50 protein-coding genes, 3 tRNA genes and 1 other RNA gene (2 of these 54 cut by a window edge) are annotated in these 57,671 nt (G+C 64.7%); 15 read left to right on the forward strand and 39 right to left on the reverse strand.

The features are described from left to right. From LGT36_RS07695 to LGT36_RS07710, 4 genes are all read right to left on the reverse strand, one after another. Nucleotides 1–798, reverse strand: the 5' portion of a protein-coding gene (locus LGT36_RS07695) for a sugar ABC transporter permease YjfF (protein WP_226097233.1). It extends 225 nt beyond the left edge of the window; only the first 798 of its 1,023 coding nucleotides appear in the window; the start codon lies at nt 796–798; its stop codon lies off the left edge, out of view. Continuing rightward, entirely contained in the window at nt 795–1,778 is a 984-nt protein-coding gene (locus LGT36_RS07700) for an ABC transporter permease (protein ID WP_255633380.1), read from the reverse strand. The genes LGT36_RS07695 and LGT36_RS07700 overlap by 4 nt, the downstream gene beginning before the upstream one ends. 65 nt (nt 1,779–1,843) lie before the next feature. Next, entirely contained in the window at nt 1,844–3,379 is a 1,536-nt protein-coding gene (locus LGT36_RS07705) for a sugar ABC transporter ATP-binding protein (RefSeq protein WP_226097231.1), read from the reverse strand. 120 nt (nt 3,380–3,499) lie between these two features. After that, nucleotides 3,500–4,504: an ABC transporter substrate-binding protein gene (locus LGT36_RS07710; RefSeq protein ID WP_226097230.1), complete on the reverse strand. Its 1,005-nt coding sequence runs from the start codon at nt 4,502–4,504 to the stop codon at nt 3,500–3,502. A 363-nt stretch (nt 4,505–4,867) separates the two neighbouring features. Between LGT36_RS07710 and LGT36_RS07715 the strand changes: the two genes are divergently transcribed. Then, nucleotides 4,868–5,950 (forward strand): NADH:flavin oxidoreductase/NADH oxidase, encoded by a 1,083-nt coding sequence (locus tag LGT36_RS07715; protein ID WP_226097229.1) that lies wholly within the window; start codon nt 4,868–4,870, stop codon nt 5,948–5,950. Between the two features lie 4 nt (nt 5,951–5,954). Here the strand turns inward: LGT36_RS07715 and LGT36_RS07720 are convergent, their stop codons facing one another. The 6 genes from LGT36_RS07720 to LGT36_RS07745 form a co-directional block, all read right to left on the reverse strand. Continuing rightward, nucleotides 5,955–8,135 carry an ABC transporter permease gene (locus tag LGT36_RS07720; protein ID WP_226097228.1) on the reverse strand — a complete coding sequence of 727 codons (2,181 nt, stop codon included), beginning with the start codon at nt 8,133–8,135 and terminating at the stop codon, nt 5,955–5,957. Continuing rightward, on the reverse strand, nt 8,132–8,860 hold the full coding sequence (locus LGT36_RS07725; protein WP_226097227.1) for an ABC transporter ATP-binding protein: 729 nt from the start codon (nt 8,858–8,860) through the stop codon (nt 8,132–8,134). Before LGT36_RS07725 ends, LGT36_RS07720 begins: the two co-directional genes overlap by 4 nt. Beyond that, nucleotides 8,853–9,383 carry a PadR family transcriptional regulator gene (locus LGT36_RS07730; protein ID WP_226097226.1) on the reverse strand — a complete coding sequence of 177 codons (531 nt, stop codon included), beginning with the start codon at nt 9,381–9,383 and terminating at the stop codon, nt 8,853–8,855. Before LGT36_RS07730 ends, LGT36_RS07725 begins: the two co-directional genes overlap by 8 nt. A gap of 129 nt (nt 9,384–9,512) precedes the next feature. Then, a complete protein-coding gene (locus tag LGT36_RS07735) occupies nt 9,513–10,268 on the reverse strand; it encodes an ABC transporter permease (protein WP_226097225.1) in 756 nt (251 codons plus the stop codon). Beyond that, nucleotides 10,265–11,161, reverse strand: a complete 897-nt coding sequence (locus LGT36_RS07740; RefSeq protein ID WP_226097224.1) for an ABC transporter ATP-binding protein — start codon at nt 11,159–11,161, stop codon at nt 10,265–10,267. The genes LGT36_RS07735 and LGT36_RS07740 overlap by 4 nt, the downstream gene beginning before the upstream one ends. Next, nucleotides 11,158–11,514 (reverse strand): GntR family transcriptional regulator, encoded by a 357-nt coding sequence (locus LGT36_RS07745; RefSeq protein WP_226097223.1) that lies wholly within the window; start codon nt 11,512–11,514, stop codon nt 11,158–11,160. Before LGT36_RS07745 ends, LGT36_RS07740 begins: the two co-directional genes overlap by 4 nt. A gap of 112 nt (nt 11,515–11,626) precedes the next feature. Between LGT36_RS07745 and orn the strand changes: the two genes are divergently transcribed. The 3 genes from orn (at nt 11,627) to LGT36_RS07760 (ending at nt 13,389) form a co-directional block, all read left to right on the forward strand. Further along, a complete protein-coding gene (gene orn / locus LGT36_RS07750; protein ID WP_226097222.1) occupies nt 11,627–12,232 on the forward strand; it encodes an oligoribonuclease in 606 nt (201 codons plus the stop codon). An 87-nt stretch (nt 12,233–12,319) separates the two neighbouring features. Next, nucleotides 12,320–12,395, forward strand: a tRNA-His gene (locus LGT36_RS07755). A gap of 163 nt (nt 12,396–12,558) precedes the next feature. Next, nucleotides 12,559–13,389, forward strand: a complete 831-nt coding sequence (locus tag LGT36_RS07760; RefSeq protein ID WP_226097221.1) for a DUF4126 domain-containing protein — start codon at nt 12,559–12,561, stop codon at nt 13,387–13,389. A 1-nt stretch (nt 13,390) separates the two neighbouring features. Here the strand turns inward: LGT36_RS07760 and LGT36_RS07765 are convergent, their stop codons facing one another. Next, a complete protein-coding gene (locus tag LGT36_RS07765; RefSeq protein ID WP_370634332.1) occupies nt 13,391–14,134 on the reverse strand; it encodes an ABC transporter ATP-binding protein in 744 nt (247 codons plus the stop codon). A 52-nt stretch (nt 14,135–14,186) separates the two neighbouring features. Between LGT36_RS07765 and LGT36_RS07770 the strand changes: the two genes are divergently transcribed. The 3 genes from LGT36_RS07770 to LGT36_RS07780 all read left to right on the forward strand — a co-directional run bounded on the left by LGT36_RS07770 (nt 14,187) and on the right by LGT36_RS07780 (nt 16,693). Continuing rightward, nucleotides 14,187–14,855 (forward strand): ABC transporter permease, encoded by a 669-nt coding sequence (locus tag LGT36_RS07770; protein ID WP_226097220.1) that lies wholly within the window; start codon nt 14,187–14,189, stop codon nt 14,853–14,855. Beyond that, nucleotides 14,852–15,583: an ABC transporter permease gene (locus LGT36_RS07775; protein WP_226097219.1), complete on the forward strand. Its 732-nt coding sequence runs from the start codon at nt 14,852–14,854 to the stop codon at nt 15,581–15,583. The genes LGT36_RS07770 and LGT36_RS07775 overlap by 4 nt, the downstream gene beginning before the upstream one ends. A 114-nt stretch (nt 15,584–15,697) precedes the next feature. Next, nucleotides 15,698–16,693 carry a glycine betaine ABC transporter substrate-binding protein gene (locus LGT36_RS07780; RefSeq protein WP_226097218.1) on the forward strand — a complete coding sequence of 332 codons (996 nt, stop codon included), beginning with the start codon at nt 15,698–15,700 and terminating at the stop codon, nt 16,691–16,693. Between the two features lie 60 nt (nt 16,694–16,753). Here LGT36_RS07780 and LGT36_RS07785 read toward each other — a convergent pair. Then, a tRNA-Lys gene (locus LGT36_RS07785) sits at nt 16,754–16,826 on the reverse strand. Nucleotides 16,827–16,932: 106 nt separating this feature from the next. Here LGT36_RS07785 and bcp point away from each other — a divergent pair. Beyond that, nucleotides 16,933–17,400, forward strand: a complete 468-nt coding sequence (gene bcp, locus LGT36_RS07790; protein WP_226097217.1) for a thioredoxin-dependent thiol peroxidase — start codon at nt 16,933–16,935, stop codon at nt 17,398–17,400. Between the two features lie 6 nt (nt 17,401–17,406). On the opposite strand, the gene LGT36_RS07795 is transcribed toward bcp, so the two are convergent. Beyond that, nucleotides 17,407–18,534, reverse strand: a complete 1,128-nt coding sequence (locus LGT36_RS07795; protein WP_226097216.1) for an EAL domain-containing protein — start codon at nt 18,532–18,534, stop codon at nt 17,407–17,409. Between the two features lie 344 nt (nt 18,535–18,878). Here LGT36_RS07795 and LGT36_RS07800 point away from each other — a divergent pair. Then, a tRNA-Leu gene (locus tag LGT36_RS07800) sits at nt 18,879–18,963 on the forward strand. 117 nt (nt 18,964–19,080) lie between these two features. Here the strand turns inward: LGT36_RS07800 and trxA are convergent. Next, the gene (gene trxA, locus LGT36_RS07805) at nt 19,081–19,452 is read right to left on the reverse strand and encodes a thioredoxin (protein ID WP_226097215.1); all 372 of its coding nucleotides are present in this window, start codon (nt 19,450–19,452) and stop codon (nt 19,081–19,083) included. Between the two features lie 177 nt (nt 19,453–19,629). On the opposite strand from trxA, the gene LGT36_RS07810 reads away from it, so the two are divergent. Next, nucleotides 19,630–20,175, forward strand: a complete 546-nt coding sequence (locus tag LGT36_RS07810) for a DUF4916 domain-containing protein (RefSeq protein WP_226097214.1) — start codon at nt 19,630–19,632, stop codon at nt 20,173–20,175. Between the two features lie 22 nt (nt 20,176–20,197). Here the strand turns inward: LGT36_RS07810 and rdgB are convergent, their stop codons facing one another. The 11 genes from rdgB to LGT36_RS07865 are packed head-to-tail and all read right to left on the reverse strand — an operon-like array spanning nt 20,198 to nt 28,220. After that, entirely contained in the window at nt 20,198–20,803 is a 606-nt protein-coding gene (rdgB, locus tag LGT36_RS07815; RefSeq protein ID WP_226097213.1) for an RdgB/HAM1 family non-canonical purine NTP pyrophosphatase, read from the reverse strand. A gap of 11 nt (nt 20,804–20,814) precedes the next feature. After that, nucleotides 20,815–21,540 carry a ribonuclease PH gene (rph, locus tag LGT36_RS07820; RefSeq protein ID WP_226097212.1) on the reverse strand — a complete coding sequence of 242 codons (726 nt, stop codon included), beginning with the start codon at nt 21,538–21,540 and terminating at the stop codon, nt 20,815–20,817. A gap of 20 nt (nt 21,541–21,560) precedes the next feature. Beyond that, entirely contained in the window at nt 21,561–22,337 is a 777-nt protein-coding gene (locus LGT36_RS07825) for an MBL fold metallo-hydrolase (protein ID WP_226264654.1), read from the reverse strand. Further along, entirely contained in the window at nt 22,334–23,140 is an 807-nt protein-coding gene (gene murI / locus LGT36_RS07830) for a glutamate racemase (protein WP_226264653.1), read from the reverse strand. The genes LGT36_RS07825 and murI overlap by 4 nt, the downstream gene beginning before the upstream one ends. Further along, nucleotides 23,133–23,756, reverse strand: coding sequence for a DUF2017 family protein (locus LGT36_RS07835; protein WP_226094994.1), 624 nt, complete (start codon nt 23,754–23,756; stop codon nt 23,133–23,135). The genes murI and LGT36_RS07835 overlap by 8 nt, the downstream gene beginning before the upstream one ends. Further along, nucleotides 23,753–24,040, reverse strand: a complete 288-nt coding sequence (clpS, locus tag LGT36_RS07840) for an ATP-dependent Clp protease adapter ClpS (RefSeq protein WP_226094993.1) — start codon at nt 24,038–24,040, stop codon at nt 23,753–23,755. Before clpS ends, LGT36_RS07835 begins: the two co-directional genes overlap by 4 nt. Nucleotides 24,041–24,089: 49 nt before the next feature. After that, nucleotides 24,090–24,368, reverse strand: coding sequence for a DUF3039 domain-containing protein (locus LGT36_RS07845; RefSeq protein ID WP_226094992.1), 279 nt, complete (start codon nt 24,366–24,368; stop codon nt 24,090–24,092). A 35-nt stretch (nt 24,369–24,403) separates the two neighbouring features. Next, on the reverse strand, nt 24,404–26,005 hold the full coding sequence (locus LGT36_RS07850; RefSeq protein ID WP_226094990.1) for a hypothetical protein: 1,602 nt from the start codon (nt 26,003–26,005) through the stop codon (nt 24,404–24,406). Further along, nucleotides 25,987–26,751 carry an ABC transporter ATP-binding protein gene (locus LGT36_RS07855; RefSeq protein WP_226094988.1) on the reverse strand — a complete coding sequence of 255 codons (765 nt, stop codon included), beginning with the start codon at nt 26,749–26,751 and terminating at the stop codon, nt 25,987–25,989. The genes LGT36_RS07850 and LGT36_RS07855 overlap by 19 nt, the downstream gene beginning before the upstream one ends. 31 nt (nt 26,752–26,782) lie before the next feature. Beyond that, nucleotides 26,783–27,205: an arsenate reductase ArsC gene (locus LGT36_RS07860; protein WP_226094987.1), complete on the reverse strand. Its 423-nt coding sequence runs from the start codon at nt 27,203–27,205 to the stop codon at nt 26,783–26,785. A gap of 52 nt (nt 27,206–27,257) precedes the next feature. Further along, nucleotides 27,258–28,220: a calcium/sodium antiporter gene (locus tag LGT36_RS07865; protein WP_226264652.1), complete on the reverse strand. Its 963-nt coding sequence runs from the start codon at nt 28,218–28,220 to the stop codon at nt 27,258–27,260. A 160-nt stretch (nt 28,221–28,380) separates the two neighbouring features. Here LGT36_RS07865 and LGT36_RS07870 point away from each other — a divergent pair, with 160 nt between their 5' ends. The 3 genes from LGT36_RS07870 (at nt 28,381) to LGT36_RS07880 (ending at nt 37,636) form a co-directional block, all read left to right on the forward strand. Beyond that, on the forward strand, nt 28,381–29,487 hold the full coding sequence (locus LGT36_RS07870; RefSeq protein WP_226095138.1) for an acyl-CoA desaturase: 1,107 nt from the start codon (nt 28,381–28,383) through the stop codon (nt 29,485–29,487). Nucleotides 29,488–29,777: 290 nt separating this feature from the next. Beyond that, a complete protein-coding gene (locus tag LGT36_RS07875) occupies nt 29,778–34,781 on the forward strand; it encodes a 2-oxoacid:acceptor oxidoreductase family protein (RefSeq protein ID WP_248642038.1) in 5,004 nt (1,667 codons plus the stop codon). Further along, nucleotides 34,778–37,636: a sulfide/dihydroorotate dehydrogenase-like FAD/NAD-binding protein gene (locus LGT36_RS07880; RefSeq protein WP_226094791.1), complete on the forward strand. Its 2,859-nt coding sequence runs from the start codon at nt 34,778–34,780 to the stop codon at nt 37,634–37,636. The genes LGT36_RS07875 and LGT36_RS07880 overlap by 4 nt, the downstream gene beginning before the upstream one ends. A 206-nt stretch (nt 37,637–37,842) precedes the next feature. On the opposite strand, the gene LGT36_RS07885 is transcribed toward LGT36_RS07880, so the two are convergent. The 5 genes from LGT36_RS07885 to LGT36_RS07905 form a co-directional block, all read right to left on the reverse strand. Then, nucleotides 37,843–38,823, reverse strand: a complete 981-nt coding sequence (locus LGT36_RS07885) for an aldo/keto reductase (protein WP_226264428.1) — start codon at nt 38,821–38,823, stop codon at nt 37,843–37,845. Between the two features lie 91 nt (nt 38,824–38,914). Then, nucleotides 38,915–40,660 carry a bifunctional diguanylate cyclase/phosphodiesterase gene (locus LGT36_RS07890; RefSeq protein WP_226264429.1) on the reverse strand — a complete coding sequence of 582 codons (1,746 nt, stop codon included), beginning with the start codon at nt 40,658–40,660 and terminating at the stop codon, nt 38,915–38,917. A gap of 176 nt (nt 40,661–40,836) precedes the next feature. Beyond that, nucleotides 40,837–41,205, reverse strand: a transfer-messenger RNA (tmRNA) gene (ssrA, locus tag LGT36_RS07895). Between the two features lie 55 nt (nt 41,206–41,260). Then, complete coding sequence (locus LGT36_RS07900) at nt 41,261–41,674, reverse strand: thioesterase family protein (RefSeq protein WP_226094683.1); 414 nt, start codon at nt 41,672–41,674, stop codon at nt 41,261–41,263. Nucleotides 41,675–41,729: 55 nt separating this feature from the next. Further along, a complete protein-coding gene (locus LGT36_RS07905) occupies nt 41,730–42,293 on the reverse strand; it encodes a TetR/AcrR family transcriptional regulator (protein ID WP_248642040.1) in 564 nt (187 codons plus the stop codon). A 129-nt stretch (nt 42,294–42,422) separates the two neighbouring features. On the opposite strand from LGT36_RS07905, the gene LGT36_RS07910 reads away from it, so the two are divergent. Beyond that, entirely contained in the window at nt 42,423–44,882 is a 2,460-nt protein-coding gene (locus LGT36_RS07910) for an MMPL family transporter (protein ID WP_226094789.1), read from the forward strand. A gap of 22 nt (nt 44,883–44,904) precedes the next feature. On the opposite strand, the gene LGT36_RS07915 is transcribed toward LGT36_RS07910, so the two are convergent. The 8 genes from LGT36_RS07915 to LGT36_RS07950 form a co-directional block, all read right to left on the reverse strand. Next, nucleotides 44,905–46,785, reverse strand: coding sequence for a DUF2207 domain-containing protein (locus LGT36_RS07915; RefSeq protein ID WP_226264431.1), 1,881 nt, complete (start codon nt 46,783–46,785; stop codon nt 44,905–44,907). A 62-nt stretch (nt 46,786–46,847) separates the two neighbouring features. Then, the gene (gene smpB, locus LGT36_RS07920; RefSeq protein ID WP_226094962.1) at nt 46,848–47,312 is read right to left on the reverse strand and encodes an SsrA-binding protein SmpB; all 465 of its coding nucleotides are present in this window, start codon (nt 47,310–47,312) and stop codon (nt 46,848–46,850) included. Nucleotides 47,313–47,401: 89 nt separating this feature from the next. After that, nucleotides 47,402–48,721, reverse strand: coding sequence for a M23 family metallopeptidase (locus LGT36_RS07925; RefSeq protein WP_226094961.1), 1,320 nt, complete (start codon nt 48,719–48,721; stop codon nt 47,402–47,404). After that, nucleotides 48,718–49,629: a permease-like cell division protein FtsX gene (gene ftsX / locus LGT36_RS07930; protein WP_226094959.1), complete on the reverse strand. Its 912-nt coding sequence runs from the start codon at nt 49,627–49,629 to the stop codon at nt 48,718–48,720. Before ftsX ends, LGT36_RS07925 begins: the two co-directional genes overlap by 4 nt. Further along, entirely contained in the window at nt 49,626–50,321 is a 696-nt protein-coding gene (gene ftsE, locus LGT36_RS07935) for a cell division ATP-binding protein FtsE (protein ID WP_226094948.1), read from the reverse strand. Before ftsE ends, ftsX begins: the two co-directional genes overlap by 4 nt. A 368-nt stretch (nt 50,322–50,689) precedes the next feature. Next, nucleotides 50,690–51,799, reverse strand: a complete 1,110-nt coding sequence (gene prfB, locus LGT36_RS07940; protein ID WP_226094584.1) for a peptide chain release factor 2 — start codon at nt 51,797–51,799, stop codon at nt 50,690–50,692. A gap of 223 nt (nt 51,800–52,022) precedes the next feature. Next, nucleotides 52,023–54,752: a bifunctional acetaldehyde-CoA/alcohol dehydrogenase gene (gene adhE, locus LGT36_RS07945; protein ID WP_226095028.1), complete on the reverse strand. Its 2,730-nt coding sequence runs from the start codon at nt 54,750–54,752 to the stop codon at nt 52,023–52,025. Nucleotides 54,753–55,156: 404 nt separating this feature from the next. Continuing rightward, a complete protein-coding gene (locus LGT36_RS07950) occupies nt 55,157–56,554 on the reverse strand; it encodes an OFA family MFS transporter (RefSeq protein WP_226095027.1) in 1,398 nt (465 codons plus the stop codon). Nucleotides 56,555–56,866: 312 nt separating this feature from the next. On the opposite strand from LGT36_RS07950, the gene LGT36_RS07955 reads away from it, so the two are divergent. Next, complete coding sequence (locus LGT36_RS07955) at nt 56,867–57,181, forward strand: hypothetical protein (protein WP_226095025.1); 315 nt, start codon at nt 56,867–56,869, stop codon at nt 57,179–57,181. Here LGT36_RS07955 and istB read toward each other — a convergent pair. Next, nucleotides 57,178–57,671, reverse strand: partial view of an IS21-like element helper ATPase IstB gene (gene istB / locus LGT36_RS07960; protein WP_248642028.1) — the 3' portion only. 346 nt of this gene lie beyond the right edge of the window; the window shows 494 of its 840 coding nt (coding positions 347–840); its start codon lies beyond the right edge, outside the window — the gene reads right to left on this strand; the stop codon is at nt 57,178–57,180. The two genes, LGT36_RS07955 and istB, sit on opposite strands and share 4 nt — an antisense overlap.

The raw sequence follows: 57,671 nt of genomic DNA on the forward strand, positions 1-57,671 counted from the left end.
CTCCGTACCGATGCCGTTGCGGGGATAGCCTGCGCCGGAGAAGGCCGTCAGGAGCAAGCCCGCAAGTCCGCCGCAGAATCCGGAAATCACATAGACCATCACCTTGGTGCGGGCGACTTTGAGACCCATCAACTGAGCGGATGACTCGGAGCCACCGACGGCGTAGACCGTACGGCCGAAGCGGGTGAACTGCATGACCAGCGCACCGATGATGACCACAAGAAGCGCGATGATGCCGGTAGGCGTGATGTACCAGTCCCCTAGCCGGAACCGAGTGCTCTGCAACCACAGCACCACCGGGTCCTCGACGCGAATGGATTGAAGGCTGACCACATAAGCGAGGCCGCGACCAAGAAAGAGTCCCGCGAGCGAAGCGATAAACGGTTGCACATTGAAGTACTGGACGAGCACCCCGATGAGCAAGCCGATGAGCGCTCCAGACACGAGCATCGTGGGAATGACCACAAATGCTGGAACGCCGCCACTGAGAAGGCTGGCTCCGAAGATGCCGGTGAAGGCCATCACTGAGCCGACCGACAGGTCGATTCCTGACGTCACGATGACGAAGGTCATGCCGACCGCGAGCACCATGAGGAACGAGTTGTTGAGGAGCAGCGCGGAGAGGTTGCCGGGAGTCAGGAAGCGACCCTCGAAGCGGATGTTCGCTCCCACGAGCAGCACCACGAGAATGGCGGCGGCTGCCGCTGTCGGGAGTACCGACGCGTGCCTGTTGACAAAGGTGTCAATGGCGCCGAGCACCGTATTGCGCGGTGCCTTCTGGGTCTCCACGGCGGTCATGCCGCGACCTCCTTCTTCTTCGCGTCGTCCTCAGAGGCGGATGACGTTCGCATTGATTCCACCAAGGACCGTCCCCAGCGGTGCACTCTTGGTGACTGCACGAGCACCACAAAGATGACGACGATCGCAAAGAACACGGGGCTCTGCGCGGGCGGGACGCCCATGAAGAGGATGGTCGAATCAAGGGTCTGAACGGTCAGCACACCGATCACGGTGCCTGCGATGGAGAACTTGCCTCCCATGAGCGAGGTGCCGCCAAGCACGACCGCGAGGATCGCGTACAGCTCGATCAGGTAGCCGGCAGAGTTGGCGTCGGCCGCCATCGTGTTGGAGCTGTAGATGATCCCAGCGACTCCAGCGAGCACACCAGAAGCGATGTAGGCGGTCCAGATGATGCCGCGCGACCTGACTCCAGCGAGCCGGCTTGCCTCTGGATTGATGCCGACAGCCTCAGTGAGCATGCCGAGCGCCGTACGCCTCTCGATCAGGCTCACCACCACCACGGCGGCGACCCAGATGAAGAACGCGACCGGCAATATGAGCAGGTAGCCGGAGGCAATGGACTTGAATGGAGCGCTCACCACCGTGGTGATCTCCCCGCCCGTAATCAGCAACGCCGCGCCGCGGCCTGCGAGCATCAGCACAAGCGTCGCGATGATGGGTTGAATGCCTAAGACGGATACGAGGAACCCGTTCCACGCGCCGAGCACGAGGGAGACCAGAACGGCCACCAGAATCGCGATGACGATGGTGCCGAATCCGCCTGGGTCTTCCGAGCCATCGATGATCGTCAGCGCCACGGCGCCAGACACGGCCATGACAGCACCGACGGACAGGTCGATGCCCCTGGTAGCGATAACGAGCGTCATGCCGAGTGCGACCAGCATCAGGGGCGCGCTCTGGCGCAGGATGTCGATGAGCGCGCCGTAGAGTTGTCCGTCCCTCACGGTGATGCGAGCGAAGCTCGCGTTCGCGATCATGTTGACTGCGAGGAGCACGATGAGCGCCGATGCCGGCCAGAACAGCCGGTGCTTAATGATCGCGATCACCGCGACACGCTCCCTTCCTTGTGGGCGATGTAGTCGATGAGGTGGTCGAGGTCGACCTTGGACGACTCGAGCTCCCCGATGGAGCGCCTGTCTCGCATCACCACCACCCGCTGGGCGATGCGGAGCACCTCCTCGAGCTCTGAAGAAATGAAGATGACTGACAGCCCCTTGGCCGAGAGCTCGGCGACCTTGCGTTGGATGTCGGCCTTGGCGCCGACGTCGATTCCACGGGTGGGCTCGTCAAGGATCAGCAGCTCTGGAGCCGTCGCTAGCCATCGAGCCAACAGCACCTTCTGCTGGTTGCCCCCCGACAGGTTTCCGATGGGCACGTTCGGATCGGCGGGACGCACGCCGAGGGCTTCCATGTACTCGCCCACGACGGCGTCTTGCTCGGCTTTGCGCACTCGGCGAAGCCAACCGCGCTGAGCCTGAATGCCCAGGATCATGTTCTCCGCCACCGTGAGGTCGGCAACGACCCCTTCGGCACGGCGGTTCTCTGAAGACAGGGCCATTCCGTGTGCCATCGCGTGGCGCGGGCTCTGAACGCGACGGTGAGCACCCGCCACTTCGATGTCGCCGGTGTCAGGACGGTCAGCACCGTAGAGGAGCCTGACGAGCTCGGTGCGACCCGAACCGAGCAGCCCTGCCAGGCCAACCACCTCGCCGTCGTACACCGTGACGTCTGCGGACTCGAGCATGCCGCGCTTGCCGATGCCAGTGGCGCGCAAGACGGGAGTGCCGGTGCGATCTACTTCGCGGCCAGCGCTTGCAGAGATGGCCGCGAGATCGTCAAGGTCGCGGCCGATCATCTCCGCTACCAGCGCATCCCTTGGCAGCTCGTCCACCAAGTGCTCGCCGACCAACTGGCCGTTGCGAAGCACGGTGATGCGGTCAGAGATCTCATAGACCTGGTCGAGGAAGTGACTCACGAAGAGAATCGCGACGCCCCGGTCGCGCAATCCGCGAATCACGCCAAAGAGTTGTTCGACCTCGTCGCGGTCGAGGCTCGACGTCGGCTCGTCAAGGATCAGCACCTTGGCATCCAGCACCATGGCGCGGCTGATGGCGACGAGTTGCTGGATCGCGATCGAGTGACTCTCGAGGATGGATCGTGAGTCGATCGCGAGTCCGAGGCTTGCCAAGTGACGGTCGGCTTCCGCGTAGGTGGCCTTCCAATCGACGCCGAGGCGGCCGCGCTTCTCGTGGCCGAGCATGACGTTCTCGCCAACAGACAGATTGGGGCACAGGTTGATCTCCTGGTAAACCGTGGAAATCCCAGCCGCCTGAGCGTCGGCCGTGGTGACGAAGGACTGGCGTTGGCCGGAAACGGCGATCGAACCGGAGTCAATCGTGTAGACGCCAGTAAGCGCCTTGATGAGGGTCGACTTGCCCGCTCCGTTTTCGCCCATCAGCGAATGAATCTCGCCGGGGCGCAGAGAGAAGTCGACGTTGTCGAGCGCAAGCACACCCGGGAACCGGATGGTGATGCCACGCATCTCGACAATCAGTGGGACATCGGTGTCCGCAGGCATGGTGGTGCGTTCCTTCGAATGAGAGGGTCTGGACGGCGACCTCCGTGGTGGAGTCGGACGAACCGACTCCACCACGGAGTGTGTCACAGGCTGAAGGGTGAAACCCTCCAAGCCCGAGTCTTAGTAGAGCCTGGAGTCGATGACTTCAGCTGCTTCTTCCTGCGTGAACTTCTGGTCCTCGACAAAGTACGTCTTGTCGACGTCGTTGCCAGCGAGCACGTCCTTGACGATGCCTGCTGCCAGTTCACCCAGAAGCGGGTTGCACTCGACGATGTAGTTGATCTTGCCGTCGACGAGCGCCTGCATTCCGTCCTTCACAGCGTCAATCGTGACGATCTTGATGTCTTCGCCTGGCTTGCCGCCAGCCGCTTCGATCGCCTCGATGGCACCAAGACCCATGTCGTCGTTGTGTGCGTAGACCAGGTCGATTCCATCGATGCCGTACTTGGCGATGAATCCCTCCATGACGGTCTTGCCGCCATCACGAGTGAAGTCACCCGTCTGGGAGTCGATGGTCTCGATGGCCGTGCCCTCGATGGCTTCGTTGAAGCCCTCAGCGCGGTCGTTCGCTGGCGCCGAACCGGTGGTGCCCTCAAGGACAACCATCTTGGTCGGGGTGTCGCCGAACTCTTCTGCCGCCCACTCACCTGCGTAGACGCCCTCAGTCCTGAAGTCGAGACCCACCCAGGCCGCGTACAGGTCGTCAGGCGCACTGACGGTGCGGTCCTCGAGGATGACGGGGATGCCCGCATCCTTCGCCTCTTGGAGCACGTCATCCCAGCCGTCTTCCACAATCGGGGCGATGACGATGGCGTCGACACCCTGGTTGATGAAGTTACGGACGAACGTGATCTGAGCGGCGGGGTCGTTGTCGGCAGCGTTGAAGATCAGTTCGAAGCCGTTCTCTGCCGAGAAAGCCGTCTTCATGGACTCGGTGTTCGCCGAGCGCCAGCCGCTTTCTGAACCGGTCTGGGCGAAGCCGACGGTGATGACGTCGCCTGAGTCGCCGCCGGCGCCTGGCGCAGCACCCGTCGCGTCGCTGTCGTCAGAGTCACTCGAGCAAGCGGTCAGCGCAAGCGCTGCCGCCCCGGCGAGCGCAATAGTGGATAAGAAACGTTTCCTCATGTCAAGACCTCCTCGTCCTGCTCCGGCATCGTTGCCGGTTCGGGTGTGGTTTCCCGCGGCACCGCATCGCGGGCCGTGTCTCGAATATTAGCGCTAACAATTGGCTGTTGCGCAAGTCACCCAGGTCACAATTGGGTATCGCTGAACGGGGAAGCGGCAGAATCTCCTCGAACTAGAGGCCTCTCGATGGCCTCAAAAGTGAGGGTTCACATTCCGCGTGGGTTCTGTGCATCTCCTGTGACATCACGACCGGCATGGTGCACATCGTCCCGATAGGGCCCACGCTAGGCGCTCAGCCACCGCCGCGCAATGGCTGGGACCCCTGTTGCTCAGTCGTGATCAGAGGTGCGCAAGGATGGATACATGACTTCCGCGCTCTTCTCCCCGCTCACCATTCGCTCCGTCACCGCCCGCAACAGGGTGTGGGTCAGCCCCATGTGCCAATACTCGTGCGAAGACCAGGACGGGATGGTGAACGACTGGCACCTCGTCCACCTCGGCTCTTTCGCGCGCGGCGGAGCCGGCATCGTGATGGCGGAGGCGACCGCCGTCAGTCCAGAGGGCCGCATCTCGCCGTGGTGCACCGGCATCTGGAACGATGCGCAGCGTGATGCGTGGGGACGCATCACCGCCTTCATCAAAGGCCAGGGCGCCGTTCCTGCTATTCAGTTGCAGCACGCGGGACGCAAGGCGTCGACCTACCGCGATTGGTCGGGCAAAGGCACGGTCCCCCTCTCCGACGGTGGCTGGCAGACCGTCGGTCCTTCCGCCGTTGCCTTTCCCGGCTACGACGCACCCGTTGAGCTTGACGCACAAGGCATCGCCGACGTCGTCGCCGACTTTGGCGCCGCAGCGCGCCGCTCACTCGAGGCGGGCTTCGAGGTGTTGGAGATCCACGCGGCCCACGGCTACCTGCTCCACCAGTTCCTGTCCCCCTTGAGCAATCACCGGACCGATGCCTGGGGTGGATCGCTCGAGAACCGCTCGCGCCTCCTCCTCGATGTGGTGCGAGAGGTGCGACGCGTAGCGGGCGAGGACATCCCCGTGTTCGTCAGGGTCAGCGCGACGGACTGGCTCGAGCCAGAGGGGTGGACGCTCGATGAGACCGTCACCCTCGCTGGGTGGGTGCGCGAGGCCGGTGGCGACGTCATCGACACCTCGACAGGGGGCAACATCACTGGCGTGACGATCCCGTCTTCGCCCGGTTACCAGGTATCTCACGCCACGGCAATCAAGCAAGGCTCTGGCATTGTCACCACCGCCGTCGGCCAGATCACCGAAGCGGAGCAGGCGGAGGAGATCGTGGCGTCGGGCAAGGCGGACGCGGTGTTCGTGGCGCGCCAATTCATGCGCGAACCCCACCTACCTCAGCGGTGGGCCGCGCAACTGGGAGCGGATGCGACCTATCCGCCCCAGTACTCGCGCGGCCGCTGGCCGAGCATCTAGTCGCCTACTCGAAGCGGGTGGAGGCGATCTCGGTAGAGCGCCTCACCACACCGAACGATCCGCTGACGGCGACCGCCGCGATGGCAACCGAGCCCAGCAGCGCCCACCAATACAGCGGATCCGGCCACGTGAAGTAGAGGCCGTTGCCCAACGTCTTGACCATGACAAACGCCAGGGCAAAGCCCAGACCGGCCGATGCCACGAGGGTCACCGCGAGCGGCATGGCCGCCTCGATGGCGATCGTGCGACGGAGATCGCTGACAGGCATCCCGCCCAAGCGCAGAAGCCCAAAGGTGCGCTTGCGGTCCAGTGCAGCTGCCACGGTCGCCACCGTGAGCGACAGCGCCGAGATCCCCACGGCGATCGCCATCCCGATGTACGCGAGCATTGCGAGTTGATAAGTCAGCGAGAGAGTGGCGGCCCCGCCATACTCCGCGCGCGTCACTGGCGACAGCGTCATGGAACCGGCGACCTCAAGGGCGGTGCGCGCCCTATCCACGGCGCCTGGCGAACCATCGGTCAGCGCCACGAGGTAGTCGGCCGGCGCGCCGTCAGGTGCGGTCGCGGGGACCGCTTGCTGGGGGCCATCCTGTTGGAAGTCGCCGGCGAGCATGGCGTAAATGTCCACCGCCACGTAGCTGCCTTGAGGCACGCCTGTTGCACCGAGAGCGATTGCTTCCTCGCGTGTCACGGTAGGCATTCCGGAAGCGTCGTTCCTGTACGCAACCACCACCTGTTCGACGCCCGCAGTGGTACGGGCGGCGTCGGCCATCGCGTCGGCGTCCGAACTCTCGTCGAGAGCGGCTGCGACGGCGCTCAGCGGAAGCAAACCCGGTTCTTCCTCTTCGGTAGCAAGACCGTTGACCGAACTCACGACACCGGACAGCATGCTGACAATGAAGACGGCCACCACCACGCCAGCAACCGAGCGGAACGTGGCCCGCGGGTGGCGAGCCAAGCGACTCGCCGCCACAAGCGACGCCCCCGTGCGCGCTTGCCGTGCGAAGACAAGGCTCGCAACCTTGGTGAGCCACGAGCCCGCCAGAACGATTCCGAAGGCCACCATGGCGAAACCGCCGATCAGCCCCAGAATGATGGCGTTCGCGGGCGCTGACGGGTCGGTTGCCCACGCGGCGGAACCCGTGAAGAGCACCAGGCCCACGACGAGCACGATCACGCGCCTCCACGTGGCAGGCTTCTCCGCTCGCTCGCGCGAGGCACCCAGCGCGCCATGCTCATCGCGATAGGCGCGCCACCATGCAGCGCCCGCACCGAGGGCCGCCATCCCGAGCACGGTGGCCACCACCCACACCACAGAAGGGGTGAGGTCGGCCGCGTAGGACTGGGTGCCGTTGACCGGCAGCAAGACGGCCGCAGGGCGGATCGCACTGGCCACGCCAATGCCCACGACAGCTCCGGCCAGCGAGGCGACTCCCATCTCAAGCGCGGCCAATCCCGCCATCGCGCGTCGGCCAGCGCCAATGAGTCGAACCGTTGCGTAACGTTCGCGTCGGGCGGCCGCTCCCAACTGGGACACGATGCCTACGAGCAGCGCAATCGGCACCAAGAGTGCAACGGAGCCGACCCCGATGACGATCCGGTAGAGCACCGACTCTGCGTGGGGGCCCTTGTCAGGGAAGCCCTTTTGGACTCGGGCATTGGCTTCTGCCGAGAGCATCTCCCAGTCGGTCGCGACGAGGGCCACTACCTGGTCAGGCCCCTTGAGGGCGCCGCGTGGGATCTCGCCCTGGAAAGTGCCGAATCGGTCTGACAGTTCGTCGTCCGGGTAACGTTCGATGAGGGCAACCAGAGCAGGAGAGGCGTAGTACTGGCCCGCCTCCAAAGCCTCGAGACCCGCCGGGAACTCGACGGTCGTGGTGGGCGTCGTGGCCACCACCACTTTCTCGAATGCCTCCCCCCGGAAATAGTCGGGCGTGTTGTGAAGGAGTACCGCATCGTCGGCCGGGGCGATGGGGATAAGGTCGGCCGTTTCGGTGAAGTCGCGATAGGGGCCCGTAGACGTGGTCCATCCGTCGCGCTCGTCCCGCTCAGGTAGGTGTAGATACGCGCCCAACAGGATGAGCAGCATGCCTGTCCCCAAGGCAACCCCCGCGGCGATACCGACGAGCCGTCGCATCGAGCCAGCAGCGCCGAAGACGATAAGCCTTGCAGCGGATGGGCTCATGAGGTGGCCCCGCGCGAGGCGGCGCTCAACTTGCCGTCGCGGACAATCACCTCGCGGTCGGCGTAAGCGGCGGTGCGAGGGTCGTGGGTGATGAGCATGACGGTGGTGCCGGTCTCTCTCACAGCATCCAGCATCGCCGTCAGCACCTTCTCGCCAGCAATGGAGTCGAGTGATCCGGTCGGCTCGTCGGCGAAGATGACGCTCGGCTGGGTCACGAGTGCCCTCGCGATCGCGACTCGCTGTGCCTGGCCTCCTGACATGTCGCCAGGGACCTTGGCCACCTGGTCGGACAAGTCGAGGCGATCGAGCCACTTGCGGGCCCTCACCGTCGCTGCCCTACGCCCCATTCCGTTCATCAGCAAGGGCAGGGCCACGTTGTCGAGCGCGGTCAGGTCGGGAAGGAGTTGGCCGAACTGAAAGACGAAGCCGATGCGCTCCAAGCGCAGTTTGGCCCGCTGATCAGCGTTGAGTGCCGTGACGTCTGTATCGCCGATGACCACCTGACCCTCGTCGGGCGCGAGCACTCCTGCGAGGCAGTGAATGAGCGTCGACTTGCCGGAGCCTGACGGCCCCATCACGGCGAGCACTTCGCCCTGGTTGACGTCGAGGTCGATGCCCCTCAAGGCCTCTGTCGTGCCAAATGTCTTGTGAAGGCCGATGGCCTGGATCAGCGGCGCACCAGGGGCGGTAGGGGCTAGAACGGGGTTCAGTGCGATGTCAGCCATGGCGGCGGACCTCCTCACGCATGTCGGTGAGGCGTGCGCTGGTCATGTCGATCCACCGCAAATCAGCCTCGATTTGGAAAAGGGCATGGTCAATGGCGAGTCGCTCCAGCAAGGGAGCGTGTTGCTTCGCTCGAGTGAGTTCACGCATTCGTGCGAGGTGTTCGCTGCGTTGGAGGTCGAGCAGATCTTCTGCGTCGCTGTCCAACATGCAGGCCAACACGACCTTGACAAAGAGGTTGTCGGCGAGCTCTGGCGCTGGCCTATCTGGAGTCGCGAACCACTCGCGAATTCGGCCCTTGCCCGCTTCCGTGATGGCGTAGCGCTTACGGTCAGGCCCTGCGCCGGCCTCCTCGCCGAGAGTCGTGAGAAGTCCGTCTCGAATCATGCGAGCGAGCGCGGCATACACCTGCCCGAAGGCGATCGGCTTGCCCCTGCCGAACACCTCGTCGTAACGGTGCTTGAGGTCATATCCGTACGAGGAACCCGTGTCGACGAGGCCAAGGAGTGCGAGTGACTTGTCCATGCGGCAACTATACACATGGTGTATACCCTGAGTGTCTATGGGGGAATCCCCTGATCTTGACCCCCAAAAGACTGCGGCCGCCGACCACTAGAAGGGGTCGACGGCCGCGGTGCGAAAGTGGCGTTGAGGTTACGGGGTCGCTCGCCTCAGTAGCCCAAATCCGGCGATGCCACACCCGAGCGTGACGGGCAGGGTCCAACTCAGAACGACGAACAGCGAGTTGTCGGTGAAGAAACTGCCCACCGATCCCCACGCGCTCGCCTCAGTGATCCACCATGCGAGAGCAACCAACACGAGCGCAATGCTGAAGACCTCGGTCAGCAGGCCGTTGACCTTCCAGCGCATCCAGACCCCAGCCGACGCTGCTCCGATGAAGAAGAACATCAACAGCAAGACAAAGAAGGCATAGGCGTTGAGCCATAGCGGTTGTGACATCGAGCCAAAGGGCGAGAAGAAGTAGCCACGAAGCCCCCAGCCATCGGTGAGCCGCTCCAGCCATCCAAGGACAGTGAAGGCCGTCGCGTAGAAGGCGGTGAGCATCAGGAAGTACGCCGACGACCCGAGGTAGTAGTCGCGTCGCGTCACGGACATGCCCAAAGCGAACCGGAACGACGCGCTCATGGCCTGAATCGCGACCACCATCATGTAGATCAGGATCCAGCTCACCCCGCCGTTATTGGTGAAAGCGTCGGTCTCAAGTTCCGGCCCCGCAGCCCTCGTCACGATCGCCCAGATCGCGTAATTGAGACCGAAGATGCCGCCAGTGATCAACCACGGGGTGATGAGCGTGGTCCAGGGGTTCGTCATGTGCAAGCGCACCACGTTTGCTATGCGACGGCGGCTTCCCTGGATTTCGCTGGGGGTGTCTACTGCGGTGGCGGTCATCGCACTGCTCCCTCGTTGTTGTCGACGGTGCGTCCACCCGTCCTGCTCACGATGAGTTGTTGGAGCGACACAGGGCCAACCTCCAGCCCCGCATCTCGTGCGGACCGAAGTTCTGCGTCGTCAAGGCCTGCAACGGTCACCGAGGCGATGCCGCCCACTTGCTGGACGCCGAGCACCTCTCTGCCGGCAGCGAAGGCGTGTACGGCGTCGGCTCCCCCGACAAGCGTCGCGGCCTGCGACCGCAAATCCTCTGCCTCGGCGTCGATGAGGACCGTGCCGTCGTCGACCACGACGACGCGCTCAAGCAGGTTGGATGCCTCGTCGATCAGATGCGTCGACAAGACCACCGTGCGCGGGCGCTCCGCGTAGTCGGCAAGCAAGTGGTCATAGAACATTTGCCGCGCGACGGCGTCCAGACCCGCGTAGGGCTCGTCAAAGTAGGTGAGTTCAGCACGTGAGGCGAGACCGATAATCACGCCGATGGCGGAGCGCTGTCCGCGTGACATCTTCTTGATGGGCCTGCCGAGCGGAGGGGCGAAGTCCTCGACAAGCCTTGCGGCGAAGGAGTCGTCCCATGCGCCGAAGAAGTGGGAGGCAGCCGTCAGCGCATGACGCCCCTTGAAGTCTTCCGGATACACCTGCGCCTCGTTGATGAAGCACACCCTGTCCAGGACCGCCGCGTTCTCGACCGGTGACTGCCCAAAGATCTTCACGTCTCCCGCCGTGGCGAACTCCTGGCCCGTCATGAGCTTCATGAGCGTCGTCTTGCCCGCACCGTTGCGACCCAGCAGGCCGTGAATACCTTCGCGTTCGAAGGAGAAGGACACGTCGCTGACGGCCTCCACTTTGCCGAATCGTTTGGTGAGGTGGTTGACCTCGACGATGGCGTTCATCGCCTCGCCTCCTTCGTGATCATGTCCGCCAACTGCGCTGGCGAGATGGCGAGCTTCGCGGCTTCCGCAACGAGCGGCTGCACGTAGTCGGTGCGGAAGGCGTCACGCCGCGCCTGGACGAGGGATTCCCTCGCGCCGGTCGCGACAAACATGCCGATTCCGCGCCGCTTGTAGAGGACACCTGCTTCAACAAGCACATTGACTCCTTTGAGTGCCGTCGCCGGATTGATCCTGTGAAAGGCGGCGAGTTCGTTGATAGAGGGCACTTGAGACTCCTCCGGCATGGTGCCGTCTACGATCTGCCCTTCGATCTGCTCGGCGATCTGGACGAAGAGTGGCCGTCCGTCGTCCATCGCTCGCTCCTGGTCTATTGGTTAGTCGGTGCAGTAACTAACTAACCATGTTGGGGTGGCGTTGTCAACACCGACGCTGTCGCCCTCGCAGCATGGCCCTACAGTAAGAGCCATGTCAGACGCACCTTTGGTTTGGATCGACTGCGAGATGACGGGCCTCGATCTCACCGGCGACGCCCTCATCGAGGTGGCGTGCATCGTCACCGATGCGGAACTCAACCCCTTGGGAGACGGCGTGGCGGTCGTCATCAAACCCCCTGTCGGGGCGGTCGAAGCGATGAGCGACTTCGTGCGCGAGATGCACGTCACCTCTGGCCTGCTCCCCGAACTCGAGGCAGGATTCTCGATGGAAGAGGCTCAGCGGCTCGTCGTGGAATACGTCAAGGAACACGTCAAGGGCTTCCGGGCGCCGCTCGCCGGAAACACGGTGGGCATGGACAAGGCCTTCCTCGAGCGTGACATGCCAGAGCTCATGGACCTGCTGCACTACCGCGTCGTTGACGTGAGCTCCATCAAGGAACTCGTGAGGCGTTGGTACCCGCGCGTGTTCTTCAACGCACCGGCCAAGACAGGCGGGCACCGCGCTCTCGGCGACATTGAGGACTCGATTCAAGAACTGCGGTACTACAGGGAGTCGATCTTCGCCCAAGCGCCGGGTCCCGACTCCGACGCAGCGAAGGCCGCCGCTGCCGCCGTGGTCGAGGCTCACTCTCACTAAGCCGCACCTCTCGGCGGCTGTCTCACCGCGGGCGTGCACCATCACGTGCGCCTCGCGGTACACTTTTCGCTGGCCCTCGGGCCGATGGTGGCTATAGCTCAGTTGGTAGAGCACCGCGTTGTGGTCGCGGGGGCCGCGGGTTCAAGTCCCGTTAGCCACCCCAGCAGGGCAAAGGGCTCCGGCATCAGCCGGGGCCCTCTTGTCTTTCACCCCTCGCGCCTGTTGCGTACCTGGAACCGAGGGGGCCGTCTCTTGTCGAGGCGGTTCGCGTGCCGGACAGGCTATCGTGAGGGCGTGATTCACGTGAGCACGCCAGGGAGGCACGAGTGATTGCCGCATTGACCGGCGCTGGCCTTTCGGCCGCAGCGGGACTGAACGCCTTCATACCACTCGTCGTGGTCGGGGTGTTTGCACGCTTCACCACGTTCATCGAGTTGCCAGAGAACCTCATGTGGCTCCAAGAGTGGCCGACTCTCATCATCGCGTTGTTGCTGCTCACCTCCGAACTCGTACTCGACAAGATCCCTGGTGTCGACCACGTGAACGACCTGATCCAGACGGGAGTGCGGCCGCTCGTCGGCGGCGTCATCTTTGCCGCAAGCTCCTCGGCTGCCGAACTAGAGGCCGGACAGTTCTGGACAGAGAACCCCATGATCGCCGGCATCGTCGGAGCGATCATCACGCTCGTGGTCCACACCGCGAAGTCCGCGTCTCGGCCAGCCGTCAATGCGTCGACGGGCGGAACGGGCGCCCCCCTCGCCTCCTTCGCAGAAGACGCCACCTCCGTCGGCTTGAGCCTGCTCGCGATCTTCGCGCCCATCCTTGTCACCGTCGTGCTCCTGGGACTTGGCGGCGCGTTCTACTACATCGTGACGTCCGGCCGCAGGCGACGCAGGCGCCGTGAAGCGTTGCAGGTCCAAGAGCGGCTTGAACGAGAGGCCGCCCACGAACGCGGGGAAAAGGTCGCGTGGTGGCGGGCAACCTGGCGGGACCGCCTCGAAAGGGTCAACGAGCACCGTTCTGCGCTGGCACCGAACCTGCGTTCCAAAGCCGCGCGGGTGACCAACGGCCACGGCAAGAACCAGTCAGAGGCCGACGCTCCCGGCGCCGACGCCGACGCTTCTCAGGCCGACGCTGGCAAGGACAAGCCGGAGTAGTTCAGTCGCCAAAGTCGGCGACGAAGTCGGCGACAAACTCATTGGCAGGCGTACTCATGATCGCGTCGGGCGTATCGAGCTGCTCGAGCACGGCACCCTTGGACAGCACTGCGATGCGATCGGCAAGGAGCGCGGCCTCCCTGATGTCGTGCGTCACCATGATGACGGTGGTACCCAACTCGTCCTGAAGTGCGGCGAACTCCTTCTGAAGCCGCCTGCGGCCTTGAGGATCGACGGCCCCGAACGGTTCGTCCATGAGCAACACAGGAGGCTCCGTCGCGAGCGCCCTCGCCACCCCGACTCTTTGGCGCTCGCCACCCGACAGCTCGTGGGGGTAGCGGTCGGCATAGACGGAGGGCTCGAGGCCAACGAGCGTCAACAAGTGTGTGACCCTCTGCGCTGTGCGGTCCTTGTCCCAGCCCACGAGCCCTGGCACGGTCGCGACGTTCTGACGGACGGTGCGGTGGGGAAAGAGCCCCACGTGCTGAATGACGTAGCCAATCCCTCGCCTCAGCTGCACAGGGTCCTGAGACATCACGTCGGTGCCGCCAACACTGATGGCTCCCGCGGTCGGCTCCACGAGCCTGTTGACCATCCGCAAGGTGGTCGACTTGCCGCAACCGGAGGGCCCCACCAAGGCAAGCACCTCGGAGCCGCGCACCTGCAGGCTGAGGCTCTCTACCGCGTCGGTGCCGTCGGGATACGACTTGCGGACGTGATCGAACACGATGTCGGTGCCAGCCATGCGAATTACCGTACAGGGCAGGTATGTCATACCGGCGACTAGGGTGGGTGAGATGGACGACGCACGGCCCAATCCATGGCTCTCCTGGCGCTATGTGGAGAGCAACTGGACGGAGTTGAGCGATCAGCTCACCATCCACACGACGCTCACGTTGCAGGCCATCGCCATCGCGCTCGCGATCGCTTTCCCACTCGCCGTGCTCGCGCGCAACGTACGGTGGCTGACTCGCCCGATTCTCGGCGTGACGGGCGTCCTGTACACGATTCCCTCGTTCGCTCTGTTCGCGCTGCTGGCCCCGTTCACTGGAATCGGGCGCACGACGGTGCTGATTGGGCTGGTCGTGTATACCCTCTTGGTCTTGGTGCGCAACATCCTGGCGGGACTTGAGGGCGTCGACAGGGACGTCGTCGACGCGGCCCGCGGCCTCGGCTACTCGCGGCTGCGCCTCCTGTGGGGAGTTGAGATCCCCAACGCCCTCCCCTCGATTGTGGCTGGCCTGCGCATCGCGACGGTCACCACGGTCGCGCTCGTCACCGTCGGAGTGGTCGTGGGCTACGGCGGGCTCGGGCAACTGATGTTTAGGGGCTTCCAGTCCAACTACCGTGCGCAGATCGCGACGAGTTCCATCTTGTGCTTACTCCTCGCGCTCGTACTCGACCTCGCGATCGTGGTCGCGGCGCGTGCCGCAATGCCGTGGGCGCGGCGAAGGAGGGCATCGTGAGCATTTGGCAGGAGGCGTGGGACTACATCTCCAGCGGCGCAAACTGGATGGGCGAGAACGGGCTGACGCGACCCACCTTCGACGGCGGTTGGAAATTCGCGCACGACTCCATCGTCGCGCTCACGATCGAACACCTCTACATGTCCTTCGCCGCGGTCGCCCTCGCCGCGATCACCGCCTTGCCGCTCGGCATCGCGCTTGGGCACGCCCGTCGTGGCGGAATGGTCACGGTCGCCTTGTCCAACGTGTCAAGGGCGATGCCGACGCTCGCCCTCCTCACGCTCTTTGCCGCCTCTGCCATCGGCTTCGGCAACAGGGCTGTCATCATCGCCGCGGCCATCTTCGCGTTCCCTCCCATCCTGACCAACGCGTTTACCGGCATGGCAGACGTCGACGCCGATGTCCGGGAGGCCGCAGAGGGCCAAGGCCTCACTCGCCTTCAGGTCGCCACGCGCGTCGAACTCCCGCTTGCGTGGCCGCTGATCGCGGCCGGTTTGCGAACATCGGCTTCGCAGACCGTGGCGACCGTTCCCTTGGCCGCTCTCGTGGCCGGGGGCGGCCTTGGCGTGATTATCAGCACCGGTATGGCTACCCAGCGCTACGGGGAGGTGCTCGCAGGAGGCGTGCTTGTGGCCGCCCTCACGCTCGCGGTCGACGCTGGGATGGGTGCACTCCAGCGGCGCCTCACTCCCCCGCCGCTCCGCGCAGCGTCGCTAGCACCCGCGTGAGCCATCGAGAGTCCGTACAGGCGCTACCACCAGAGAGGAGGACCGTTCCGGGAACACAACGCCTTCCCAGCGAGTTACGACTTCTGTCCGGATTGATCCCACACGAGGAGCACCATGCACACCCGTTTAGCACCTTTGGCGGCGCTCGCCACGTCGGCCCTCTTCCTGGCCGCCTGTTCATCTGGCACCACAGAGTCGCCCACGTCTAGCTCCGACACCACAGGCGCCACAGCAATGGCGGCCCAACAGTGCCTGCCCGTACCAGGCGACACCATCATGGTCCTTGAAGACGACATGATGCTTCAGAACTCCGACAATGTGATCCCAGCGGTCAATGCAGAGACCGCCAATGACCAGGCCGTCCTCGACGCCCTCAACACGGTGTCCGCCGTCCTGGACACCCCCACGCTCATCCAGCTCAACAAGGCCGTCGACATCGATCGCCAAACGTCGGCTGAGGTAGCGGCTCAGTTTGTCGCCGACGAGGGCCTCTCGGCACCGTCGGAGGGTTCCGGCTCCCTCGTGGTCGGCGCCGCCAACTTCTCCGAGAACATCACGGTTGCCGAAATCTACGCCGCGGTGCTCCGCGACGCCGGCTACGACGCGACCGTGCGCACGATCGGCAACCGTGAGACCTACATGCCCGCGCTGACCTCCGGCGAGGTCGACGTGGTGCCCGAGTACGCGGCGACCGCTGCCGAGTTCATCAACCGCTCGCTCAATGGCGCCGACGCCGACGCAGTGGCCTCAGGAGACATCGCTGAAACCAAGGCGGCTCTCGACGGCTTCAGCGACTTCGGAGTCGTGTTTGGCGAGCCGTCCGACGCTCAAGACCAGAACGCATTCGCTGTCACCACGGCGTTCTCTGAGCAGTACGGAGTCACGTCACTGAGCGAGCTCGCGGAGAACTGCGCGGGCATCGCGCTCGGCGGACCTCCGGAGTGCCCCGAGCGCACGTTCTGCCAGATCGGCCTTGAGGACGTCTACGGCATCGAGGTGACCGACTTCTCGTCGCTCGACGCTGGCGGCCCACTGACGAAGACGGCGCTGCGCCAGGGCGAGATCGCCGTCGGCCTCGTTTTCAGCTCCGACGGTGAGCTGGGAGCGTAGCCAACCCTGCCCCGTCATGCACGAAGGCCCGGTCCATGTGGACCGGGCCTTCGTGTGATGTACGCCCCCGGGGACTCGAACCCCGAACCCGCTGATTAAGAGTCAGCTGCTCTGCCAGTTGAGCTAGAGGCGCATTGGTGGCGCGACCCACAACTTTAGCAGTACCTACGGCCCCAAAGAAATCGGGGTCTTAGGGGATCGAGGGGAATGGCGCGACGTCTCTCCCGGTTGGTCAGACTATGAGCAACAGACTTGAGGCAGGCGCCTCGGCCCCTGACTTCACCGCGCCCACCGACACCGGCACCTTCACGCTGTCAGACCACCGCGGCAAGAACGTCATTGTGTACTTCTACCCAGCGGCGATGACTCCAGGCTGCACCACGCAAGCATGCGATTTCAGGGACTCCTTGTCGGCTCTGCAGGCCGCTGGCTATGAGGTGGTCGGCGTGTCGAAGGACTCCCCGCAGAAGCTCGCAGCGTTCCGCGAGAAAGAGGGGCTGAACTTCACTCTCGTGTCAGACCCTGACCTCGAAATCCAGAACCTCTACGGCGCCTGGGGAGAGAAGTCGATGTACGGCAAGACCGTTGAGGGAACGCTGCGCTCCACCGTCGTCGTCGACGCAGAGGGCAAGGTGGCGCTCGCACAGTACAACGTCAAAGCGACCGGTCACGTCGCCAAACTTCGTCGAGACCTCGGGCTCGACTAGTTTTGCCTATCCTGCGAGTGCGCTCAGCTTGCCCAACAGCCTTCTGAGCGTCACGATGCCCATGAAGTGGCCCGAGTCATCGGTGATGATGATGGGCGCCCCAGGCTCGCTGCGAGCGGTGCTGATCCGCTGAGCGACCTCGGCTGGCCTGCAGTTGACGTTCACGGTGAGGGTCGAGATGAGTTCACCCGCGATCGCCGCGGCGGGGTTCACGAGTCCGTGCGGCCGCCTGTCCCTGTCAACCACAACCACCCAGTGACTTTCCACGTGAGACCACGCATGGGCAGTGCTCTGCTCGACCGGAATCGTTGGCACCGCCTGAATGAGCCGGTGCATGGTGTCGCCCGCCTGGTCTGAGAACGCGGCGAGTTGAGCCGAGATCTCCGGATCAATGTCGGTGAAACCTGGGGAAGGCTTCGCAAACAGGAAGCCCTGCGCCAACGGCACCCTCATGTCTGCAAGGCGCTTCGCGTCGGCGAGCGACTCAATTCCTTCTGCCACCACCCACGCATCGACGCGCGAGGCGAACAAACCGATCATCTCGACGAGCGCCACCTTCGCCTCGTCGGTGGCGACGCCGTGGACGATCGCACGGTCAAGTTTGAGGATGGATGGTCGCAACTCGAGGATCTGCTGCAAACCTGAATAGCCGGCGCCGGCGTCGTCCACCGCAATGAGTGCGCCTTTGGCACGCGCCGCATTAATCGAGGGCTCGAGGTCAGCCCACTCCCACGAGGAGTGCTCGGTGATCTCGAGCACAAGCCCTGTCAGGTCGGACATCTCGCTGAAGATGTCGCGTACCAACGGGTGGCGCAAGGAGTCTGGCTCAATGTTGACGGCAAGGAACGTCTCTCGCGGCATCTCAGAGCGACGCGACAGCGCCTTCCGCAGCACGACAGCCTCGAGTTCTGGTTGCAGCCCCCTTGCCTTGGCGCGAGCGAACCAGACGTCAGGACCGACTCCCTCCGCATCAGGATGACTGAAACGCGCTAGAGCCTCGTAGCCAACGACGACCCGCTGGTCGAGGTCGATGATCGGCTGGAAGTGGCACTCCACCCCGCGACCGGCAATCGCATCGTCGATTAGTTGCGTCCACCGCGCATCGGTAGCGTGAGTGTGGGCGTGAATCGTCATGAACGCTCCCCTGGCGGAACATCGGCGGCGGTGACTCGTGACGGCTCTTCTGGGTTTCCCCCACACGCATCACATACTCGATGCGGCAAGGCGGCTGCATGTTCCGGCGGCGCGACCAAGATTGGGTGGAACGAGTCGTTCATGGACACCCCATCGGCACTCGGGCGGACTTGTACAGCGTTTGTGAAGCCTCGCGGCCCACTGCGAAGCGCTTCGCAGGCTCCGCTGCGTCGACTCTAGGGCGCTTGGGCGCAACACGTCGAGCGACACGGTGTGAACATTCCCACATTCGGGAACGCCGCTTGGGCGAGAGAGCCGGGCGCGCGCCTGTATCGTTGGCTCGCGCGCGAGTGGCGGAATTGGCAGACGCGCTGGATTTAGGTTCCAGTGTCTTCGGACGTGCGGGTTCAAGTCCCGCCTCGCGCACCACGTGGCCCACGGCGGGCGTGGCGCACGCCGCCCTCGCACCACTCAGTACGCGCACGGGTACGGAAAGGCCCGGCCCCCTGAGGGCACCGGGCCTTTCCGTGACAAGAAGTCGAGTTCTTAGTGCTCTGCGGCTTCGTGCTCTGCGATCTTCGCGCGGACCTCGTCCATGTCAAGACCCTCGACGGCGTCGACGAGCTGTTCGAGCGCAGGGGCGGGCAGCGCGCCAGCCTGGTTAAACACCATGATGCCGTCGCGGAACGCCATGAGCGTCGGAATCGCGGTGACTCCGAACTTCATGCCCAGTTCCTGCTGCGCCTCGGTGTCAACCTTGGCGTGGACGATGTCGCTCTTGGTCTCGGAACTTGCCTCGAAGATCGGTGCGAAGTTCTTACAGGGGCCGCACCACTCGGCCCAAAAGTCAACGAGGACGATGCCGTCCTGGGAGACGACCTCGTCAAACGTGCTGGTGGTCAGGTCGATCGTTGCCATGCTTTCCTTCCCCTCGGGCAAGGTGCCCGACTAGAACCGTAACCGCGCAACCCCTGGGGGGTATTCCCCAGCATCCTATGTCGACCGCCGTGAACTCCGAGGGCCGCGTGCGTCGGCGTGTGGGCATTTCGCGGCGCGGATGACGGAAGCCCCGCCAACAACCTGCACACTAGAGGCATGACCGATATGGCCGAACTGCCTTCTGAACCCACAGGTTGGCTCTCCGACAGGGAACTTGACCATGTGCGCTCCGAAATGCCCATCCTGTACGTCAACGTCGTCCCCGTGCGCATCAATTCCAAGGGACAGATCACCGAGGTGGGGCTGCTGCTGCGCGCCGACGAGGGTGTGATGTCGCGAGCGCTCGTGGCCGGCCGCGTGCTCCTTCACGAGACGATCAGGGACGCTATTGTGCGGAACCTTGAAAAGGATCTCGGCCTTGCCGCGCTTCCCAGGGTACCGTTGTCACCCACTCCCTTCACCATCGCCGAGTACTTCCCCACCGAGGGCTTTGGCACCTTTCACGATGCCCGTCAACACGCGGTCGCCCTCGCCTACGTGGTTGCGATCGACGGCGACTGCGAGCCAAGCCAGAATGCCTTGGACATCGTGTGGCTCACCCCAGAAGAGGCGGCGAGCGATGACGTAGTCGAAGAGATGGCGGGCGGCCAACACGTGTTGCTACGTCACGCACTCGCGTACTGCGGAGTTCTGCCCGCCTGACCGACCTTTGCCGCCGTGCTGGCTACAGCCGCTCAAGGTGCGGGGCGATCGCGGCAAACGCCTGGCCGCGGTGTGAGATCGCGTTCTTCTGAGCTGCGCTCAGTTCCGCAGCCGTCACCTCGTGCCCCGTCGGAATGAAGATCGGGTCATAGCCGAATCCGCCTGCGCCTGCGGCTTCGCGAACAATGCTCCCCTCCATGCGCCCCTCACACACGACCTCGTGTCCTCCAGGCGTCACGAGAGCCGCCGCGCATACAAACGCTGCTGCCCTGTGCGCGTCGGGAATGTCCACCAATTGAGCGAGCAACAGCCTCACGTTGTCCTCATCTGCGCCATGCACGCCGGACCAAAGCGCCGAGAAGATCCCTGGCGCTCCGCCCATGACGTTCACCGCGATCCCCGAATCATCGGCGACGGCGGGCAGCCCAGTGGCGGCACACACCGCGCGCGCTTTGATGAGCGCGTTCTCGGCGAAGGTCACGCCATCCTCGGCAGGCGAGGGCACATCGAAGTCGCGAGCGGTCGCAAGGTCGGCTGACGTCCATCCAGGAAGCAGCGGCTCGAGGATCGCCCACACCTCGTCACGCTTGTGCGAGTTGTGGCTCGCGAACACCAACCGCGGCGGCACGGCCGACGCCGTCACAGTCCGAGCGCGGCCGCCTGCAGGCGGGCCAGCTCAGCATTTCCCGACGTCGCAAGTTCAAGGAGCGCATCGAGTTCCGCCTTGGTGAAGGCAGCCCGCTCGGCGGTCCCTTGAACCTCGACAAAGTGCCCGGCTCCCGTCATGACCACGTTCATGTCCGTCTCTGCTCGCACGTCCTCTTCGTAGGGAAGGTCGAGCATGGGGACGCCGTCGATGATCCCCACCGAGACGGCGCTCACCGAGCCGGACAGAGCCTTGGCGTCTGCCGCGATCGCGCCTTGAGCCTTTCCCCAAGCCACGGCGTCGACAAGAGCGACGTAGGCACCAGTAATGGCGGCGGTACGGGTACCGCCATCGGCGTCTAGCACATCGCAATCGACCACGATGGTGTTCTCACCGAGCGCCTTGACGTCGATCACCGCGCGCAACGAGCGCCCGATCAGACGGGAGATCTCGTGAGTGCGACCACCGATCTTGCCGCGCACCGACTCGCGGTCGTTGCGAGTGTTGGTCGCGCGAGGAAGCATCGAGTACTCGGAGGTGACCCAACCCTCGCCCGAGCCCTTCTTCCAGCGCGGAACGCTTGCGGTGAAGGAAGCGGAGCACAGCACGCGGGTGTTTCCGAAGGTCACCAGGCAGGAGCCCTCCGCGGCGCGCTGGAAGCCGCGCTCAAAAGTCACGGGGCGGAGTTGGTCTGGGTTGCGTCCGTCGATACGAGTCATGGCTTGAGCCTAGCGGCGGCTCAGATGGCAAAGACGATGCCAGGCGCTGCGAGCGTGGCTTCAGGAAACTCTGTGCGTGTTTGCGCGAGCGTGGCCGCCGGATCGACCCACGAGGGCACGTGAGTCACGACGAGCTGACGCACCCCTGCTCGCCTGGCGAGCTCTCCAGCCTGCTGGCCGGTGAGGTGAACGCCCGGCGGATTGACGTCGCGATCCGCCCAACCGGCCTCGGCGAGCAAGACGTCGGCCCCACGCGCGATGGCGATCACGTCGTCGCACAGATCCGTATCCCCCGTGAAGACCAGGGTCGCTCTCCCGCCCGTTTCGGCAGGCCCCTCAATTCGGTAGGCGAAGGCAGGGACAGGATGCCAGGCCCGCGCGGGAGTGATGACAAAGGGGCCTAGCGTCCTCGTCTCGCCTGCAACGAGCTCTTGCCAGGAGAACGGCTCCAGACTCGAGTCGTCCATACCGCCGTCACACTGCCTCACCCGATCATCGATACCCTGCGGCCCCCACAGTGGGAGCGGCTCGCGGTCGGTCTTGCTCGCTGGCCCGTAGCGGAACAGGACCGACAGCGAGGCGAGGTCCGCGCAGTGGTCGGGGTGACCGTGACTGATGAGAATCCCGTCGAGCCCCGCCGGGTCAACTGCCGCTTGGAGGGCGCCTACAGATCCGCCGCCAAGGTCAAGCAAGAGACGCCACGTTCGGCCGTCAGCGTCGGCTTCGACAAGATAGCTCGAGGCAGGATTGCCAGGGCCAGCAACGGAGCCGGCGCAGCCAATGATGGTCAGCCTCATGTCCTGAGCGGCTCCACTGCGCGCACGACAGGCCCCATGAAGCGCTGCGCGAGCACCTCGAATGCCTCGGTGGGGCCCGTCGCAAGGAACCGGTGGACGGGGGGCTGGGTCGAGAGCCGCTCAAGTCCTGACGCCACCAGCGCGCGATACACGTCCATCGCCGTCTCGGTCGCCGAATCGACCAACGTCACGTGCTCGCCCATGACATAGGACAGCGCGCCTTGAAGCATTGGATAGTGCGTACAACCCAAGATGAGGGTGTCGACCTCCGCTTGCTTGAGAGGCTCCAAGTATTCGCGTGCCACGTCGATCACCTCTTGACCAGACGTGATGCCCTCCTCAACGAATGACACAAATCGAGGACAAGCCTGCGACGTCACACGCACGCTCGGAGCGGCCGCCAGGGCATCGTCATACGCCCCAGAGTTGATCGTGGCCACCGTGCCGATCACGCCGACGCGTCCCGACCTCGTGAGGCCCGCAGCCCGGCGAACAGCGGGAACGATGACTTCGACGACGGGCACCCCGCGCTCATGAGAGAACCGCTCACGCGCGTCGCGCAGCACCGCTGCGGAGGCGGTGTTGCATGCGATGACCAGGAGTTTCACGCCGTCCTCGACGAGCGCGTCCATGATGGTGAGTGCGTGCTCGCGCACTTGAGAAATGGGTAGGGGCCCGTAGGGGCCATTCGCCGTATCTCCCACGTAATGGATCGATTCGTGGGGCATCATGTCCATGATCGCCCTGGCAACAGTGAGGCCACCCACTCCAGAGTCGAAGACTCCGATCGGCGCGTCAGACATCGTCCCTCATCACGTAGGTCATTAATGACTCCTGCAGCCAGGTCAGCGCCTGGTACAGCATTCCCAGCCACACCCGCTCGGGGTTGACGGCTGTTACCGGAGAATCGCCGGCTCGATCAGACCGCTCCGCACGCTCGATTTCGTGGTGAAGCACATCCGCATCCGCGTCAGTCTCAAGGCCGAGCCGCGCTGCGAGGACAAGCCTGACGTCGGTAAGCGCCGCCGCCGTCGCCAACGCATCAGCTTCCTGGACCTCCCACTCGGGGCCGTCCTCGTTCAACGCCTCCCAGATCGCCCTGAGCCGGTCAACCTTCGTCGCCCGCAGTTCTGGCTCCGTGAGGCGCCTGAACTCTTCTGCTACCTCGCGATCATCCGGCGCCGCATTCGGCAGGATGCGCAACACCGCGGGATCCTCCGGGTCGCTCAGCGCTGCTTCGAAGCCGCGCAAGTGCCGGAAAAGCTCCTCTTCAGGGTCTTCGCTTTCCTCCCGTTGGGCGCCGAAGGCCTCACCGTCGAGCAACAGCCCGACGTCGGCGATGACGCGCGCGACGACCGCCCGTTCCTCGGCGTCGAGTTCAGCAACGGCGACGTCGCCGCGCGCCTCAAATGCCCTCACCGGCCGCTCCGCTGCATCGTCGCCCAGAGTCCGAAGGAGTGCATCGCCTGGACGTCGACCTCCATCTTCTCTCGCCCGCCGGAGGAGACCACCGTCTTGCCTTCCGAGTGCACCTCATGCATCCGCGCTTCAGCCTGGGCTCGCGGCCACCCAAAGTAGGTCTGAAACACGTGGGTGACGTAAGACATCAAGTTGACGGGATCGTTCCACACGATGGTCACCCACGCGTCGTCAAGGCGCGAGGCGACCACGACGTCGGTGGCGCCTTGCTGCTCGGTGGACACCCCTCCAGGGTACGACCGCTCGTCTCCGTTCACGAGAGAAGGTCGCGCCTCAACCGTCGGCGGGATCGTTCTCGCCGAACCGGGAGTCCAGAATCTCCTTGCACGCAGGGCAGACAGGGAAGCGCTTGGGATCGCGCCCTGGCGTCCACACTTTGCCGCACAGCGCGATGACGGGCTCTCCTGTCATCGCGGACTCGAGAATCTTCTCTTTGCGCACGTAGTGCGAAAAGCGTTCGGCGTCGCCCGGCTCAACGAGTTCACGCTCGGACGTGCGTTCGATCGTCGACAGGGAGCCGCCGGTGGCTGGCGCGTCAGTGGTCTCACTCATGGCTCCATCGTACGGCGCACGGCGAGGTTGCTGCCCTACGAGAGCATGCCGACGAGCCGTCCCTTGCGTCGCTCGTACAGTTCTCCGGCGACGTGCGTGCCCGCCCAGACGCCGCCGACGCCGCAAGCCATGCCAACGAGAGCAGACACCGTCCACCACACGCCACCCCAGACGAACGCTGCCAGCAAAGGCGCCGTGACCAAGGGGACCACGATCCCGGTGGCGGCCGACGAGCCAAGTTGCGCTGCCAGACTCGCGCCAATCGTGCCTGGCTCGGCACCGAAGGGGCTCTCGCCCGCCGCTGGCACCCGATAAGGCAGCAACACAGAAGAGACTGCTGCGATGCCGAGGCCGATGCCGAGCGCTCCCAACGCCACGAGAAGTACCGCAGGCAGAGCCGACCACCTGCCTGTCACTGCTGCAGCAGCCACCGACATCGCCACCACTGCGGGGACGGCCCAGCCAGCGGTAGCGAGCAGGCGCCCCCTCAACACGTGCGCGCCCTTTACCCCTGACACGATGTCGAGCCAGACGGCCGAGGCGTCGTAAGCCACGTCGTTGTGCCTGCCCCACGCAATCGTGACAGCGAGCAACACCGGCAGGCCTAAGAGCCACGGGCCATTCGAACCGAGCGCGGCGACGGCGACGCCCCCCATGACGACCGGCATCGCCACAGCGCCGATCACTTGTGCCACGTAGCGCTGGTCGATGCGCCACGATCTGGCTGAACGAGCGAACACGGCACGTGTCACTGGAGTCGCCCGGAGGCCCGGCAACCTCCTTTCGACGACGGCAAGGATCCCGTCGCGAGCGCGCAGGGCTCCTCCGCCTCGAGACACGGGATTCACGAGCGCGTGCTCGACAGCGGATCGCCATGCCGCGAGCAGGACGACGAGCCACAGAGCCACCAGCCCTATCCGCCAGGCGGCACCCCAAGCATCGCCCATCGCCACCGCGGCTGGGGCGGAGAAACCCGCAGCCCACGGGGTATTCGCCACGGCGCGCACCCCCGTCGTCAACTCGGACTCGAGGAACTCCTCGAAGCCCACTGTGCGAAGCCTCACGATGGTCGCGCTCACGAGCGCCAGCGCCGCGACAGCGAGACCCCCAACGGCGAACTTGGATCCTCGCGAGGCCAAGAGCCGCGTGGCCCACAACGCCGCAAGCCGAGCGGAAGCGATCCAGGTCCCGAGGGACAACAGTGCACCGATTGCAGCCACCATCAGCACCCACGGCCCGTTGTCCTCTCCACGCCACGTGGCGGCCATCACTCCTGCGACCATGGCGAAGAAGAGTGCTGGGACGGTAGTGAACGCCGCCACGACGATTCCAGGCATGAGTCTGTGCAACTCGATTCCCCAGGGCGCGAACAACGCAGGATTGAGCGAGTCGTCGACTCCCGTGGCGAGGAGCGGAACGAGCACCCATGCGAAGGCGACGAGGACCGCGACCGCAACCAAAGCGTCTTGCTTCAAGTCTGGTGTTCGCGAGCTCAATGCATGGCTTGCGATGAAGAGGGTCGGGATGAGGGAAACGGACCAGATGGCCCCTGCAGCGACAAACAACAGCCTCCACCAGTCGCGGCGGAACTGGTGGCGCATGATGCGCCACCGGAGGCTCAGGATTGCCGCAACCACCACAAGTCCCTTTGCTCAGTGGCGTCGCCGACGAGCTCGACGAAACGCGTCTCGAGGTCGCCTGCTCCTCGCACGTCGTCAAGTGCGCCTTCGGCGAGAATCCTCCCTGCTCCGACAATCGCAACCCTGTCGCACAGCCTCTCGACCAGCGCCATCACGTGCGACGACATCACGACCGTTCCCCCTGAACCCACGAAGGCCTGAAGGATCGTCCTGATGGCAGCGCCGGATACGGGATCTACCGCTTCGAAGGGCTCGTCGAGCACCAGCACCCTCGGCGCGTGGACGAGCGCGCACGCAAGGCCTATCTTCTTCGCCATGCCGGCCGAGAAGTCGGCCACGAGCGTGCCTCCGGCCGCACCTAAATCGAGGGCAGCAAGAAGATCGTCTCTGCGCGAACGCACCACGTCGGGATCAAGGCCACGCAGGACGCCCGCGTACGAGATCAGTTCCCCGCCCGTCAGGCGGTCAAACGTGCGCAGTCCGTCGGGAAGCACGCCGAGCATCGGCTTCGCCTCGGAAGGTCGCTGCCACAAATCGACGCCATGGACATAGACCTGGCCTTCGTCGGGCGTGAGAAGTCCGGTCGCTATCGACAGCGTCGTGGTCTTGCCTGCCCCGTTCGGACCCAGCATCCCGTAAAAGGACCCTGCGGGGATGTCAAGGTCGATGCCGTCAACGGCCTGGGTCTTGCCAAAGCGTTTGCGTAGGCCCCTCAGAGCGAGCGCTGGAACGTCTGACGGCATGCGGTCAGAGTAGCCCGGCCGTCGCCGCGAATCACGATGCGGGTGCGATACCCCACTCCGCGAGCAGTGCCTCGACGCGGCGGCGAATCTCGTCACGAATTGGCCTGACCGCCTCGACACCCTGGCCGGCGGGATCATCGAGCTTCCAGTCCTCGTACCGCTTTCCTGGGTAATAGGGGCAAGCGTCGCCGCAGCCCATCGTGATCACCACGTCTGAGGCTTGGACGGCTTCAGCCGTCAAAACCTTTGGCTTCTCCGCCCGAATATCGATCCCCTCCTCGAGCATCGCCTCCACTGCGGCCGGGTTGATGTGCTCCGCCGGCATCGATCCCGCCGAGCGCACTTCCACCGCACCCCCAGACAGGTGACGCAAGTAGCCCGCAGCCATTTGGGAGCGACCGGCGTTGTGAACACAGACAAACATGGCAGACGGCTTGGCGGCTGTATCAGGCATGGCGGTTCTCCTTGGGACGATTCGTACGAAGGTTAGCGAGCCAAGGTGAACGCTAGGCAAACACCAGCAGCGCAACCATGTAGATGCTGAACGCAATCAAGAGCAGCCCTGCTTCGATGCGCGTAATTCTGCCCCTGCCGAGCGGCCACACGGCGAAGACCACGAGCGCCGCAGTGAGCCCAAACACCACCGGCAAGTCGCGCGCGATGAGGCCCGGCGACACAGCGGCAGGGGCGATTAGGCCAGCGAGGCCGATCACGCCGAGGGTATTGAAGAGGTTTGAACCGATGACGTTGCCGAGCGCGAGGTCGTTCTCACCCTTTCGTGCAGCAGCGATGGACGACGCGAGCTCCGGCGCCGAGGTGCCGATCGCCACGACGGTGAGGCCGATGACGAGGTCTGACCACCCGAGCCGCTCCGCAATCCCCACGGCCCCCCACACGAGCAACCTCGACGAGAGGACCAACAAAAACAGCCCGACGGCAAGCCACGTCCACGCCGCGCGGCGACTCAAGTGGTGAGCGACCACCTCGGCCTCCACGTCGTCGGCGAGCAAGTCGTCTCCTGCTTTCCTTGATTGCCAGATCGACCACGCGATGAGTGCGACCAGCAGCGCGACGAGCACCACGGCGTCGGCCCGCGATAGCCGCCCGTCGAGCATGAGTCCGCCAGCGAGCGCCGTCACTCCAAGAAGGACCGGTAGTTCCTTGCGCAGGATTCCCCTATGGACCAAGACAGGGGTGAGGAGGGCCGTCACGCCAAGGATGAGGCCGATGTTTGCGATGTTGGAGCCGATCGCGTTGCCGAGCGCGATCTCGGGTGCGCCCTCTGCGGCGGCGAATGCAGATACGACGAGCTCTGGAGCCGAGGTCCCAAAGCCGATGACCAGCATGCCGACGAGAAGCGGGGCCATGCCCAGATAGCGCGCCACTGCGGCCGCGCCTTCGACAAAGCGGTCGGCACTCCATGCGAGCGCGGCGAGCCCGGCTACGGTGGCGAGGACGGCAATCAGCACCGGACGAGCCTACCTGGGGCCGGTCTCCCCCACAGGAGGGGAATTTGCCTCAGGTCAGTGACGGGAAACCTACGGTCGCGTAGGGTGAGGGCCAGCCGCACCCAGTGTGTGAGTCCCCGGCCACAGGTGGCACGCCGCCGCAACACCCCTCAGGAGAGGCATGACCTCAACGTCCCAGCACGCTTCCGAAACCGCAGCAGCCTCGCGAGCAGCGGAGCCAAAGCACGTCAACCACATCACGCGGTCGTTCACCGAACTCGCGTCGACCGTGCGCGAGACGGGCTTGCTGGCGCGGTCGTACACCTTCTACGGCGTCTACAGCGCGGTACTGGTGCTGGCCCTCGGCGGAGTGATCGCAGGCATCGTGCTGCTGGGGGATTCGTGGTTCCAGCTGCTGATGGCGTTCGCGCTCGCGGTGGTCTTCACGCAGTTCGCGTTCATGGGGCATGAGGCCTCGCACCGCGCAATCTTTGTCTCTGGCCCTGCCAACGACCGGCTCGGTCGCTTCCTCAGCACCGTGGTGGTGGGCATCAGCTACCAGTGGTGGATGAACAAGCACTCGCGCCACCACGCGAACCCGAATCAGATGGGCAAAGACCCTGACATCGCGAGCGACACCATCATGTTCGTCGAAGAGGACGCATCGCGGTCGAAGGGCCTGGTCCGCGCCATCGTCAAGCGTCAGGGCTGGATCTTCTTCCCCATCCTCACGCTTGAGGGCATCAACCTCCACTATCGCTCGGTCGCCTCGCTCGTTCAGCAGGGCAGCCGCCGCCAGAAGTGGACGGAGATTCCCGCGATTGCTCTGCACTTCGGGCTGTACTTGGTGCCGCTGTTCCTCTTCCTCCCGCTCGGCATGGCCTTCGCGTTCCTCGGCGTCCAGATGGCCGTCTTCGGCGTCTACATGGGGGCGTCCTTCGCGCCAAACCACAAGGGAATGATGATCGTGCCAGAGGGCACCAAGATGGACTTCCTGTCCAAGCAGGTGCTGACAAGCCGCAACATCCGCGGCGGCTGGCCCATGTCGATCCTCATGGGCGGCCTGAACTTCCAGATCGAGCACCACTTGTTCCCCAACATGGCGCGCCCCCACCTGATTCGCACACGCGAGATCGTGCGGGAGGAGTGCGCCACGCTGGGGCTGCCGTACACCGAGACGTCGCTGATGGAGTCCTACGGGATCGTGATCCGCTACCTCAACAAGGTGGGTCTCGCCGCCCGCGACCCCTTCGACTGCCCCGAGCGCGTCGCGATGGGCCGCGGCTAGCGCAACGCATTTCACGCAAGGAGCGCCGGGCGGCATGACGCCTCCGGCGCTCCTTTCGCATCCCCGGACCAGGTCCTAGGTCGTGGGACCAAGGGCACGCAAATTCGGGGACACGCGACCTAGCCTGAAGGTGTTCCATGCGGATATGAGGATCGCAAAGAAGCAGGCCTCGGACCGCCTTCTGGTCACCACATCACAAGTGGGGTGTCCCAGGAGGTTCGGCCCCGCCCGTCGCTCTGAGCGGTCGGAACATGTTCGCTTCGCGCGCACAGGACCGAACAGGCGTCATCATGACTTCAGAATTGCCCAAGTACCCTGGCCTACCGGCCGTCATCAACGGAAACGGCGCCGTCGCGCACGTCATGAAGCACGTGTGTGGTGGCGTGATCGGCTACCCGATTACCCCGTCAACTGAGATCGCCGAGCTCTTCGAGCAGGCGCGCGCGGAGGGCCAACTCAACGTCTGGGGCAAGCATCCCTTCTTTGTGGAGACGGAAGGCGAGCACTCCGCTCAGTCAGGCGCACTTGGTGCGGCGCTGACGGGCGGCGAGTACATCTCGAACGCCTCGTCGAGCCAGGGCATCCTGTACGCGATGGAGTCGCACTATGTGACCGTCGGCAAGAAGATCGGCGGGTTCGTGCTCCAGGTGGCGGCCCGCGTGGTCTCCAAGCACTCCCTCAACGTGATGGCTGGGCACGACGACGTCTACGCGCTGCTCCCCTCCGGCTACACCATCCTGTTCGGTTCGAACCCTCAAGAGGCCGCCGACCTCGCCGCGATCTCGTACCGCGCGTCGGCCCTTTCCCTCATCCCCGTTGCCAACGCGATGGACGGATTCGCCACCAGCCACGTGATGAGCGAGGCCCTGCTGCCCGAGCCGGCACTGCTGAAGGACTACCTGGGCGATCCGTCCGGCCGCATCAAGGCGCCGACGGTGGCTCAAGAGATGCTGTTCGGCGCCAAGGGACGCGTGTTCCAGTTGGGTGAATACCTCAGCAGGCATGCCGATGCCTTCACCGAGCAGGCGCTCAAGGCCGTCAGGGACCACCTGGACGCCAGGGCCGACGCCGTCGAGGCAGACAACGCCGGCGCGCTCGTCGAAGAGACGCTGGCCTGGATTCCCAAGGAGCTCCAGGCTCAGTGGCGCCGTCAGTGGATCAACGCCGATGAGAAGGGCACCCGTCAACTGGTGCCGGCGCTCGTCGACCTTCACAACCCCGGCATCACGGGCACCGTGCAGAATCAGCCCGACTTCCAGGCCGGCGCTGTCGACCACCGCACGCACTTTGTGAGCGCCGTGCCTGGCCTCATTCGCCAGGCGATGGACGAGTACGCCGAGCTCACGGGCCGCGCCTACTCCCCCGTCATGGCGTACGACTGCGAAGACGCCGACTACGTCATGGTGGGCCTTGGTTCGATCACCGACGACGTTCGTGCGGTGCTCCCGTACTTGCGGGCGCAGGGCCTCAAGGTGGGCGTCGTGTCCATCAAGGCACTGCAGCCGTTCCCCGAGGCCGAACTGGTCGAGGCGCTGAAGTCGGCCAAGGTTGTCACCGTGCTGGAGCGCTCCGACGAGACCGCGCTGACGCGCGCCGTCACCCAGTCGCTGTTCAAGGCGCGCGCCAACGCGGACCGGCCGCAGCACGCAGGCATCCCTGCGCTGGCCACGACTCCATCGCTCACGACCGCGATCTTCGGCCTGGGCGGCCACGACGTACAGCCACGACACCTCATCGCCGCCTTCAAGCACATGGCAGACGGCAAGAACGCGCCGCTGATCTACCTTGGCTCCCAGTTCTTTGGCAAGGACTCCGTGCCGTCGCTCGCGAGCCTCGAAGACAAGCTCAGGGCCGCGTACCCCGAGACGGAGGCGATGGCCCTCGAGACCGCGCCAAACCCCGCGGGACTGCTGCCCGACACGGCGCTGCGCATCCGCTTCCACTCTGTGGGCGGCTACGGGACGGTCGCCACCGGCAAACTGCTGACGGACATCCTCGCCGGCGTGCTCGACATGCACTCCAAGTCGGCGCCCAAGTACGGCTCTGAGAAGTCTGGTGCGCCCACCAACTACTACATCACCCTCAGCCCCGAGCCCGTGCTGTTCACCAACGCCGAGCTCGAAGACGTTGAGGTCGTGATCTCCCCCGACCACCAGGCGTTCGTGCACACCAACCCCCTCAAGGGCCTGGTCGAGGGTGGCACCTTCATCCTCCAGTCGGACCTGGCACCGCAGGACGTGTGGCTCAGCATGCCGTCGTACGCCCGCCGCACCATCCGCGAGAAGAACATCAACTTCCTGGTGGTCGACGCCTTCACGGTGGCCAAGAAGCACGCCCCCACTCCTGAACTCGAGACCCGCATGATGGGTATTGCGTTCATCGGTGCCGTCGCCGGTCACGTCGACAGGGTGTCGTCAGGAGCATCGGAGCAGGTCATCCTCGAGAAGGTACGCGCCCAGATCGTCAAGAAGTTTGGCGGCAAGGGCGACGCGGTGATCGAGGGCAACATGTCGGTCATCGAGGACGGCATCGCCGCGACCACGCTGGTCGACTACAACGCGCCAGAGCTGCTGGAACGCGAGAAGAACCACGTGTCGCCACTCGTCCTGACGGGCGCGCTGTCGGCCTCGATGTGCCCCACCACCACGGAGGCCAGGCCAAGCAACCTGTTTGACCCCGCCTACTACGAGGACCTGATCGCTCGTCCGTTCCGCGAGGGCACCATCGGCGAGACGCCAGTGTTGCCAGGTACCGGCATGTTCATGCCTGTCGGCACCGGCGCCACCAAGGACAAGGGACTGTTCCGACGCGTCGCACCGATCTTCAACCCTTCGGCATGCACCGGCTGCCTCGACTGCGCGATGGTCTGCCCCGACGTGGCAATTCCCAACACGGTGCACGAGATCCACGACCTCTTGCTCTCAGGAATCGCCGCCATCGAGGCGACCGAACCGCAGCGCGAGGCGCTCCGCGCCCAGGTGTACCCGCTCGCCGAACGCGTCCGCGAGATGTACCGCCAAGACAAGACGGAATGCGCGTTTGCGGACATCGTGGCCGAGGCCGCTGCCGTTGTCGATCTACCCAAGACGGCTCGGCCGCACGTTGACGCACTCGTCGCACACCTCGCGACGTTCCCTGTCGCACGCACCCGCCCGTTCTTCGACTCGATGGAGAAGGAGGTTCCAGGGACAGGTGGCCTCTTCTCCGCGGTGGTCGACCCATGGAAGTGCACCGGTTGCCTCCAGTGCGTCGACGTGTGTGGTGCTGGCGCGCTGACGTCAGTTGACCAAGACGCCGACGTTCTGGCCACGCTCCAGGAGCGCTTCGAGGTCATGACGACGCTTCCGAACACGCCAAAGCGCTTCACGGCAGGCTCGACCTCGCCCGACGGCGACATCAAGCGGATGCTGCTCGACCGCAACAACTACTACGCCACCACCGGTGGCCACGGCGCATGCCGTGGTTGCGGCGAGGTCACCGCCATCCGGCTCGTGACGTCCATGAGCCGTGCGCTTGGTGACGAGCGCAGGGCTGCGTACGTCGAGGAGCTCGAAGGTCTCATCTCTCAGTTGCAGGCCAAGCGCGACGCCCTGCCTCAGGCCGACGAGGAGCGACGCAACCGCATCGGCCGCGTACTCGTCGATCTCGACAAGGCGCTGTACCTGTCGGAGGCAGGACCCACCGGCGGTGGCCCCGCCCCCACGGTGGTCGCGAACGCAACCGGCTGCAGCTCGGTCTATGCCTCGACGATGCCCTTCACCCCGTATCTCGACCCGTGGGTCAACAGCCTGTTCCAAGACGCCCAGCCCCTGGCTTCAGGCATCTACGAGGGCATCTCCGCTCAGCACGTGGCCGAGGTCAAGGCGGTGCGCCAAGCTCGGCTCGAGCTGGAGGATGCCTACGACCCAGAGGTGCATGGCAAGGAACTGAGGACGCTCTCGTGGCACGCGTTCACTGAGGATGAGCGCAAGCTCATGCCGAACGTGCTGACCATTGGCGGCGACGGCGCGAGCTACGACATCGGCTTTGGTGCCATGTCTCGCGTGCTCGCCAGCGGCACTCCCGTGAAGATGCTGGTGCTCAACACCGGTGCCTACTCGAACACAGGAGGCCAGGCGTCGACGGCCAGCTTCATCGGCCAGGACGCCGACCTCGCCCGCTTCGGCAAGGCGCACGTCGGCAAGGTCGAGGGTCGCAAGGATCTCGCGCTCCTCGCCTCATTCCACCCTGGCGTGTTCGCCAGTGCCACCTCCACTGCCATGCACAGCCACTTCCTGACCACCTCGATGCAGATGCTCGCGTACCAGTCAGGTGCGGCAGTGATGGACATCTACACCCCATGTGGCACCGAGAACGGCATCGCGGAGGACTTGTCCAACACGCGCTCGCAACTCGCCGTCGAGAGCAGAATGAGCCCGCTGTTTGTGCACGACCCTCGCAAGGGTTCGAGCCTTCGCGAGCGCTTCAGCCTCGACGGAAACCCCGACGTGACCAAGCCGTGGACAACGAGCACTCTCGAGTACATCGGCGAGGGCGGTCAGCTTGAGCTGATGACGACACCGCTGACGCCAGCAGAGTTCGCGCTGGGCGAGGTGCGCTTCAAGAAGCAGTTCCACAAGCTCCCTGCCGACGCCGACGCTGTTGCGGTGCCCATCGCGGAGTTCGTGGAGCTGAGTGCGGCCGAGCGCGACGGCAAGGTGCCGTTCGTGTTCGCGACCGATGCCGACAAGCGGCTCATCAAGGTGGCCTGCTCGCCGTCGATTGTGGCGCTGGTCGAGGAGCGTCAGCGCTTCTGGCAGACGCTGCAGTACCTCGCAGGGCAACACGAGGACCAGCTCACGGGCGATCACCGCAAGGAGGTCGACGCGCTCAAGGCTCAGTACGAGGAGCTCATCCAGCTACGCGAGAGCTCGCTGGACGAGATCGCCTCGGCCATGTCGGCCCTCGCGGCATCGAGCAAGGCGCCTGCGGGCGGCCGGGCAACGGTGTCGCTCCAGTCGGCCAGGCAAGGCGCCGTCGCCACGGCTCCTGCCCCCTCGTGTGCTGAAGTAGCACAACAGGGCACCGGCCCGATCTATCTCGACCTTGCCGACGAGCCAAAGTGCAACGACTGCGGGACCTGCTACCAGGAACTCCCCCAGTTCTTCGAGAAGAAGACGGCCATCATCGACGGCGAATCGCGCATCATCGCCACGATGGTTGAAGGCGCCCTCGACTCGGTCCAACTGACTCCAGAGCTGCAGAAGCGGATCGACAGGGTCAAGGCCTCGTGTGACGCGGAGATCATCAAATGAGCATCATCGACGACACGGTAGAGAGCACGGGCTCTCCGCACGACGACGTGCGCCGCTACCTGGGCGCCAAGGAGGCCCTCGAGGCAACGGCTGACGAAGTGGAGGGCCTCGAAGGCTCCGCTGGCGTGGCGAGCTTCAAGCAACAGCTTGACTTGCTCAAGCGCCGACTGGTCGAGGACCCTGCCTCTTTTAGGGACATGTTCATCGAGGATGGCATCGCGGCGGCAGCGTGGGAGTTCCAGCAACCGGAGCTCGGCGACCAGTTCATGGAGACCTTGTGGAGCCTGCTGAAGAGCGAAGGCGATGCGAGCACCGTGCTCATGCGGTTCATTTGGAATCTCCCAGTGGGCAAGAAGAGGTCGTTCATCAGGGCCGTCGACCGCGTCCTGTCCGACCGCTACCCCATGCTCAAGGGGTTCTCGGCCGAGTGGCCAGCGCACGTGGCGATCCCTCCCTACATCAGGGAGCCCGAGGTGCGCGCGGAAGACTTCGAGCTGGTCAACAAGGGTTACCTCGGCTACATGGACACGGGCCTGACCGCCCGCGAGGTCGACCTGTTGGTGTGGCTCGAGGTGCTGCGTGACAAGCAGTGTGAGGAACGGCCCTGCGAGTTGGGTGCCCTCAAGAAGAACAGCACCGATGCGCGCATCGGTGGTTGCCCCGTGCGGATTCACATCCCCGAGATGATCAACCTGATCGGCAACGGTGACTTCCGCGGCGCGCTTGAGCTCATTCAGTCGGCCAACCCGCTGCCGGACGTCACGGGTCGTGTATGCCCGCAAGAACTGCAGTGCCAGGGAGCCTGCCTGCTCAAGGTGCCGATGTCGATCGGTCAGATCGAGTTCTTCTTGCCGCAGCGGGAGAAGCTGCTCTACCCCGACGCTAACCAGGAGCGTTTCGCTGGTGTCGCTGATCCGTGGAAGCAAAGCACCAAGCCTCCCGTTGCCATCGTCGGCTCCGGTCCGTCCGGACTCATCAACGCATACCTGCTCGCCGTCGAGGGCTACCCCGTGACGGTCTTCGAGGCCTTCCATGAACTGGGCGGCGTGCTCCGCTACGGCATCCCTGAGTTCCGCCTTCCCAACAACCTCATCGACGACGTCGTGGAAAAGATCCGCCTGCTCGGCGGCAAGTTTGTCCTGAACTTCGTGGTGGGCAAGACGGCCACGTTGCAGGACCTGCGCGACGCTGGCTTCTGGAAGATCTTCGTCGGCACGGGCGCGGGCCTTCCCCGCTTCATGAACGTGCCTGGCGAGCACCTGCTCAACGTCATGTCCGCCAATGAGTTCCTCACCCGCGTGAACCTCATGCAGGGACTCAAGGAGGAGTTCGAGACCCCGCTTCCCGACGTCAAGGGCAAGGAGATCCTCATCATCGGCGGTGGCAACACTGCCATGGACGCGGCGCGCACCTCACGCCGCCTTGGCGGCAACGTCACGATCGTCTACCGGCGCGGCCGCTCGGAGATGCCAGCAAGGGTCGAGGAACTGCACCACGCTCTCGAGGAGGGAATCGCCCTCAAGCCGCTCGCCGCCCCCACCGAGTTCGTCGGCGACGACACGGGTTTTGTGAAGGCGGCCATCGTCGATCAGATGGAGTTGGGCGAGCCAGACGCCTCAGGAAGGCGAGCACCCGTCAGCACCGGGCAGTCGGAGACCATCAAGGCCGACCTCGTCATCATGGCGCTCGGCAATGCCTCCAACCCCATCATCAAGGACTCCGAGCCTCGGCTTGAGACCTCGAAGTGGGGAACGATCGTGCTCAAGACGGACGGCTCTCAAGAGACGACGCTCGAAGGCATCTACACGGGTGGCGACGCCGCGCGTGGCGGTTCCACGGCAGTCAACGCCGCCGGTGACGGCCAGAGCGCCGCGAGGGAGATCCTCGGAGGGCTCGACGTGCCGCTCGAGCAGGTCGGCGACATGGTGGTGAAGGCCGGCGCGTACACCGAAAGAAGTCTGACGGCTTCGACCATCATCGGCAAGCGGGTGCTGAGCGACGGCATCGTGGAGTTCACCGTGCGCGCGCCAGTCATCGCCGATTCCGCGAAGGCTGGCCAGTTTGTGCGGGTACTCCCCTGGGAGGGTGGAGAGCTCATTCCGCTGACGCTCGCCGACTGGGACGCGAAGGCTGGCACCATCTGCCTCGTGGTCCAGGCCATGGGAACCTCGTCCATCCTGATGAACAAGATGGAGGTGGGCGAAGCCCTCGCGGGAATCGCTGGCCCGCTCGGCCTTCCGAGCCACGTAGAGAAGCACGCCGACAACTCGACGGTGGTCTTCACGGCTGGTGGGCTTGGACTGCCTCCGGTGTACCCCATCGCGCGGGCGCACCTCGAACTGGGCAACCATGTCACGCTCATTGCGGGCTTCCGCAGCGAGAACCTGATGTTCTGGACGGGCGAAGGCGAGCGCGTGAGCGAGCTCAAGGCCACGTACGGCGACCTCCTCGACGTCATCTACGCCACGAACGACGGCTCGATCGGCTACAAGGGCTTCGTGACCGGCCCACTCGAGGAGATGCTCAAGGACAACACCTCCAGCAACGGGCGGGACTTGGCAGAGATCGTCACCATCGGACCACCGTTCATGATGCGTGCGGTCAGCGATCTCAGCAAGCCATTCGGTGTGAAGTGCGTGGCCAGCCTCAACTCGATCATGGTCGACGCGACTGGCATGTGCGGCGCGTGCATGGTGCCGGTGGAACTCGATGGCAAGCCCGTGCGCAAGCACGCCTGCATTGACGGTCCAGAGATCGACTCGCACATCATCGACTGGGACAAGTTCCTGCCCCGGTTCAACCTGTTCAAGTCACAAGAGAAGGACAGCCTCGTGAGGCACGGACTGGTCAAGTAGCAGCCCGTCGCGCACGTCGCGGCTCACGCCGAAGGCCGTCTCCGCCCCGCCGGGGGGAGGCGGCCTTCGGCGTTCCCGCTTGTCATCGTCGTTCTGCGGCCCAGCGTCGGCCTCCGCGCGCCGGGCGTCGGCCTGCACCCGCGCCCTAGTGGGCTCTCACGCGCCCTGGAGGGACATGAGGGCAAGAAGATCGTCGAAACTGACGCTCATGTCCCACTGGGAGACGCACCGGTGGCGGGGAACAGCGCGTCGATCGCCGCGATGTCCTCCGCAGTGGGCGACCACGCAGAGGCGGCCGCTGCATTTGCCACAACCTGCTCTGGCCGGGTCGCCCCTGCAATGACGGAGCCCACCGCTGGCTTGGCCAAGAACCAGCCGACGGTCGCCTCGAGCATCGTGATCCCCCACCCTTCGCACAGCGCCTGGTAGGCCTCCATCGCGTCCCAATCGGCGTCGTCGGCGATGTGCGGTCGAATGCGCGTAATGCGTGCATCCTCCGGCCGCTCCGTGCGCGTGAACTTGCCGGTGAAGAGGCCGTTGGCGAGCGGGAAGAACGGCAAGAACGCCATTCCTGCCTCGGCGGCCGCATCGAGCCTGCCGTCCGTCTCAACGGCGCGGGCAATCAGGCTGAGCTCGTCCTGACTAGTGGCGAACGGTGCGACGCCTAGCTCGGCGGCCACCGCATCGGCCCGGCGCAGTTGCTCCGCGGTGAACTGCGAGTGACCGTAGGCGAGGATCTTCCCTTCGACCACGAGTTCGGCCAGCGCGGCCAGCGTCTCCTCGATAGGCACGGATGGATCTGGCATGTGCTGCTGGAAGAGGTCGATGTGGTCGACGCCCAAGCGCGTCAGAGAGGCGTCGACAGCGGCGCGCACGTAAGCGCGCGAGCCTTTGGCACCCGCCTCATCAAGCGGCGTCTCCACCTCCACGTGGCCGAACTTGGTGGCGATGACGGCCTCCTCACGGCGGGTCCTCAGCACCTCGGCCATGAGTGACTCGCTCGTGCCCCAACCGCCGTAAATGTCTGCGGTGTCGAAAAAGGTGATGCCCGCATCGAGCGCCGCGTGAAGCACGGCAGAGGTGCCCTCCTGGGTCACCGACGCGGTGCCTGCACGCCCGAAGTTGTTGCAGCCAAGTCCAACGGCCGATGCCTGGAGGCCGCTGTGGCCAAGAGTGCGAAGTTCCATGCCACGTACGCTAACGGGTCCTCACGGCGCGCGGGCACCGCGCCAGTCGCGGCCGTAACGTCACCCGGACCCGAGGATCACCAGCGAAACCTCATGCGCCAAGCCCCGCGCCGTGTCGCCTACTCACGAAGTCCATGAGGTCCTCCTCCGTGAGTGGGCGGCTATGCAGGAATCCCTGCACCTGGTGGATTCCGCTGCGACGCACCGCATCGTCTTCAACGTCCGTCTCAATCCCTTCGGCAACCACGTCGAGCCGGAAGCGATCTGCAAGACGGGCCACGAGTGCGAGCATCTCGACGTCAAAAGGCGCGTCGCGACCGCAGCCCTCGATGACAGACCTGTCCACCTTGATGCACTCGATCGGCAAGGACGTCCCGATCATCCTCAATGCCCCAAGAGTCGCGCCGATGTCGTCCAACGCGAGCCGAATCCCTGCCACCGCGAGCGTGGCCAGTTGAGGCGTCGCACGCACCAAGTCGGCCACGCCGACGTACTCCGACAATTCGAGGCACACCCGGTCCCGCTCCACACCGGACTCGTCGACCGTCTCCAACACGACGTCGGCGAGTGACGGCGCGCTGACCGATTCGGGCGCGAGGTTGACATGGATGCGAGGCGGCTCCTGAATGTCCGCGCTCGCCGTCCACCTCACCATCGCCGCGCACGCCTGAGAGAGCACCCACCGATCGAGTTCCAGCGCGGCACCTGCACGCGCGACTTGTTGCATCCGTTCGGCAGGGAACTCGAGGCAGCCGTCCGGCTGGCGGGCACGTAGCAGCGCCTCCACGGCCGTGACGCGGCCCGTCTCCAGATCGAGAAATGGCTGATAGACCAGCACGAGGTCTTCGGTGGGCAAGGAGTGACGGACGCCGCCAAAGGCCCCGCCCAGCCGCACCCTGTCGCCGCCAGCCACTTTTGCGGTGTACATCGCCTCGTCGGCCGCCTTGAGCAGTTGGTCCCCTCTCACGCCCGCACCAGAGGCCACCGTCACGCCGATGCTTGCACGGGACTCAGCCGGTGTCGGAAGCACAGGATCGGGTTGCGCGAGGGCCGCTCGCAGGCGCTCTCCAAGTGCCAGCGCCTCTTCTTCCAGGCGCCGCTGCGGGGCGGGCTCCAGGGACATCACCACCGCGAACTCGTCGCCTCCGAGCCTGCCAAGCAGGTGGTGTGGACCGATCGCGCCGGCCAGCCTGCGCGCTACGGACTTCAGGAGGGCATCGCCCATGGTGTGGCCGTAGAGATCGTTCACCGGTTTGAGTCTGTCCAGGTCAAGGAACGCCACTGCCACCGCACCGTCACCAGCCGCCACTCGCGCGAGGCGCTCGTCGAGACCTTCGATGAGGCGTGCCCTCGAGGCCGCTCCCGTCAGTTCGTCGGTCGCCGCCCTCTGTGCGGTTTGCTCGGCAAGGGCGCGCATGACGCGTATTGGTCGCACGATGCCGATCGGCTCGCCGTCGTCATCAACCACGGGAAGGTCGCGGTAGCCCTGAGCGCTGTCGACGATCAGCGACGCAGCGTGAACGGTGGTCGTGCTACTCCTCACCACGGGAACGCCCCACGTTGCCACGGCCGCGACGGGCCGCCTTCCCCACAGCGACCGTCCGTAGCCGTAGCGACCAGCCATCCGCGACAGGAAGGCCGCACGCCCGAGCAGCCCGATGCTGCCATCGGCGGCTCGCACGAGCAGCGAGGAACCCTGCCACTGGCCTGCGAACTCCTCGTCGACTTGGGCGCATGTGGTGGTCGCGTCGACCACCCGGCACGGCTCGATCATCTTGTCGAGTGTGGTCTCTTCGGCCATCGTGTCAGCCACCTCCACTGCGCTCTTCGGCATCATGGCGTGACGCGTAAGGGTTGCCTGCCTCTGTTCACCGAAGGTTCACAGAAGCGATGCGATATCAGGCACAATGCCCGAGTTGTACCTCATCGCGAGTAGGTGCCCAGAGCCGACAAACGCAAAAGACCGCCCACCCGAACCGGGTGCGGCGGCCTTTCACGTCAACATTCAGGGATGAGTGGAGATGGCGGGAATCGAACCCGCGTCCGCATGTTCAAAAGCAGGGCTTCTCCGGGCGCAGCCTGAGAGCTATTTCTCGGCCCCTCACCCGCATCAGGCGAGCAAGTGAGATGGGCCCAGTCACAGTGCAAGTCCCGGTTGCCGCTGTGACGCCAGCAACCAGCAAGTTCTCTAGATGACGCCAGGAACTAGGTCGAGAACAAACCTAGGCTGACGGACTTCATAGCGCTCGCTTAAGCAGCGAGGGCGAAGTCGGTGCGCTTAGAATCGGCACCTATAGTTTGCTGGGGGCGTTCACAAGATAACCCAGCGTCCTTGGCCCGCTTCCCCTGCGATACAAACACACGTCGAAACCGATCATCCCCTGTGGAGTTGTGCCTCTAGTCTACGCGGAAGCGCCGACGCTGGACAGCCCCTTCGCTATGAGGAGAACTCCAGCAGGCCTGCGCGCAGCTCGGGGCCGATGCGCGTCGGCAGGCCCGTCGCCCCGTCCACCAGGGCCATGGTCGTACTGGCCGTCACACACTCGAGCCCATCGACAAGCAGTCGGTAGGCGATGACGAAGCTCGCGCCGGCGCACTTGATGATCGAGACCTCCGCCTCAATCGGCTCGGTTCGGTGATCGATCACGCGGCGATACTTCACGTGGACCTCAGCGACGAGCACCCAGGCATCCGAAGTGGACGTCAACGGCGGCAGGATCGGGTCGTCGTCACGCCAGAATGCTTGAACCCTGGCTTCCTCGAGCAGGCCGACGATCGCCGCGTTGTTGACGTGTCCGTAAGCATCGACATCTGACCAGCGCAAGTGCAGGGGAACTCGGATAGCAGGCACGATTCGAGACTACGCCACCGCCGCTCCGTCTCCGCATGCATCACCCCGCGGCTGGTCAGCGGCGCATGCCGTTCTCAGGAGGCTCCACCACGATCGCCCAGATCCACGCCGCGGCCTCCCTAGGCCCTGGCCTGTCCTCAATCTCGAGCCAGGCGCCGATCACTCCCACGATCGATCCGGCCACCCCGGCAGCGACGACGTCGGCAGGCGCGACCATCGGCGCGACGCGTTGCGCAGCGAGCAAGGCAACGTCGAGGGCGTCGCGCACCCGTGCCCGCAACCGTGCCAGCACCACGCCGGAGCCGGTGCCGGAGAACACCGAGCGGTAGACGTCGGCATACTCGTCGATGTGGGCGAGGAAGGCCACAAGCGGCTCCGGTGGGCCGCTGGCCTGGAGCAAGGGGATCTCGAGCCTCGCACCGGCCTCCCCCGCAATGCGATCGAGCGCGTCGGCGAGCACCGTGTCCTTATCTGCATAGTGCTGATAGAACGTGCTGCGGTTGACGCCCGCGCGCTCCGTGATGTCGCTGATCGCGACGTGTTCGAGCCCCCTCTCGCGTGCGAGGGAGAGCAACGCCTCCTGCAAGCGGCGCCTCGTCCTCACTATTCGCGCGTCCACCCGTCGATTGTGTCAATGATCGCGCGAGAAAGAAAGACAACACTTGTTGGATATTTGCCGCGAGGTGTGCTTACACTGATCCGAGGCAACGGCGCCTGACCCCCATTTCCCCTTCCAGAAAGGCCGCTCGTGGCCCACCTCCTGTACCGACTCGGACGCAACTCTGCACGTCGCCCCCTCGCCGTCATCGGCGCCTGGTTCGCCACGCTTGTGATCGCGGGACTGGCGTTCCTCGGGTTTGGCGGCACTCTCGCCGACAGTTTCTCGATCCCTGGACTTGAGACGGAGCGCGTGACAGAGGAACTGGCCGCTGAGTTGCCCGAACTGACAGGCGGCACGGCCAGGGTTGTCTTCCAGACCACCGACGGCTCGGCTTTCTCGGCTGAGCAGCAGCAGTCAGTCGGCGATGTCTTGACCACCGTGGCAGAGCTTGATCACGTGAAGGGCACCATGAACCCCTTCGCCACTCAGGCGCAGCGGGAACAGCAGGCCCAGCAGTTGACGGAAGGCGCCGACGCTCTGGACGCGGCGGTCCAGGAACTTGACGCCACGGAGCAGCAACTCGCCGCGGCACAGACGCAACTGGACGCCGCGATCGAGCAGGCCAAGAACGCCGGCGTCTACGAGGCCAATCAGGGCCAGTTTGAGGCCCAGCAGGCACAGATCGACGACGGACTGGCCCAGGTGAGCGACGCCCGCGAACAGGTGGCCCAGCAGCGCGAGCAGCTCGAACTCGGGCGCCAGTTAGCCGGCTACGCCGCGGATCTGCGCATGGTCTCGCAAGACGGCTCTGTCGCACTCGTGACGGTGAGCTTCGCCGAGCAGACCTATGCCCTCACTCCAGAGGACAAGCAGGCCGTCATTGAAGCGATCAGAGCGGCACCCATCGAGGGCGTGAGCGCGGACTTCTCCGCCGACCTCACCACCGACGTTTCCGGTGTGCTTGGCCCCGGCGAGGTTGGCGGCGTGATCGTTGCGCTCCTGGTGCTGAGCATCATGATGCGAGCCTTCTGGCCGTCCGTCCAGCCGCTCATGACCTCGGTCGTCGGCGTCGGCGTCGGCGTGCTCACCGCGCTCGCCTTCTCAGGCGTCCAGGACATGCAATCGATCACCCCCGTCCTCGGCGTCATGCTCGGCCTCGCGGTGGGGATCGACTACTCGCTGTTCATTCTCAACCGCCACCGCAAGCAGTTCCGCGACGGGATGGACCTGTACGAGTCGATCGGCTTGGCCAACGGCACCTCCGGCAACGCCGTCGTCTTCGCAGGTGCCACCGTGATGGTGGCCTTGCTCGCCCTCAACATCACGGGCATCCCCTTCCTCGGGGTGATGGGCACCGTCGCGGCCTTCTGCGTCGCCGTCGCGGTGTTGTCGGCCATCTCCTTGACGCCAGCCGTGCTCGGGCTCATCGGGCCGCGAGTGCTCGGCAGGGCCGCCAGGAATAGGATCGGCTCTCACGCTCCAGAGAAGCCCATCAAGCCCCTCCGCAACGTGGTCGCCGTCGGCGCCGTCGTGGCCTCCGTCGGCGCGCTCCTGGTGGTGGCAGCACCCTCGCTGTCGATGCGACTGGGCCTGCCGGACGGCACTCAAGAGCCCCAAGAGTCAACGCAATACCAGGCCTACTTTGCCGTGGCCGACAACTTTGGCGACGGCGTCAATGGCACGATGCTCGTGACGGCGCGCCTGGCCGAGCCAGTGGCGGAAGACGACGTTCTGGCCACCCAGGTGGATATCGAGTCGGTCATCGCTGCCAACGACGATGTCGCGGCAGTCGCGCCTGTCGGGGTGTCGGCCGATCGCGACTACATGGCCTTCCAAGTCATCCCCGCTGAGGGCCCCTCGAGCGAGTCGACGGAGCAGCTGGTCCATGACCTGCGGGCCCTGTCGCCTCTTGAAGACGGCACCGAGATTGGCGTGGCTGGCGAGGCTTCCGGGTCCATCGACGTGATCGAGAAGCTCAACGCGGCGCTGCCGCTGTACCTGACGGTGGTCGTGGCGCTCTCGCTGGTGATCCTCGTGGTGGTCTTCCGTTCCATCCTGGTGCCAGTGCTGGCGACGGCTGGCTTCGTGTTGTCGCTCTTCGCGGCCTTCGGCGCCGTCACCGCCGTGTACCAGTGGGGCTGGATGTCAGAGCTCTTCGGCGTGCACGATCCGGCTCCGCTGCTTGCCTTCCTTCCGATCCTGTTGACAGGGATCCTGTTCGGACTCGCGATGGACTACCAACTGTTCATCACCACCGGCATGCGCGAGGCGTACGTCCACGGCATGTCAGCACGCCATTCCGTGGTCGCTGGAGTGCGTCACGGCAGGGCTGTGGTCACGGCCGCTGCCATCATCATGGCGTCGGTGTTCGGAGGCTTCGTGTTCTCTGAACTTGGCATGGTGCGGCCTATCGGCTTTGGCCTCGCCGTCGGCGTGCTGTTTGACGCCTTCGTGGTGAGGATGGTGCTGGTGCCGTCGCTCATGCACCTGGCGGGAGAGGGCGCGTGGTGGCTGCCGCGTTGGCTCGACAGGATCCTGCCTGACGTGGACGTCGAGGGCGCGCAGCTCGAGCGGGAGCACCCCCTGCCCGCAGAGCACTCCGCGTAGCGGACGGCGTCGCGGCGGGCGGCTACCAGCCCCCGCCGCCGCCTCCGCCGCCTCCACCGCCTGAGAATCCCCCGCCGCCGCTGAAGCCAGAGCCGCCGGACGAGCCCGGCGTCGGCGCAGACATGGCGGTGTCGGCGAACGAGGCGAAGCCTCCCATGCGCTCGCCAAGGCCTGCCGAGTGCATCCAGAAGGTGCCGTACGCCACGCCCCCGTACCATGCAGGCTCCGCGAGCGCGCGGCCCTGGCTTGCGAGCTCTTCGAACTTCTTGGCCCACTTGTCGGCCACGCCAAAGGCGATCGCGTACGGCAGGTACTTCGAGAACAGATCCTCGCCCTCTTCGAAACGCAACTGATTGGCCTCGGCCTTGGAGATGTACAACTCGAAGCCGCGCGCCTGCTGCAAAGCGGCGGTGCCCTTCGCCGTGCGTGCTGGCGCGTTCATCGTGGTGACCAGCATGACTACGCCCAGCAGGATGAGCGGCAGCGGCACGATGGCTAGCCGCGTTGCCTGAGCGAGAATGATGGTTCCCAGGATTCCTGCGATCACGAGGACGACGCCCCACGACGCCCACGCGGCCCGCGCCTGCTGAGGGTTGCTGCGAAACCACCCCAGGTTGGTGGCGTTCTTGTAGAGCTGCTTTTGCACCGACGCCATGGACGACGCGAACGTGGTGTGGAGGTCCGACATCGCGACCTCCGTGCGGTCCTTGAACAACGCATCGAGCAACATCGCTTCGTACGGGAACAGCGCGGCATCACTTTCGCGCAGTTGGACAAGAAGGTAGTCGCGCTCCGTGGAGAAGATCCCTGATTTCTTCTCGCCGAGATCATCGATGCGCAAGTAACCGCGCACGGCGAGATCAACGAGCGTCGCCGTCACGTCCCTTGAGTCGGCCTTTTCGTCCAGCAGCGTGCCGATCTGGCCTGGCCGCATGCCAGGCGGCGGTGCAAACTGAACCGCCACGGGCGCCTTGTAGTCGCGCCGTGTTGTGCCTTCGTCGGAAGCGCCCATTCCGAGCGGCGTCAGTCCGGGGATCTCGTCGACGAATTGCTCGTCAATGGCGGTGGAGCGCAGTCTTCTCACGATGAGGAAGAGCCCGATCCCCAATATCACGAGGGCCGCGCCGATGGTCCCCACGTTGAGCGTGAACGCCTCCTTTACGTCGTCGACAGCATCGGCGGCCGGTTCGGTGAGCCTCGGCTCGGTGACAAACGAGCCCGCCGGATACAACACGTCGACGGTGAAGAACTGACCGGGTTCCAGGTAGTCCTGCCGAAACACGACCGAGCTGCCTTCTACCGACGCCCCTGCGCACGCGTCGGCGCCCTTCGCCGGACCGGCAAAGCACTGGGCATCCGTCGCCGTAACGGGCGACTCCACGGTGACGGTCGCGTGCGAGATCGGAATCTCCCACTGATCGCCCACGGCGTTCCAGTAGAACTCGTCCCCCGCCTTGCCTTCGCCTTCGGAAGCCGTGGTGTCGTTCATGACTCGATCCACCGTGTAGGTGATGACATACGTCTGGACACCGGACACGTCGCCGATGTTCGGATCACCCACCTTGATCTCGGTCGAGTTCGTGCCTCGCGTCACGTGCACCTCGGAGGGCGCTCCCGTGGGACTCGAGGCGTCGATGTTCGACAACTCGTACAGCCTGTCGTGCTCGTCGTCGTAGCCTTGGCGCGTTGGCAGGACCAGGTAGGGCCCGTGGCCAGGGTCGTTGCCGAAGTCGAAGTCGATCTCCAAGCGCACGTCGGCTGAACCGTCGGCATTCAACGCAAAGGTCTCGTCCCACCGGGTGATCTCCCTCCCTGGAGCGTCGGGAAGGGCAGCGGCCGACGCCGACGTTGCGGGGACGAGGACCATCAAGGCGGCGAGTACCAGGGCACGCAGTGTTCGCATGTCAACCATCATGCCGTGTTCTGCACCAACCCCAGCGGGTCGCCTGGCCTAGGAGGGGGAAACTACTCGCGACCCTTGCGCGCCATCGCCCGCTCCGCCTCGCGGTTGTCTTGCTTCTCTCGCAGCGTCTGACGCTTGTCGTACAACTTCTTGCCCTGTGCCAGGCCGATCTCGAGTTTGGCGCGCCCCTTCACGAAGTACAACCGCAAGGGCACGATCGTGTGGCCCTTCTCGCGGGTCCTGATCGCCAACTCATCGATCTCGTGGTGGTGGAGCAACAGCTTGCGCTTGCGGCGCACCGCGTGATTCGTCCAGGTGCCTTGCGTGTACTCGGGAATGTGGATGTTCTCGCACCACGCCTGGCCGCCATCGATGTAGACGTAGCCCTCGCCGATAGCGGCCCGCCCCTGCCGGAGCGACTTCACCTCGGTACCCGTGAGGACCATGCCTGCCTCGAACACGTCTTCGATGAAGAAGTCGTGGCGCGCAGAGCGGTTAGTGGCCACCACCTTGACTGACTCGGACATGGCTCACCTCCCAGGCACACTCGAATCCGATCGCGACTTTGCGGCGCGACCTACCAGTGTAAGGCCCTTAGCGCAGGTACAACAGCCCTTTACCAGTCGGCGACGTACTTCATCGGGTCAACCGTTGAGCCGTTGACGTAGACCTCGAAGTGCTGGTGGCAGGCCGTCGAGGTTCCGGTAGTGCCCTGATAGCCGACCACCTGTCCGCGTTTGACGGTCTGACCAGCCCCGACGGCGAAACTCGCCAAGTGATTGTAACTGGTGTAGAGCACCTTGCCGCTGACGACTCCGTTGTAGAGCATCACCTGGTTGCCGAGGCCCGCGACGTACTTGGCCCACTCCACCTTGCCGTCCGCCGTAGCCAGGATGGCCGTTCCGCAATACGCGCGGAAGTCCGTTCCCGCGTGCAGTTTCCACACGCGATAGATCGGGTGGAGGCGCATGCCATACGGCGACGTAATGTAGGGCACTGCCGTGGGCGGGCTGAGGAAGCCCTTCACCAATGAGCCGGTGCCATTGGTCGCCTCTTCGGCCAGTTTCTTCTTCCACAGAACGTCGAGCTCGGCCTTGAGCGCGGCGGCGTCGGCTTCGGCCTGCCTCTGCTGGGCCAGGTACGTCTCGCGCTGCGACTCGAGGTAGGCCTTCAGGTCCTCGGCGTCCTTGAGCAGTCTCTCGACCTCGGCCTTCTTCGCCGCAGCGATGTCGCGGGCGGTCTGGGTCTCGACCACAAGCGCGTCGGCCTTGACCTTCAGCTCCTCGATGTAAGCCCGCACCGCTTCTTGACGAGCCTTGCGGTTGCGGTTGACCGCGGCGAGCTCCTCCATTTGGGCCAACGTGTTGGACTGCACGCGGGACGTGGTCTCGCGGTACGCGTAGTCGTCCACGAACTCGGTTGACGTCTGGGCACCAAAGAAGATACTGAGGCTCGCATCCTTGCGCGAGCCTTGATACTCGGCACGCGCGATCTCGGCGAGGACGTTACGCAACTCGTTGATCTTGATGTCGTCAGCGTCGATTTGCTCGGTCAGGGCCGCGTCTTCCGCGCGCGCTGCCTTGAGCTTGGCGGCAACGATGTTCTGCTGCAGCACGGCCGCGTCATACCGCTCTTGGGCGACGCGGTACTCCTCCTGAACAATCGGCAACCGGTTATTGAGCTCCGTCAATCGAATCGAGGCATCGGCGATCGCCTGATCCGTCTCCGCGAGCTCGTACTCCAGGTTCCTGGCCTGCTGTTCCCTATTGGCCTTGTCCTTGTTAGCCTGCGCGATTTCGTCGTCATAGCTCGACCACAAGGGCACCCCGCCGGCCCCGGCTTGAGCGATGCTTCCGGCGCTCGCGCCGAGCATCGCGGCAAGCAGCAATGCCGCCGCAACCCTGAAGTTGCGCGTGCGCCACGGTGACTTGGTCATGCGCGTGTGTACCTTCCCAACGTTGCCAAAGACGCCACTGCCGCCAGCGCCACTGCGATCAGCAGTAGCCAAGGCGCGACGGCAAGCACGTCATCCCCGTTGATGTAATCGACAAAGGTGACAGATCCCCTGAGCCAGTCCTCGATGAGATAGCGCACAGCAAGCCACAGTCCCGTGCCTGCGAGCACAGCGCCAAGGGTGGCTGCCACCGCACCTTCGAGCATGAAGGGCATCTGGATCAGCCCGCGCGAGGCACCCACCATCCTCATGATGTTGGTCTCTCTGCGGCGACTGAGAGCGCTGAGCCTGATCGTCGTGGTGATGAGGAGCACTGCCGCCAGCAGCATGACGGCGGCGAGGCCTGCAGCGATGAAGGTGGCTGCGTTGAGCAGGCTGAACAGACCCTTGAAGATCTCCCGTTGGTCCTGGACTTCGTCAACCCCGTCCATGCCAGCGACGGCGTCGGCGACTACCTCAAACTGTTCAGGGTCGGTGAGCTTCACCCTAAAGCTCGCCTGCATAGCCTCCGCCGTCAACTGTGCGAAACGGTTGTCGGTGTCGCGCTCCCTGAGATTCTCGAAGGCCTCTTCGCGGGATTCGTACTCGACTTCCTCGACGAGCGGGGCGACCGAGCCGTTCTCCAGCACGTCGCGGATAGCGTCTTCCTCCGCCGGTGTTGCCAATCCGTCGACGCACCGCACCTCGCGCGAGTTCTCAGGGCACAGGAAGACCGAGACCTCGACCTTGCCGTACCAGTCGTCCTTGAGCTTGTCCACCTGCATCTGGGTGAGCGCCGCTGCGCCCACAAACGTCAGTGACACAAAGGTCACGAGAACCACAGACAGCGCCATCGTGGAATTGCGCCGCAGGCCGTTGAAGACCTCGCCAAAGATGAATCTCAGCCTCATGCGGACGTCTCCGCCCCATAGACTCCGCGGTCTTGGTCGCGAATGAGCAGACCGCCCTTGAGCTCGATCACGCGCTTGCGCATCTGGTCGACGATCTCGTCGTCGTGCGTGGCCATGAGCACGGTGGTGCCGGTCCTATTGATGCGGTCGAGCAAACGCATGATGCCGATGGACGTTCCTGGATCGAGGTTTCCGGTGGGCTCGTCGCACAACAGGATGGGCGGATGGTTGACGACGGCGCGGGCGATCGCCACGCGCTGCTGCTCGCCGCCGGATAGCTCATGCGGCAGGCGCTTCTCTTTGCCAGCGAGGCCGACAAGCTCGAGCGTCTCAGGCACCATCGACTGGACGTGGTGGCGCTTCTTGCCGATGACCTCGAGTGCGAAGGCGACGTTGTCGAACACGGTCTTGTTGGGCAGCAAGCGGAAGTCTTGGAACACGGCGCCGATCTCGCGGCGCAAGTGCGGCACGCGCCAGTTCGACAACTTGTTGAGGTGGCGTCCGGCAACGTGGACGTCCCCTGCCGTGGGCCGCTCTTCGCGCAAGATGAGTTTGAGGAAGGTCGACTTCCCTGATCCTGACGAGCCCACAAGGAACACGAAGTCGCCGCGCTCAACCTCAACGGAGACGTCGTCGAGCGCGGGGCGTGCACCCCTTGCGTACACCTTGGAAACGTTGTCGAGTCGGATCACGGCAGCCTTCGGCGTGGGGGGTCTTACCCATGCCACTGGCATCATAAGTAGCCGATTGGCGTGATCTGGGGAGGGCGCGCCGCTGGCGCGGTGTCGCTTGCGTCACACCGCCAGGTCCCGGCGTCCAAAGACGAGCAACCTCGGCCCCGCGTCGACACTCCGAACCGTTTTGGGCCCCGGCGCACAGGCGTGTCTCGGTCACGGGCCCTCGCGGGGGCGTGTCGCCCGCCAAAACGGTTCGGAGTGTCGACGCGGGGCGAGAGTGTCCGAGTGGGGCGACGGGCGTTGGACGTGTTGAGGAGCGTTGGACGTGTTGAGGAGCGCCGCAAGCGGCGAGTTGGTCGTGAGGACAAGGCGGGTTGGAGCCCCTACGCGCCTGCGTCGAGCGAGCGCCGCCAGCGAATGCCAGCGTCAATGAAGTCGTCGATGTCGCCGTCGAACACTGCGGCAGGGTTACCGGACTCCTGGCCCGTGCGAAGGTCCTTGACCAGTTGCTGCCCGTAGAGGAAGTAGGACCGCATCTGATCACCCCAACTCGCTTTGATGTCGCCGGCGAGTTCCTTCTTCTGGGCGGCCTCCTGCTCCTTCTTGAGTAGCAACAGGCGAGACTGCAGGACGCGCATCGCCGCGGCGCGGTTCTGAATCTGGCTCTTCTCGTCCTGCATCGACACCACGATGCCGGAGGGCAGGTGGGTGAGCCGCACGGCAGAGTCGGTCGTGTTGACCGACTGCCCACCGGGGCCAGAAGAGCGGAACACATCCACTTTGATGTCGGTCTCCGGCACCTCGATGTGATCGGTCGACTCGATCAGCGGGATCACTTCGACCGCCGCGAAGCTCGTCTGCCGCTTGTCGGCAGAGCCGAAGGGGCTGATCCGCGCGAGGCGGTGAGTCCCGGCCTCAACGCTGAGGGTGCCGAAGGCGTAGGGCGCACTGATCTCGAAGGTCGCCGACTTGATCCCGGCGCCTTCTGCGTACGACGTGTCGAGCACCTTGGCGGCATAGCCGTGGCGCTCCGCCCAGCGCAGGTACATGCGCAGCAGCATCTCCGCAAAGTCGGTGGCATCATCGCCGCCCGCCCCCGAGCGGATCGTGACAACGGCATCGCGCTCATCCCACTCCCCCGCCATCAGGGTCCTGACCTCCATGGCGGAGAGGTCTTTGCGGAGTATCGTGAGATCGCGCTCCGCCTCGTCCAGCGTCTCGGCGTCGTCCGCTTCTACGGCCATCTCCACCAAGACTTCGAGGTCATCTAGCCGCCTGCCGAAGCCGGCGATCCGCTCGAGTTCAGCGTTCGCGGCGCTGAGGGCACTCGTCACCGCTTGAGCGTTCTCTTGGTCGTCCCATAGGTCGGGCGACGACGCTTGGTCCTCGAGGCTGGCGATGCGCTCCTTGAGCGCCGCCGGGTCGAGCACCGCCTCGATCTGGCCGAAGGTGCCGCGTAGTGCCGCGATTTCAGCGGGAAAGTCGATAGCCACGGTAGACGAGTCTAGTGCCGTTCTGCCGCGCCCCTGGGGCCCGGGCTCTGAGCCGAAAAAGTGCCCAGACATGAGGAAAGGGGCCGGCTCCCCATTGCGCCGGCCCCTTGAGGCGTTGGGTGTCCCCTCCCAACGTCTCCCCACGGAAAAGCATGCCTTGGAAATGCGTCAGCGGGTCGGGACCTGGGTCCCGACCCGCTGACTGTTCGGCATTTATCAGGAATTACTTCGCTGACTTCTTCGCGGCCTTGGTCGCCGTCTTGGGGTCTGCTGAGCCCTCCTTGACGGTGCGGTTCTTGACCTCATCCCACGTGATTCCGTAGTACGCGGCTTCCATCATGATCTTCATGTCGTCGATCATCGGCAGACGCGGGTTCGCGGGTGCGCACTGGTCCTCGTAGGCCTGCATCGCGAGCGTGTCGAGGCTTGACAGGAACTCCGCCTCGTCAACGCCGATCGCCTGGAACGAAGGCTCGATGCCCACCTTGGCGCGCAGCTCCTCGACAGCCGTGGCGTAAGCCTCGACGGCGATCTCTGGAGTCTCGTGTGCCAGGCCGAGCATCTTCGCAATCTCTTGGAAGCGCTCGGGCGCCACGTAGGACTCCTGCTTGGGCCACGAGGTCGGCTTGGTGGGAACCTTGCCGTTGTAGCGGATCACGTGCGGCAGGTAGACCGCGTTGGTGCGACCGTGTGCGACGTGGTACATCGAGCCGGTGACGTGGCTCATCGCGTGGACCAGACCAAGGAACGCGTTGCCGAAGGCCATACCGGCGATCGTGGCCGCGTTGTGCATCTTCTCGCGAGCCTTGACCGCGCCACCGCCGACGGTGACCGACTCTTCGATGTTCTCGAACACCAGGCGGATCGCCTGGAGGCAGAGACCATCGGTGAAGTCGTTCGCGTAGACGGAGACGTATGCCTCGGTCGCGTGCGTCAGGGCGTCCATGCCGGAGTCGGCCGCGACCCGCGAAGGCAGGTTGGCGGTCAGTACCGGGTCAACGATCGCGACGGTCGGGGTCAGCGCGTAGTCGGCGAGCGGGTACTTGCGGCCCGTCTCCGTGTCAGTGATGACCGCGAACGGCGTCACCTCTGCGCCGGTTCCCGACGTGGTCGGGATGCACACCAGCTTGGCGAGTTCGCCCAGCTTGGGGAACTGGAAGGCGCGCTTGCGGACGTCGAAGAACTTCTCCTTGAGGTCCGAGAACACGATGTCTGGGTGCTCGTACATGAGCCACATGACCTTCGCGGCGTCCATGGGCGAGCCACCGCCGACGGCGATGATCGTGTCGGGCTTGAAGGCCCTCATGATCTCGGCACCGGCCGTGACCGTCTTGATGGACGGCTCCGGCTCAACGTTGTCGATGATCTGCAGCGACACGTTGTTGGCGCGGCGGCGCAGCACGTCGATGATCTTGTCGACCACGCCGATGCGGGTCATCGTCGCGTCGGTGACGATCGTGACGCGCTCGACGGCGTTCATGTCGTGCAAGTACTGGATCGCGTTGGGCTCGAAGTACGTCTTGGCCGGGACCTTGAACCACTGCATGTTGTTGTTCCTCCGGCCGATGCGCTTGACGTTGATGAGGTTCACCGCGGTGACGTTGTTCGACACCGAGTTCTTGCCGTACGAACCACAGCCGAGCGTGAGCGAAGGCAGGAACGCGTTGTAGATGTCGCCGATGCCGCCGTGGCTCGAAGGTGCGTTGCAGATGATGCGAATCGCCTTGCAGCGCTTGCCGAACTCCTTGATGAGGTCTTCGTCGGTCGCGTGGATCGCGGCCGAGTGACCGAGGCCGTGGAACTCGACCATCTTCTCGGAGTAGACGAGGCCCTGTTCGGTGTCGTTGGCCTTGAGCACCGCGAGCACTGGGCACAGCTTCTCGCGCGTGAGGGGCTCGTTCTCGCCCACCTCTGCAACCTCGGCAAGGATGATCGAGGTCTCTTCTGGCACCGAGAAGCCCGCCTGCTCGGCGATCCACTGGGGGGACTTGCCGACGACGTTCGGGTTGAGCTTGGCACCGGCACAGTTGCTACCACCGGCGGTGGCGCCGAAGATGAACTCTTCGAGCTTGGCCTTCTCTTCCTTGGTGACCTTGTAGGCGTGCAGGCGGTCGAACAGCCCCATTGCCTCTGCGTAGATCTCCTTGTCGAGAATGACGGCCTGCTCGGAAGCACACACCATGCCGTTGTCGAAGGCCTTGGAGATCACCAAGTCGTTGATCGCGCGCTTCAGGTTGGCTGACTTGTGGACGTAGGCGGGGACGTTTCCAGCGCCGACGCCGAGGGCTGGCTTCCCGCAGGAGTAGGCCGCCTTGACCATCGCGTTGCCGCCGGTTGCGAGGATGAGGGCCACACCGGGGTGGTTCATGAGTTCGCTGGTCGCCTCGAGGGAGGGGATCTCGACCCACTGCACGCAGTTCTCGGGAGCGCCAGCCGCGATGGCGGCGTCGCGCACGACCTTGGCTGCGGCGACCGAGGACTCTTGAGCGCTCGGGTGGAAGCCGAAGATGATCGGGTTGCGCGTCTTGATCGCGATGAGGGACTTGAAGATCGCGGTGGACGTCGGGTTGGTGACGGGGGTGATGCCGGCGACGACGCCGACGGGCTCGGCGATCTCGGTGATGCCGGTGATCGGGTCCTCGGAGATGATGCCCACGGTCTTCATGGGGGCCATCGAGTGCGTCACGTGTTCGCAAGCGAAGATGTTCTTCACTGCCTTGTCTTCGAAGACGCCGCGGCCGGTCTCCTTGACCGCGAGCAGCGCGAGCTCGCCGTGCTGGTTCAAGGCGGCAACAGATGCCTTCTTGACGTACTGGTTGACGTCTTCTTGGGTGCGGCTCGCGTACTCTTCGAGGGCCTTCTGGGCCTTCACCACGAGAGCGTCAATTGCGGCGGCAACCGAAGGCGCGTCGGTCTGGGTCTCGGTGCCTGCCTTGGGGGCGGTGGTCGTCATGGGGATGTCCTCCTAGTGGCTGCCCTGGCGGGCGTTCCATTGCTCACGGTATGCCACGTTGATCGCCCCTTCCGCGGTCCTAGGTCCCGGGACCTCTGTCCCTATACCGGAGCGGGTATCGAGCACGCGCGGCAAGCGGAAAGCCGGGACTTGTGGCGCAAGAACCCGGGACTCGCCGCTGTCCCGGTTCAGAGTGAGGCGGGACAGCTGAGCTGCAACGCACAGCGGCCCGCACCCTGTGGAGGTGCGGGCCGCTTGAGCGCCACGGAAGTGGCGGCTGGACAAGGTGCGATTAGTCGGTGAAGAGCGAGATCGCCTTCACAACAGTCTCGAAGACTCCGTAGGCCAAACCTGCGCCCACAAGAACCCACAGGACGTAGGCGAGGGGATTTGCCTTGCTCATGTCAGACCCCCTTCCCTGTGGTCGCGAGCTTCTGTGCCGCGGCGCGCTCGTGCTCTGGCACCGCGTCGGCGGCCTCGTGGTACTTCTCATCCGCAGGCTTGACCAGCAGATTCGCCACGAAGCCCACCACGAGCAGCCCCACCATGACCATCATGGACGGCCCGTAAAGGGCTGCGCCTTCGACGCCAGCGTTGCTACGCGCGTCGAGGATCGAGTTGACGATGAGCGGACCAGCGATGCCCGCTGCCGACCATGCCGTCAGCAGGCGGCCGTGAACAGCTCCCACCTCGAACTCACCAAACGTGTCCTTGAGGTACGCAGGGATCGTGGCGAACCCGCCTCCGTAGAACGTGATGATGATGAAGGCGAGCAACACGAACACGGCGATGGACGTGGAACCTGCGAACGCGAGCGCCGCGTAGAAGACAGCGCCTGCTCCGAGGTACTTGACGTAGGTCATGCGCCGGCCGATCACATCCGACAGGCTCGACCAACCGATGCGGCCCGCCATGTTGGCGAGCGACAGGAGACCGACGAAGCCAGCGGCGGCCGCAGCGCTCACGCCTTTGCCTGTTGCCTCGTCAAAGGGGAAGTAGTCCTGGATCATCGGGCTGGCATTCTCAAGGATGCCGATTCCCGCAGTGACGTTGGTGAACAACACGATCCACAGCAGGTAGAAGCTACGGGTCTTGATGGCGTTCTTGGCGCTCACTTGGCCAGCCGTCGTCCGTGCGGCTGCCGCCGGCTTCGGCTCCCAGCCTTCCGGCTTCCATCCCTTGGCCGGCACTCGCACCACGGCGGCACCGAGGATCATCAGCACAAAGTAGGCGGCACCCATCACGATCCACGTGGGAACAAGTCCGTCTTGTGGCGTGCCGTCGCTGAAGGCATCGAGCAGCGCCTTCGAAACGGGAGAAGCGAGCATCGCGCCTCCACCGAAGCCCATGATGGCGAGGCCAGTGGCCAGGCCTGGGCGGTCGGGGAACCACTTGATCAGCGTCGACACTGGCGAGATGTAGCCGATGCCAAGACCAATGCCACCGATGACGCCGTAGCCGAGGTAGACCAGCCAAATGCTGCCGAGAGCGATACCTGCGGCGCCAACCATGAAGCCGAGAGACCACGCGAATGCCGCGACGACCATCGCCTTACGAGGTCCGTGGCGCTCCATCCAGCGACCACCGAAAGCCGCCGAGAGGCCCAGCATCGCGATCGCGATCGAGAACGTCACACCGCTCTGGGTGTGGTTGATGTCGAGGCGCTCCTCAAGCGGAGTCTTGAAGACGCTCAGGGCGTAGACCTGGCCGATGCTCAGGTGCACGGCGAGGGCAGCGGGGGGGACGAGCCAACGGTTGTACCCCGGTGGGGCCACCGTTGCTTCTCTGTCGAGAATCGACATGTACTTCTCCCTTCAAAAGCCTGTGCACCAATAGTGGTGGTCCTGGTCCCCCGTCAGGGCAGGACGTAGGTCATGAAGTCCCGGCTATCCAGCACCTTCTCGGTAACAATTGGACGGCGAACCCGTAGGAAACACCCTTGGAGTGCACGTGCTGAGGCAGGGGACCCACCCGGGACCCTTGATCTAGGACCAGGGGCATTGTCCGCCCACTCCACCCGGCCGCACTATGGGAACCGATACCCTCGGGGGTATGCTCGCAGTGCTTCCGCGCTCGACGCGCGTCGGCGCCGCGAACGTCACAAGGAGCAATCCATGCAGGAGCTGGAATCCGGGCAGAGCCGGTCCATCGTTCACCTTCCCGTTGGCACCTTTTCCATTCCGATGGGCCTTGGAGCGCTAGCGACCGCATTTCACCGCGCCGCGGAGGTGTGGACCACCGTCCCCGCGGTGATCGGCGAGGCGCTCGCCTGGCTCACTTTGGGCGTACTTGCGGCCCTGCTCATCGCCTATGGCACCAAGGCCGTCCGCCACAGGAGCGCGGTGGCTGCTGAATGGCGGCATGACGGCGCTCAGCGAAATTCCCCAGTCTTGCTCGGCGAAGTTCCCCAGGTCGCGGGGTCAGGTTAGCGGAAGTTTGTGCCGGTTGTGACGCGGCGTAGTTCGTCGGCTGCGGCGGCGTGGTTGCGGAGCCGGTAGGAGCCTCCGTCGAGGGTGACGACGACGGATCGGTGTAGGAGTCGGTCGAGCATCGCGGCGGCGACGGTGGTGTCGCCGAGGATCTCGCCCCAGGCGCCGACGGGCCGGTTCGTGGTGATCACGATCGACGTTTTCAGGTAACGCTGGTTGATGACCTGGAACAGTGCTGACGCGGCCTCGGCGGGCAACGGCAGGTAGCCCAGCTCGTCGATCACGAGCAGTGTGGGTCCGGCGAAGAACCGCATCATGGTGCCCCATTTGCCCTCGATCGCGGCGCGGTGGCAGCGGGCGGCGAGGTCGGCGGCGGAGGTGAAGTAGGTGCGATAACCGGCCGTCACAGCCGCATGGCCGAGGCCGGTCGCGATGTGGGTTTTCCCGACTCCGGGAGGGCCGATCAGGAGCACGTTGGTTGCGGTGTCGA

Source organism: Demequina sp. TMPB413, from assembly GCF_020447105.2.
GTDB lineage: Bacteria > Actinomycetota > Actinomycetes > Actinomycetales > Demequinaceae > Demequina.

Coding starts and splice junctions, on each gene's coding strand:
- LGT36_RS07700 (WP_255633380.1), bottom strand. CDS start 1,778: ATGATCGCGAACGCGAGCTTCGCTCGCATCACCGTGAGGGACGGACAA.
- LGT36_RS07705 (WP_226097231.1), bottom strand. CDS start 3,379: ATGCCTGCGGACACCGATGTCCCACTGATTGTCGAGATGCGTGGCATC.
- LGT36_RS07710 (WP_226097230.1), bottom strand. CDS start 4,504: ATGAGGAAACGTTTCTTATCCACTATTGCGCTCGCCGGGGCGGCAGCG.
- LGT36_RS07715 (WP_226097229.1), top strand. CDS start 4,868: ATGACTTCCGCGCTCTTCTCCCCGCTCACCATTCGCTCCGTCACCGCC.
- LGT36_RS07720 (WP_226097228.1), bottom strand. CDS start 8,135: ATGAGCCCATCCGCTGCAAGGCTTATCGTCTTCGGCGCTGCTGGCTCG.
- LGT36_RS07725 (WP_226097227.1), bottom strand. CDS start 8,860: ATGGCTGACATCGCACTGAACCCCGTTCTAGCCCCTACCGCCCCTGGT.
- LGT36_RS07730 (WP_226097226.1), bottom strand. CDS start 9,383: ATGGACAAGTCACTCGCACTCCTTGGCCTCGTCGACACGGGTTCCTCG.
- LGT36_RS07735 (WP_226097225.1), bottom strand. CDS start 10,268: ATGACCGCCACCGCAGTAGACACCCCCAGCGAAATCCAGGGAAGCCGC.
- LGT36_RS07740 (WP_226097224.1), bottom strand. CDS start 11,161: ATGAACGCCATCGTCGAGGTCAACCACCTCACCAAACGATTCGGCAAA.
- LGT36_RS07745 (WP_226097223.1), bottom strand. CDS start 11,514: ATGGACGACGGACGGCCACTCTTCGTCCAGATCGCCGAGCAGATCGAA.
- orn (WP_226097222.1), top strand. CDS start 11,627: ATGTCAGACGCACCTTTGGTTTGGATCGACTGCGAGATGACGGGCCTC.
- LGT36_RS07765 (WP_370634332.1), bottom strand. CDS start 14,134: ATGGCTGGCACCGACATCGTGTTCGATCACGTCCGCAAGTCGTATCCC.
- LGT36_RS07770 (WP_226097220.1), top strand. CDS start 14,187: ATGGACGACGCACGGCCCAATCCATGGCTCTCCTGGCGCTATGTGGAG.
- LGT36_RS07780 (WP_226097218.1), top strand. CDS start 15,698: ATGCACACCCGTTTAGCACCTTTGGCGGCGCTCGCCACGTCGGCCCTC.
- bcp (WP_226097217.1), top strand. CDS start 16,933: ATGAGCAACAGACTTGAGGCAGGCGCCTCGGCCCCTGACTTCACCGCG.
- LGT36_RS07795 (WP_226097216.1), bottom strand. CDS start 18,534: ATGACGATTCACGCCCACACTCACGCTACCGATGCGCGGTGGACGCAA.
- trxA (WP_226097215.1), bottom strand. CDS start 19,452: ATGGCAACGATCGACCTGACCACCAGCACGTTTGACGAGGTCGTCTCC.
- LGT36_RS07810 (WP_226097214.1), top strand. CDS start 19,630: ATGACCGATATGGCCGAACTGCCTTCTGAACCCACAGGTTGGCTCTCC.
- rph (WP_226097212.1), bottom strand. CDS start 21,540: ATGACTCGTATCGACGGACGCAACCCAGACCAACTCCGCCCCGTGACT.
- LGT36_RS07825 (WP_226264654.1), bottom strand. CDS start 22,337: ATGAGGCTGACCATCATTGGCTGCGCCGGCTCCGTTGCTGGCCCTGGC.
- murI (WP_226264653.1), bottom strand. CDS start 23,140: ATGTCTGACGCGCCGATCGGAGTCTTCGACTCTGGAGTGGGTGGCCTC.
- LGT36_RS07845 (WP_226094992.1), bottom strand. CDS start 24,368: ATGAGTGAGACCACTGACGCGCCAGCCACCGGCGGCTCCCTGTCGACG.
- LGT36_RS07855 (WP_226094988.1), bottom strand. CDS start 26,751: ATGCCGTCAGACGTTCCAGCGCTCGCTCTGAGGGGCCTACGCAAACGC.
- LGT36_RS07860 (WP_226094987.1), bottom strand. CDS start 27,205: ATGCCTGATACAGCCGCCAAGCCGTCTGCCATGTTTGTCTGTGTTCAC.
- LGT36_RS07870 (WP_226095138.1), top strand. CDS start 28,381: ATGACCTCAACGTCCCAGCACGCTTCCGAAACCGCAGCAGCCTCGCGA.
- LGT36_RS07875 (WP_248642038.1), top strand. CDS start 29,778: ATGACTTCAGAATTGCCCAAGTACCCTGGCCTACCGGCCGTCATCAAC.
- LGT36_RS07880 (WP_226094791.1), top strand. CDS start 34,778: ATGAGCATCATCGACGACACGGTAGAGAGCACGGGCTCTCCGCACGAC.
- LGT36_RS07885 (WP_226264428.1), bottom strand. CDS start 38,823: ATGGAACTTCGCACTCTTGGCCACAGCGGCCTCCAGGCATCGGCCGTT.
- LGT36_RS07890 (WP_226264429.1), bottom strand. CDS start 40,660: ATGATGCCGAAGAGCGCAGTGGAGGTGGCTGACACGATGGCCGAAGAG.
- LGT36_RS07915 (WP_226264431.1), bottom strand. CDS start 46,785: ATGCGAACACTGCGTGCCCTGGTACTCGCCGCCTTGATGGTCCTCGTC.
- smpB (WP_226094962.1), bottom strand. CDS start 47,312: ATGTCCGAGTCAGTCAAGGTGGTGGCCACTAACCGCTCTGCGCGCCAC.
- LGT36_RS07925 (WP_226094961.1), bottom strand. CDS start 48,721: ATGACCAAGTCACCGTGGCGCACGCGCAACTTCAGGGTTGCGGCGGCA.
- ftsX (WP_226094959.1), bottom strand. CDS start 49,629: ATGAGGCTGAGATTCATCTTTGGCGAGGTCTTCAACGGCCTGCGGCGC.
- adhE (WP_226095028.1), bottom strand. CDS start 54,752: ATGACGACCACCGCCCCCAAGGCAGGCACCGAGACCCAGACCGACGCG.
- LGT36_RS07950 (WP_226095027.1), bottom strand. CDS start 56,554: ATGTCGATTCTCGACAGAGAAGCAACGGTGGCCCCACCGGGGTACAAC.
- LGT36_RS07955 (WP_226095025.1), top strand. CDS start 56,867: ATGCAGGAGCTGGAATCCGGGCAGAGCCGGTCCATCGTTCACCTTCCC.